The organism is Methylobacterium soli, assembly GCF_008806385.1.
Taxonomy (GTDB): domain Bacteria; phylum Pseudomonadota; class Alphaproteobacteria; order Rhizobiales; family Beijerinckiaceae; genus Methylobacterium; species Methylobacterium soli.
Genome location: NZ_VZZK01000023.1, coordinates 1 through 56142 on the forward strand (window position 1 = coordinate 1; position 56142 = coordinate 56142).

Below are 56142 nucleotides of genomic sequence, written 5' to 3' on the forward strand. Positions count from 1 at the left end.
AAGACATCGCGCTCTCCCATCCGAATCCTCTCAGATAGGAGCATCACCCTGCAACTGTAATGCTAGCAATAATGGGTTGGCATGATCGACAAGGATGGGTCGTCATGACCCTACCTTCACGCGTTTCCCATTCTGGTCACGCCGTTGCGGTGAGCGTTTGAGGCCCAGGTAACCACCTGCAGGCATCCTGACCCTGAGCCATGTAATGCGTATCGGCTCCGTCATGCCCCCACATGACACGCCCCGCTGCCATCCCCTGTCAGGCAGCGGGGCAGCATGGCGGTAACTGCCCATTAACCCTGACTCGGCTTGATCCTGTCTTCTCCCAAGCGACAGGGATCTCAGTGGCATCAACTCCCCTTCGGCCTACGGCTGCGGCCCTTGCGCGGTACCCAATCCCGGCTGGGCTGATCGCGTCCCTCTACCGTGCGGATGAGGGCGAGTTCGCCGCGCTGGTCGCCCCGCTGTCGGAGTATGCCCGCGCCCGGATCGCAGCCTACTGCGTCGAGAAGGAGCGATTGCACCTGCTGGCCCTAAAGGTTGCCAGCAACTGCGCAGAGGCCGTCTTGGTGAAGGCCGCTGGGGTGGAGATCGGGGCTGCCCTGTTTGCGCAATCGCGCGTCGAAGAGGTCATCCAGACGGCGTTGCATCCCGTGCCGGCTCAGGAACCGATGACTGCTCCCATGCAGATCATTGAGTTTGCGGCTGCCGATTGGATGTCTGATGCCGACGAGTGTTCCGAGGCGGCCTAGCTGCGAACAGAAAGATCACTGTCAAGCCTGTTTCATATGGTTAAGCTTTGATAGGCTCCTGGCCGTGGACATGGAGGAGCCGAGATGCCGACAGCCCTAGCCACAAAAGTCAATTTGCAGCGTGAGACTGCCTCGCGGACCCAGGCGCGTCGAGGCGAACTGATGGGCTACCGCTCCAGCGCCAGAGGCAGGAGTGTCGAAGACCTGGCGCGATATGGTGGTGGCCTCACCGGCCGCGAACTGATCGAGATAGCGAAGATGGCTCGCCACGAGCCGGCCGGCACCTGAACTCGGCGACGTGCAGCCTACCAACCAGAGTGATCCCGCTATTCACTCTTACAGGCTGCACCTCGAACGTCATCCTCGGACCGAAGGTCAGTTCCAGTGAGCGATCCGCCAGCATGGCAACCTGATCCAGCGGTCTGATCCTCAGTAGTCTTCTGAGGCCAAGGCGCGAAGAACCGGCTTGGAGGTAACCGAGCGCCTACCGCAGGAGGGGAACGAGTCGGTGTGCAGCAGGCGTGATGGCCGATCCATGCCTTTGGAACCTCCGAGACCTCATCGCTCTTTTGAGCTTCGTCGCAGGCAACTGGCATCAGCCGATGCCTCGGCGCACGAAGCTGACTGGGACGAACGACTATGAGCACCGGTACTGTTAAGTGGTTCAACGAGACCAAGGGCTACGGCTTCATTCAGCCTGATGACGGGGGTAAGGACGTGTTCGTCCACATCTCCGCTGTCGAGCGCGCTGGCTTGCGCAATCTCATCGAAGGCCAGAAGGTTTCCTACGATGTAGAAGCCGACCGGCGATCCGGCAAGGAGAGCGCAGCAAACCTGAGATCCGCTTAGGCAGACCTGGCCGAGAGAATGTCCCGCTGACTCAGAAATAGAAATCGGACAGCGGGGCAGCTCCGCGGGCAGCGACGTTGGGTATTGTGCAACAGGATCGCTTCGCCAGTTGGCGACGTTGATGCTCTGCCGCGCTCTGCGGCCGGAGCATTGCATGTACAATCCCTTCTTCGCCTCTATGGTGCTCGCGCTGGAAGCGCAGCGAGTGATCGAGTTGCGGCTGGTTCGCTTGGCGTGGGGTGGTCGCGAAGGCCGCGCCGAGATGCACTCCATGGTGTCCGAGAAGGTGTGGGCGGCCGTTGAAGCGACAGGCACCATGATGCTCGGTGGCACTCCAAATCAGATCATTGCCCGCTACCGCGAGCACGTGGCCGAGAACACGAAGCGCCTCACGGCCGCTTGAGCCTCCTGCCGGGACGCGTCAAGCGGCTGGTCCTGCCAGCCTATGCCAATGACGATCGATGGTATCCATCAGCACAGGCATGAACGGCGAGGATGCATTCAGGCGAGTAACGGCCTTGCTGAGGGCGTCCAACGCCTCGGTCTGCGCGTCGAGCCCTTGCACGGGCGCAAGGTAGGCCCAGACAGCCTCGTCTACTGCGCCAACGCTGGCTGGCTGCTCATTGGCGAGAAGAGCCTCGAAAGTCTGCACGGTTTGCTCAAGGGTAGCCATACCGGGAGTATGGCTCGGGGTAGGTGCCCATTGAACCCCCGACAGGGTAACCGCAGCGTACGTTGCAGCTGCAGCCCTGGATTGTGCGGCCCGTGAACACGTGCAGGCACCGCCCTTCCTTCAAGTTAAGTAGTTTCTGTGCACGGCAACTAACTTGTGCGCAATCTATGGCTTGGAATTAGGCATAACTGAGAATTGGCATACAAAATTTCTTGCAGGTTGGGCAGCTAAATGCTTTGGGCGGTTCCGAGGGGCACAACTCGGATGACCGAAATGCTAGAAGAAGCGCAGGAGACCACTCCTGATTTCATCGAACTCGCAGCAGAAATCGTGTCGGCCTACGTGGCGAACAACCCGGTTCCTGTCGCTGAGTTGCCGACTCTGATCGGCAATGTGCACACGGCCTTGAACGGTCTCGCGACAGGATCGGCTTCGGTCGCTATGGTCGCAGAAGTTCAGAAGGCGACCACGGCCCAGATCCGCAAGTCGATCACGCCGGCCGCACTCATCAGCTTCATTGACGGCAAGCCCTATAAGACGCTCAAGCGCCACCTTACCGGCCACGGGCTCGATCCGCACAGCTACCGCGAGCAGTACGGCCTCCCACGGGACTACCCGATGGTAGCGGCGAGCTACGCGGCACAGCGCTCGGAGTTGGCAAAGGCAATTGGTTTGGGCCGACCCGGCGCGCAAACTCAGACAGAGCAGCCGAAAACGCGTGGCCGCCGCAAGGCTAGCTGATCTGCTCGGACTGCTCAGGCCGGCGGGATCGCGCCTGAGTAGTTTGCCCCCTGCGTAACTCGCAGGCGGACGATGGCGGCTCGCAACCGAATTAGAGAGGCTGCAACCTTAACGTGCGTCGGGGTTGCAGTGCGAACGCCAGATAACAAACCGGTTTGGCTCCGGAAGCTTTTGGAGCGGCGGCTTGCTCACGGAGGCAGCTCCAGGGTTGTTCGATGGATCGCCTTCTCCGCTGGTTGTACGAAGCTCGCCCCCTTCGGAGCCGGGCAGGAGAGCGGTGCCGGTGCTATTCACACTGAGATCGGCAACGTCATATCGTTCCCGTCCCGGTCACCGCCGCATTAGGGGTCCGCTAACCCTGACAAGCCACCATTGGGGCATGTCCAAGCGTTACAAAAAGGTTGCTAGAGGAGCCTTATGGCTCACAGCTCTGGCCATCTGTGGGTTTGCTGCCGTTCTGCTGGTGGACGCGAACCGGACCGGGCAACAGTTGGTGTCAGCGCGTGCCGGGAGCGATCCGGACACGACTGGCTCTGTCGATCAAAAATCGAGGCGGTGGTGCGGGGCTGCCTCATGGTGCCGCTGAGGTGCGCAGTTCTCCGGTGACGGATACGATCTGTTAACCATGCGGCCGCTTGTCTGATTGTATCTAGTCAGCAGGTGCCACCGTGATCCAAACGCGTTTGACCAGCTTCAACGACCTGAACGCCGACTGCCCCGTTCCGCTCGACACGCTCGGCCGGCTCTACCGCGCTGAGGCCGAGGCGCTGCCCGGCCTTGTCGCTGGCATCCCGGAGCGGACGCGGGCACGCCTGGCAGCCTTCCTCTACAGCCGCAGCCACACTCACGAACTCGGGTTGAGGGTCGCGGCCACGTGCGATGAGAGCGCCCTGAAGCGGGAGGAAGGTGGGCTGGGCGAAGCGATCTACGCACAGTCGCGTCAGCGCTACGCTCGGCCGCCCCACGGAGAGGTCCGCTTCGCTCCGGTGAAGAAGATCAGCCTCGCAGGATCACGATTTGTCGGCGGCCGGTTCGCAGATTAAAATTGCCAACTCGCTGCCGAACCTTCGCCGCAGATTGCGCCGACGTTGTCCGTGCTGGTCATCTGATCGGAGCAGGACGCCGATGCGATTTCAGGTTTTGGCCCTCAGCGCTCTAGCCGCCCTCGCCTGCCTTCTCGGCTCGACACTTGCGCAGCAGGGTGCGCGCTCGCCGACAGAGGCGAACAAGCCCGCTCCAAGCACACGGGGGGCTATCAACGATGAAACCATGACTGACGTTGATCCTGCCGTTCTCACTCAGTGCAAGGACAGCGCCGCGACGAAGAGGCTGAAAGGAGCCGCGCGCGATGAGTTCATGCGCTCCTGCGTCACCCCGGAGGATTGAGGAAGGACGGCGGCACTTCTCAGTTGGTCACGAGTTCCACCCCGGTCCGCCGACTGGAAGGCCGCCATGGGCATCCTGCAGAACGTCTTTGATCGCTTCAGTCAGACCGTGAAGGCCTACACCGGGGACGATGCCTTGATGCAAGCGGCTGTCTCCGCAGCGTCGAACGTCATCGTGGCCGATGGTGAGGTCGCGAGCGAGGAGTTCGAGACGGCGCTCCTTGGCATGCGCGCCAACCCGATCCTGGAGAAGGGCTACGACACGCTGATGCTGGAAGAGGAGCTGTATCAGGGCATCGCGCGCGCTCGGACGCGCGCCGGTCGGGTCGAGAACCTGCGCCGGGTCGCCGCCATCGCCGATCGGCCTGAGGAGCAGCGCCAGAACGTGTTCCTGATCGCCGCGGATGTGGCCGACCATGACGGCATCAGCGAGATCGAGGGCAAAGCTCTGGCGGAGATTGCAACCGCCCTATCGGTCGATAAGACTGCCCTTCTGGCAACAGCTCGGGTTTTACCTTCGGCGTCCTGAGGCCGGGAGGTTCGCATCTGTTTCAGCTTCCGTTGTGCCCGCAACCCATGCTTTGTTCCCCATCTCGGCCAGGCTCCCCTCGACTTGAATGGGCATTCATTCATGGGAGACAGGCCTAATGATCCTCGTGTCTCTTGGATTGCTGGCTAGCCGCATAGCGCAGCGACACGCTCGCCGATTTTCTCGGCGGTCAGGAACGCGTCCGGATGGTCGCCGTAGAGAGCAGCATAGGGCATGCCCGGCACCTTCGCCTCGTCCAGATCCTGCACGAGCGCCAAGCCGCCACTCTCATGGATGGCGAGCAGTCCATCGGTGCCGTCGTCTCCGTAGCCGCTGAGAACGATCCCGACGACGCGCTCCCGGTAGGTTTCTGCCGCTGAGATGAATAGCGGGTCTGCCGCCGGGCGCACGTGGTTGACCTTTGGCCCTTGATCCAGCCGGATGCGACCCGTCTCCAGTCGCATGTGCCAACCTGGTGGGGCCACGTAGACGTGCCCCTGCTCAATCGGCGTGTCATCCTCTGCATGCACGACAGCGAGATCCGTCAGCACCCCGAGCAACGCGGGAAGAACGGCTTGGTTAGGGCCGACGTGCAGGACGATGAACACCGAAGCCGAACATGGAACCGGCAGTGCTGAGACGATCTGCTTGAGGGGATCGAGGCTGCCGGCCGAGGCCGCGATGACGATGATGCGCTGCATAGCTGTCTTAACTTATGTGAGCCAGCAGACGATCCACTCGCATGACGATCATGCCCGTCTGTGCTCTGCAGCCGCAGCCGTTAGAACAGCCCGGTGCAGTCATCAGAAGCCTCCAACGATGAAGCGGAGGGGCCTCAACGCTCCTCGGAGACCAGCTTCGGAGCCTTGATCTCGGAACGGGTCAGTTCTTGAATGGGCGAGCGCGCCCGGCCCGACTTCTGCGAGATTGCAGCATCCTGCTCTTCAATCAGGAGGCGTGCAGGCTCGTCGCCGTCGAGGCCGCCCAGGATCTCCATCGGAACACGTCGATTGGATTTGCGAGAGCCATCCTCGTAGATCACGTCGAACAGCACCGAGCCCCGCTCCTGCGGGAGTTGTCTGACACGCTTGCTCATCACAAACTGATTGGTTGGGTCAGCGCTACGCGGACCTAGAAATGCCAACGGCCACGGATGGCAGGACTGAGTGCGCGTACATCCGGCGTCACCCCATCCCGGCATCGTGGCCGTCTCCGATCAAGCAACGCTTGGCTGCGACCGGCATGTCCCCGATATGGGCTTGGCGTGGTTAATTATCAATGAAAGGGCTTCCTGCCTGGGTGGCATGCAGCGCTTTAGGCTGCTCGCGGTACGCTCTTTCTGCGAGCACTCTCGAAAGCACCATCGGTGGCCGCGATGACGTCGTCGGGCGCAAGATGATGGATCATGTGGCCCATGCCAGGAACGACGATGAACTCACTGCCCGGCAGCTCGCGATGGAGCCGTGCAGACTGGCGTCCTACGTCGGCGATCTGATCATCTGCTCCCGTGACGATAACCACTGGCAGCTTCAATTCCCGGTAATGCTCCTGAAGCTCCATGGCGGAGGGAGTCATCAGGGCAGCATCCTCAGCTGACGCGCGCAGCTGCAAGGGACGCAGCATCATGTCCTTCGGGAACTCGCGGTCAAAGCGCTCCGGCACCTCGGCCGGCGCGAACATGCCCTTGATCATCCCCGCAAGCAGGACGCGCCCGACCACGGGGGAGACCGTGTAGCGCAGCACGTCACCGATCACCGGGATCGCGGGGGGGGACGCGAGGATCACGTCGGCCCGCAGCGTCGGATAGTAGTAGCCGGATGCCAGGACGAGGCTGCGCACGAGCTGCGGGGCATGAAGGGCGAGAGCGACGGCTACCAGCGTTCCCCATGAATGCCCAAGCACCACGGCCTGCGTGATCCCGAGTTGCTGCAGCGCCTTCTGGAACAGCGTCGCATGGGCTCTCGGTGTCCAAAGGCCTCGCGGACGGTCACTGTAGCCGTAACCGGGGCGGTCGATGATGACACGGTAGCGCTTGGCGAGGTCATCGACGATGCCGCTGATCAGGAAGTCCTGGATCATCGTGCCGTTGCCGTGGATGAGCACCAGCGGCTCGCCTTGGCCGCGTTCGACATAGTGCAGGCGCACACCGTCCACGGTGATGAAGTCGCCGATAGGTGGAGTGCACTTTTCTGCTTCGCGCGTCTTTGAGGCTGCATAGAGCGCCGAGGCTCCGAGCGCTGCGGCGGACCCCAGCAGGGTCGGAACAAGCCAAGTGCGGGTGTTGGAGCGACGCGTCATCGTGGGATCCTGGGTGTGAGGAGGCCTGCGCCCTGATCGAACGGATCAGCCTGGAGCGATGCAGCCTGTTCGGCCTGTGAGGTTGGCTCCGCGCTAGGCGGCCCTCAGGCGTTTGGTGTTGGCAGCTACGTGCTCGCGGTAGCGCAAGATCACCACCTCCGGTGTGCCGCCGGTCATCAGCGTTCCGGCCGCCTCGATGCTGGCGCCGATCTTCTCGGAGACCATGGACTGCATCTCGGCATTCGCCTCGCGTCCGCCCCACGCGATCCGGACAAGGCGAAGTTCGATCACCTTCTGCGCCTCGAAGGCCAGCATCAGGGAATTGAAGAAGTGATTGTACATAGGGGCACTCCGCGCCGCACGACACGGCAGTTTTTAGTAGGAAGGTCACTTGGTGGGTTCGCCTACCCAGGGATCGTTGATGATCGATGCCTACGGCAGCGCTCCGATCATGCCCTTGGGGCCGGCTACCGCGGCGGCGCGGGGCCCGGCAGAGAGCGTCCTGTTCAACCAACGGTACACGGATCGAAATGTTGCACCGCAACATAAGTCAATTTGCGCTGCAATCTCTGAGTGCGGCGTTGTCCCTGATCATCGGAGTTCCGCCGGACGGATACACCCACCCTCCCACTGCGCATTGATGGCGGGGCAACTGAGTCGTTTCTCAAGTCCGGAAATGTTCTGGCTGTCGGCGCAACCTCAGCCTGCGGTCCTGCTGACAATTGGCGCATTGGCTGGGGGAGCCTTCGCCTTCTTCGTCGTCTACGTTGTGGGTCTCGTCGTCACGGGGGTGAGCTGGCTGGCCCTGCTTCACGATCTGCGACTGCGGAGCGTCTGGGCTGTCCTGCTGGAGGTGGCGTTGTTCGCCTCCGCAGCCGGCATGATCGTGTTCAGCGCGTCGGACGCCGTGAAGAACCACTTCGTCTACAGCGCCTGCGTCTTCGCGCTGCTGTTCTGCCTCACGTTCTGGCCTTTCCTACGTCACTGCATCCGCCATCGTCGCTGGCCCGACTAGGACGCCTTCAGCATCCGGGCGACAATCTCCTCAGGGGTCTCGGGCTCGCGTGGGTTCAGGCGCTGGCGCATCTCCTTGCCGGTCTTGAAGGCGACGTTCTTCTTCTCGTCCACCGCGACGCTCTCGCCGGTTCTCGGGTTGCGCCCCTGCCACGCCCGTGTCGCCTTCACCGAGAAGGCGCCGAAGCCCCGTATCTCCACGCGGTCGCCATTCGCGAGCGCTTCCGCGATGGTCCCGAGGATCGTGTTCACGACGGCCTCGCACTCCCTCTCGTAGAGGTGCGGGTTCATCTCGGCGATGCGTGTGACGAGCTCGGATCGGATCATGGCCGGCAAGAAGCCCGAACGCCCCAGGGCTTTCAAGGGGAAACCCCGACAACCACCCCAGTCACACCCGCAAACAAGATGCCGGAACGGCAGGGTCGCCTTGGGGGCAATGGCTCATCACAGCCGGCGCGGGTGGTGGACGCGCCCAAAGCCATGCGGTGAGATCATGAAGCCGGACGATGGAACGAACGCGGTCAGACACCTGGCTGGGTGAGGAGAGTGACGACCTCAAGAAAGCCAATCAGCGCCGCCACGGCGATCCTCAACCCTGCAGGAGCTTGACGTTGGTTGTCGTTGCAGGCGCCCGGCAGATCCCAACGTGCGTGGGCCGCATGCTGGAAACCGACGAGCACGGCTCGGCGTGGTCCCTGCATCTCAGACAGCCCTTTGCGCGACATCCAGCGAGGTGACGAGGAAATGGATGGGGGTCAACGCGACGGGTTGAACCAGAGAGTGAAAGCCAAGTGGCGCCAGCGGATGACGAGCTATGGCCAGCTTTGCTGTCATGCCGGGGAAGAGCTGGACTGGGGCCCGGGCGCATGAACCGCTGTCGAGATCCGTTGTTTGCTCCAGTGAACGATCAAGATTTTTGAGGAGCGCCTGATGACAAATCCCAGTATGCCCACCCCCGGCGGACCAGACCTGCCAACGCCGGGTGAACCGCCGCCGGTAGAGCCGATGCCCGGTGACCTGCCGCCGACTCCAGCGCCCGATGATCCGGTGCCGGGTGACCCAGCCGGTCCCGACGTGCAACCGGGCGATCCAGTCAGGCCACAGCCCTCATTGTGAGGCAGCCGTCGAGTATAGTCCCCCGCAAGCGGGGGATGCCGAACCGGGATCAGGCGTCAGGCCGTCTCGCCGGCGGCTGACTGCTTCTCTGGCCCTGCCAGCAGGCGGTCTGATATCTACTCGGCAGCACCGTTCTCGTTCTCACAATCGGGGCAAGTAGGGAACGGCATCCAATCCGTGAAAGCGTCATTGGAATGGCCATGTTCGCAAGAGGCGACATGCCAGGGCTGGGCATCACCGAAACGCGTCGGGTCCCACCGCACGACCGCTCTCAAATCAGGTTCTTGTCGGTTGATCGCGATAATCCATCGTCCATCGTGAGGAGCCCGATCCATAGGCCTCCAGCTATCCATGGCACGCTCCTATGGAAGGTCTGAGAGCGCCGAGTACAGAGAGGATTAGCCTTCCTCCTCTTCAGGCTGATCCATGTTCTGTTCTACTTCGTCATGGACGTAGCCCGCCATCCAATCAGCGCTTTCCTGCGAACCAGCCCGGTAGGGATTAGCCGAGACAGTCTTGCCGGCTAGCTTTGCAGCTTTGCCTTCCTGCATGGCTGGTGTGAGGTCGTCTGCCATGTCCCCGCTCTCCCGCTCGGCACCCAACATCGCGAAGAAGTACTACCCGCCTGGGCCGTTGCTGCCAGTATTTCCTATCTGCCGCCCTGGAAGCGCTGTGTTGCTGGCAACCCGGAGCCAACACACCCATCGCAGCTCTGTTCAGATTACCGCTGACATCCGTCCGGACGCCGAGGAAGACTGAGATAGATCTGTCCGAACCATGCAGACCTATTTGTCCTTTTCCCGTTCGGCCCGAGCTTCCTTAGCCTTATCGGCTTCGGTCTCTCCGGGTCCTTTGGTGGAGGGGCCGGGAGAACTGCCACTGCCGGGATGGCCCTGCAGGTCATCAATGTTACCTAAGCCGCCTTCCTTCGGCGTGCTGCTCTTGCTCGAACCGGATTTCTCTGGTGGCCGCATGGCTTCCTCCGATTATTTATTACCCTAAGCCAAGAGCCCAGATCACTCGATGTTCCGAGAGGGACTCCCTGTGACCATCACTCGGAGATTGCCTATCATCACTCCGGCTGCGCCTAAAGCATTGCGATGCGAATGGAGTGCAAGGCTGCCGCTGAGAGGTTGGAGCAGCGAGGCAGAGCCTGCTTCGTGCAAGGCGGCGCTCGTGAGAGCCGTTGCGTTGAACGGATTAGATCCTCTGTGGTTGTAGTGGGATGTCGAACTCGCACTGCCCAGGTTCGGGTCCTTACGCCCGTCTCCGCGACCGCATCGCTCTCATCATCGCGCTCGAAGAGGTGGCGATCTCAGCTCTGTCGGACGGGTTAGCGGCGATCCGCAAGCAATGCCCGGATGAGGATGTCTCAGACCTCGAACATGCCGTCCGTGCTCACCGCATCGGCATTCTGAAACAGCGCGCTGTTCTGGGTGGATTGGGGATTGAGGTCTGATGACACCTCCCATCCCCTTCGTTGTGCGTGCCGCGACAGCGCGCGGCAACATCACATACAACTGCTCGACGCCTGAATGGGCTCTCAGGAAGCTGCGCGACTTCCTGAAGGCAGGACACAGTGACATCAGCATCATCGCTCCTCGTGGCCAGATACTGACACAGGCGGCCCTCGCGGAAATGGTCGAGGGGTCGCCAGCATCGTCTGCCGGCGGAGCGCCTGTAGATCTTGATGCGCCTAACACGCCTGCTCTGACGGCTTAGCATCGCGCCCTGGCACTTACAGGCTCATAGAGGCCCTTGTAGGTCATCAGATCCTCGGTACCGTTGAGAGTTGAAGCACGGGTTCTATCCTTCATCACGGCACAAGGAACGACCTGGCGCGGGAAAGTGGAAGTGATGGTGTTCTTCCTCGGCATCGGTGGCCCTTGGATCATCCTGATGATCCTCGACCTCTTCTGGACGAAGCAGCACCTCGAAGCGCCACCACCGAAGCAACCTGGGAGATGGCAGCAGCGTTTAGGCCACCTGCTTCAGAGGCGCGAAAAACCCTCGCGACCTGTCCGCGTGCTGAGGCCGGCGTCGAGAGGCGGTGACGATGAAGCCGCCTTACCTTCATCCTACGGGTATCTGTATCGAAGGCTCAGCGAGGGTACCGCCGAGACATAGCCAAACCCATCAGTCGCGTATGGGGCAGGAACCAGCCGAACCTCCAAGTTTTAACAGCCGAAGGTGCAGCGAAGCCCGGCCCACAATGGGCTCAGCCTCCCACCTGAGAGGAGGCCTGCATGAGTCTAATTCTCTTCTTGGTCTTTGTCGGCCCGTACCTTGGCCTGGCCGTGTTGGACTACCTTCGCATGCGGAAGGATCCTCCGCGGCATCAGCCAAGCGATCAGGCACCTGCTTCACCACTCATGTCCGGCTGACTTTCCGCCTCCTGTAACGCAAGCTGCAGGGCCGACATCTCCGCGATCCTGACGGCGACGTGGTGCGCCTCATCCTTCGAAATCCGGCCAGTGCCACTTCGGCGCTCAGGGGCGCCAGTGAAGTACGCGTGTGCCACAGCGAAGCCGTCAGCATCCTCGATACGGAACGCCTCCTCAAGCTCGACGGGGATGCAAGGTGCGGGGAAGCGGCAGGACTCGCTCACGCAGAATGCCAATCGAAGTCGCTCAGGCTGCTCGACTTTGAGTTAGCAAAGCTGCCATCGCCTGCTTCAACATACCAGCCTGATCGACAAGCAAGCGCGCCACCCCCAACATCTCGCCAGCCGCACTGCCTGCCGTCTGTGCCGCGCTACTGACCCCGCCGATGCTACCAGCTACCTGCTGGGTGCTCGACGCAGCGCGATGCACGTTGCCGGCAATTTCCTGCGTAGCCGCACGCTGCTGATCAATCGCTGCTGCCATGCTAGCGGCCACGCGATCCATTTCTCCGATCATCGAGGCGATCTGCCCTATGGCGCTCACAGCATTGTTCGTGGCGCTCTGCATCGCACCGACCTGTGCCGTGATTTCCTCGGTAGCCTTCGCCGTTTGACCGGCAAGGCCTTTCACTTCAGCCGCCACGACCGCAAAACCCCGTCCAGCATCGCCTGCGCGGGCCGCCTCAATGGTGGCGTTGAGAGCTAGGAGGTTGGTCTGGCTCGCGATGCTGCTGATCAACGCAACGACATCGCCGATCCGGCTTGCCGAGCCCGAGAGGCCTTGGACAGTGGCATCGGTCTGCTGTGCGGCTTCGTTCGCGACCCCCGCGATCTGAGCGGCGCGGGCCACCTGCTGGGAGACGTCGCTGAGCGAGGCCGAGAGTTCCTCGGCGGCTGCGGCAACTCCGTCGACGTTGTATGAGGCCTCCTGCGAGGCGCCGGCTGCTGTGAGCGCCAGCTTCGAAGTCTCGCTTGTCGCGCCGACCATCATTTCGGCGCGGCTCGTGACCGTGCCTGCACCGCTGGTTACGCCATCGACAATGGTCTGCACCGTGCCCTGAAAACCTTCCAGCCGCGCCAGCGCGCGCTGTCTTTCCTCCTCCTGGACCCGCGCATAGGTCTCCAAGAGGAGTTCGAGATCGAACCATGCCACCTTCTCGATAACCGATGCGAGAGCTTGTCCCCTGACGATCTGGCCGAGATTGAGGTGCGTGTTGACCCCGGACGAAAGGGGGCGGTCGAGCCCAAGTTCCTTCAGGATCGCGCGAGAGACCGTGAAGTGACACACTGCGACCGCGTAGGCTGGGACGCCGTGTCGACTGAAGGCGCTCGCCAATCGCTCGGCAGAAGCTTGAAACCCCTCCTCCAGGTCACCGGCAGCAGCACGCACCCAATGTGCCACGCGTGCCTCGTGCACGTCAGGCAGCATGAGGGCACGCTGGATTTCAGGCCAACTAGCGAATTGAGCATGCAACTCAGCCAGCAACTGCGGCATACGTGCTCGCGCGAAAGCGGCATGCTCCTGGAGCAAGAGAATATCTTTATCGGAGATGTGGAATGCAGCTAACCGCTTCTGCTGATCTATCTCAATCATGATCGCCCGCTTTGCGTAAGAGAAAACGAGCGGAAAGATTTAGCGCTTAGCCCGCAGCCGAATGAACGGCCATGTAGAATGTCAGCGTCGTAACCTTGCGATCTCGTTCATATTTATATTTAGGGACAAAGTTTGATGTTAAGTTAACGATCAATCGGAGCAAACTATAACATATGTTGAGGCGCAAATCTGTGATGCCAACGAATTTTTCAAAATCTAAACCTATGGTTTAATAATTGGAAGCTCGGCCCTAGCCCCTATTGATTGTAAATGGCATTTGGTGCAGGTCTTTCATGGTGGAAAAATCCTAATTGCGCCTGCGTATTGTATACTAGTAGACAATGGATCTAGGGGGCAACGATGTCGGTAACGGCACGTCTGGCAAAGGCGTTGGACGTATCGGAAGCCTTGCTGCAAGGGGCGGCGCCCCAAAAGGGGGAGGCTGCCAAAGTGTCAAAAGTGGTGGAGAGCACGAAGCTTGTACGTGCCTTCGCGGAGGTCAATGATCCACAAGCGCGTCAGATTTGTATTGCCTTTGTTCGCGGAATGGCAGCCCAAGGCACAAAGGAAGGTCAGTAGGCTGGCAAGCACAGAGTGTTCTGCAGTCACTGGAAAAACGCCGCGAAGCTCTGTCACAAAAAATCTAAATGCATGATGGATAAAAGTAATCTTTGGAGAATAGTATGGCGAACATAGTTCGCCAAGCGGAGCGCTGGAAACGGCATTCCACTCCTCCAAAGACACTCGCAAGCTATGAGGAACCGGGCTGGGAGTTCCAAGAACTGGAGTATGGTCCAGGTGGCGCTTGGGATATTGTGACAGCGAAGCTCCACATAGCCTCGCATCTTGATCCGCTTCTACAACGGATAGGACCGGCAAGCGCGCCCTTTCTGCTTGTACCCCCAAGTGCCGCAGTGAGCGCACCAGGTGACTGTTTGGCAGGTGCCTGGGAGGGTAACGGGCGAAGCCAGCACATCCTAATTTCTGCTGGATTTGTTGCAACTACGGTGGGGAGTGATGTCAGCGCGCAAACTGTGAGCCGTCGTCGTTTCGCCCGCACGAGAGAGTTGGACAGCCGAGATCAAATTATTAGTCACCTTCTTGAGGCTCTAAGCCTTGAGATAAGAAATGGAAATCCAAGCGGATCTTTGTTTCTTCAAGCAATAGTAGCAACTCTGATTTATCAAGCGCTAAACATATCGACCTTTAAATCAACAAACTCGCCAAATGCCGCCTTGTCTAACGAGCATCTTGGGTTGGTTTTTGACTTAATGGACAGCCAAATGGCTGGGCGCCCGAGCCTTGTAGAATTTGCTTCCCTTTTAGGCGTGAGCGTCCAATATTTCTGCCGGGCTTTCAAAATGTCAACTGGCCTATCACCGCATCAGCATATGCTTAGGAGACGGGTCGAGTTTGCACGAGCCATGATTGAGACAGGGAGCATGCCGCTCAGTCATGTCGCTCAGGCCGCGGGTTTCGCGGACCAAAGTCAGATGGCAGTGACCTTCAGGAAGGTTCTCAAAGCCTCACCGTCACATTTTCGCCACGGCAAGACAGCTTCGGAATGAGCCCACTCCATATTATTTTCAAATTTCACAAACGGTTTCAGATCTGACAAGACCAATCCCCGTACTCGGCCTATGTCTCATATATTAAACAAAAAAGGGGCATGGGATGAAACGCCGAGCAGCCGCTCTGTTGGCTTCAGCAAGTCTCCTGGCGCTTAGTAGCGGCAGCAGCTTTGCTCAGTCGAGCTACTACACGGGTCTTTATGGGTTTGGCGACAGCCTCACGGACAACGGTCGTATCCCGCGCGAAGTCAATGGCTACAGTCCAACGGGAACGCTCGACGCGCAGCGCGGCACACGCCTCTACGAGGGCGGTCGTTGGTCGAATGCACCAGGGTATTTCGAGCAGCTACCTGCGCGCATTGGAACGCCTTACAATCCGAGCAACGACTACGCGATTGGCGGCGCCGCTTCCGTTCATCAAGACCCCAGTCCATTCGCGTCTCCTGCCTTCGCCTGGGGCGTGCCAGATCAGATTGATCAGTTCACGGCTCGCACGGGTCGGTTCGGACCACGTGATCTCGCGCTTCTCTGGATCGGCTACAACGATCTGAGCCAAATCCCAGTTGCCGGCACGGCCGCCCAGAGAGCGACCGGCGTTTCATCGATCCTGTCCAACAACATCACCGCTCTCAATCGTCTTGTCGGACTCGGCGCGCGTGAGTTGCTGGTCTTCAATCAGCAGACCTTCCGCGGGAACAACCGCGATCTCGCTGCCTCTTTCAACGCTCAGTTCCCCATGCTGCTGGAGCCCTTGTCCGCGCAGGGCATCAACGTCCACTACTTTGACGTCGACAGCCTGCTGAACCGCTTGCGGGCAAACCCTACGGCCTTCGGCTACATTCCGCAGGCTGCCACCGGGAATTGCAGCGCAGACCCGGCGTGCGCGCCTATCGGCTACCTGAATGGGGGCGCGGCCGAGAACCAGTACATCTCGGTTGATGGCGTCCACCTGACGGCGAAGACGAATGGCTACATCGCCGCCTTCGTGTCCAATCAGCTGAACGCGCCACTGACCATTGGCCCGCAGGCCGACCTCGGGCAAGCTGCCGGTCTGGCCTTTTCTTCGACGCTCATCGACTTCCTCAGCGCCGAACGGCGACGGAACATGGCCATGTCGGTGCCCGCGGCCTTTGCGGCCGATCTGCCAGGACGTACTGCCCCGCCCTCGACAATCCCCATCCAAGTCGGCAGCCCCCTTTCGCTCTTCGCACTCGGCACCTACGCAGCCGTTGACCGCACCGCGCAGAACCGTGCATCCGGAAGCGTCGGAAGCACCTACGGTGCCGACTTCGGCGGTGTCACAGCCGGCCTGATGTACCAGGCGACCCCGAACCTCGTGCTCGGCGCCGCCTTCAACTACCTCAACACCTCCGTTGACTTGCGCGGTCTGAGCAACGGTCGGATCGACCTCGACAGCTTCCAGGGCGCTGGGTTTGCCTCGCTGTCGTTCCCGAACTTCTTCGCCGACGCGGCCTTCACGTATGGCAGCAACAACTACAGCGTGAACCGGCCTGGTGTGCTGAACGACCGGCTCTCCGCCGCGCCGGGCGGCGACACCTTCACGGCTTCGGCTCGGGTGGGCTACCTGTTCGACTTCGGGACCTTCAAAGCCGGCCCCGTCGGCGAGGTCGCCTACGCCAACGTGCATGTCGATGCCTACCGCGAGAACGGAGATCCGCTGCTGGCCATCGGTGTGCGGGGGCAGAACCTCGAAGGCCTGACCGCTGGTGGTGGTCTCCAGATCCGCACGACCCTGCCGGCATTCGGCGGCTTGGTCAGCCCGTTCCTCAACGTGACCGCGCAGCACGACTTCCTGGATGGCATACGCACGGTCACGTCGTTTCAGACTTACGCGCCAGCGTTACTGATCCGCACTCAGACCGGCCGGTTCAGCGATGACGTATACGGCCGCGTGGCTGGCGGCCTTGACTTGGACCTCGGCAATGGCTTGAGCGGCGTCATCACTGGCTCGACCAGCTTCGCGCGGTCAGGCGGCGACGACCATACCGTGAGCGCTGGTCTGCGCTATCGCTTCTGAGCCTAACCATTCCCCAGTGAGGAGCACCTTGGCCCGGCCTGATCAGCCGGGCCTTTTTGTCTTGGCTCACCGCCAATCCTTGAAGCGTGACCCATTGTTGGCATGCCCCTCCGGTGCGATAGCGACGGGTGCTGCGCTTGCCATCACAAGGCCACGTGCGCTTTTCACCTACTTTGGAAGGCGGGTAAGCCGTGGTCGCCAGATGCCGAGCACAACGTTGGCGGTGGCGATTGCGAGCAGCACCCACAGCGTGTTGCGCTCCGCTACAAGTGATCCGGCGAGCGTCGCGGGATCGACCCGTCCCGCCAAGGCACCGGCGCTGAGTTCGGCTTCCTGCTGCATCGGGCCCAGAACGCCGACGAAGCCGCTCTCGAAGACCAGGATGCCGGTCGCAGCCTTCAGCCACGCCCAGCCGGCGTCATGAAAGCCTCGATGTAGACCAATCGTCAGAAGACCGGCAATCAGCGTCAGCCCAAGCGACGGGAAAAAGATCCAGGTGGCAATGGCGCCCATCGTGCCGCGCATCAAGGCATACTCGGCCAAAGAGGACGGCGAAGGAGCGAGGCTCAGCATGACGAGCAGGGACGCCATCGCGCCCATGAGGCCGATAGCCCCCATCGTATGGAGGAATTTTAGAAGGCGTCGCAATGTGTCTCGGTAGTTGCCCCGACTGGCACGCTGGAACCCTACCGCAATCGAAGGGATCGAGGTAGCTGATCCCTCATTCTATGACGTAGTGCTGGCCCTCAGTGAAGCGACTTCGCAATTGCTATCGCTCGATAGGGCTTGCTTCAGCAAAAATCCGTTGAGAGGGGGCACAGGTACGGGGCGAGATACTTATGAGTTCGTCTCGGGCTCGCCGTCGAACAGTTTGTCGTAGCGGTCGCTCAAAGCCGCGAGCTGCCCCCGTAGCCCCAGTGCCTTCACCCTGTGATGACGAGCGCTGCCGCGGACGTTGGCAGCGTCGTTGGGCCTATCGCTCTCCTCCAGGACTCCGGCAATCCGCATGAGTTCGTCGGCAAACGCCTCATGAACGGCGATGTCCCTGACCGTCACGAACATGAGGTCGAGCATCGCCCCGCGCAGAACCGCCCCCCTTGTTGGGTTTGACCATAGCGCCTCGTTTCCGCGCGCGCGAGGCTGGAACGTTCCAAAGCCTATCCGGAGCCGAGTTGAGTATGCCCGCTTGCGGAGACTACAAATAGGCAAAGAAAAACGCGCCCTCGCTTTCGGGGGCGCGTTCAAGTTGGCTCGTGGTCTCAGGAACGAGCCGACGTAACCGTAGCACGCTGGGATACCAGATGCCGTATCCCTGCGGGCACACCGTAGGAGCGTTGGCTGCCACACGTTGCAGGGCGAACGATCATCCAGAACCGGCGTTGACGCACGGAACGGAAGCCCGAGGGTGGCTCGCATGATAGAGAACGTCGAGGACGATTTCGCCCGCTACACCTTCACGGTCTACCCGCCGCCAACACCCGGCCTACCCTGGCTGTCGGTCTGCATTGGACCGGATGGATACGTTCTCGACTCGGAAGCTTTCCACACCGGTGAAGAGGCAGATACGGTCACGCAAAAGGCCCAAGAGGTTCTGCTGGACAGCATCATGCAGAAGCACAGGCCGCCGGCTGACGCCGTGATGCATTAGGCTGCAGCCCTATGCCAACGACGCTGCCTTCTCGCAGATTGAGGCGGAAGCCTCCGGATCGGTTGATCGTCGGCCTCGTCGCCATGCTGATCGCGCTGATGGTTCTGGAATTGGTTGAGCCGTCCGTCATAGACACATCAGCGACTGCGACAGGAGACGAGAACCCCTTCTCCGAGATTGCTTCCGAATAGGCACGCTAGCGCTCGTCTTGAGCGGGCGCACATCGCTCTACAGCTGGAGCTGACGCAAAGCCACCGACCGCGCCACTCGTCGAAGCGAGCGTTATTTCGTAATCCGCTTTGGAGAAATCGGATCGCTGCCGGGGAAGGTCTCTTCGACGGCTTGATCCAAGAGCTTGTCCTGACGCTCTTCTAGGTTCTCACCAGGGGCATGTTGGTCGGGAGCAGCACCTGCGGCATGGTCCGCCTTCGTCTCCGGTATCCCGCGCTTGCCTTTATCGTCATGACTGACGGCTGAGCCTGCGCCGGTATTCTCTGCATCCAGTTCCTGTTCGGCCTCCAACCAGTGATCATTCTCGTGTCCCGGAGGAGAGCCTTCTCGCTGCCAGATCTCGTAGGCGCGTGCCCTGATCCTGTCGTCTCGGTCGTCACCCACGCTGATGCTCCTGTAGCTTGACCGTCGGGCCGGCAAAAAATGGGCAGCAGGCCCCACAACCCCGGACGATACCGCGCGTTTCCCTCCTTCAACAGTGGCGACCGCGCCCGCGGTTAGCCTATGCCTTGGACGGCACCGGACGAGGAGGGCGGCATGCAATTGATTGTTACCGGAAGAAAGAACGGAAGAGCCGTATCTTTCAAACAGGCCTCTACCACCTCAGCGCTCCAAAAAGCGCAGAAACTTCAGGGCGAAGGGCTCGACGGAGTTCATATCACGGATATTACTGGGCGAGCGTACGGGCTGAATGAGTTCGCTGCCTGCTTTGTTCGTTCAGTATTGTAGGCTGACAACCGCGCAGCGTCTCTCGATCTACAGAGGTCACGAGATGAGCAAAAGGGCTGGGTTACCCCAGCCATTTCCCGTATGGCTACGGAAGCCGTGAGTTGGCGGCATAACTTTGAGCCGTTAGCCTTTCGGCGAGGGCGGCTCGTCGGTCTCCTCAATCAGCAATGCGGCAGGATCGTCGCGGAAGCCGCTAATACCTGCGTCCGGCACCGGCGAGGCGGGCGTTCCAAATGGGTGGGTCGGATAAGCCTGGACGAACTTTGCTCGTGCCTCGTCAGGATCCTTAGCCTTGAGGGTGATCACGGGCGATGTCGGTATCGGCCAGCGCGGATCGGCAGGATCTTTCGGCCTCACAGCGTACCAAGTCATGTCGTCTTGCAACTCCGCTCAGCTCTGACGGCGCTACTGCACGCTTATAGCTTGAGAAGCTGAAACGTGATGGCTCGGTTCCTCAGGTTCTACGCGTCGCGAACGAGGCGCTCCATCGCTGCAAGCCCATCGGCCTTGGCCCGCGCAGCGGTCCGATGAGAGCGGTCGCTGCGCTGGATCAGCTGACCGTGCTTGCGAATTTCCCATGTGCAGTAGCCCACAGGCCTGAACGCGAGACCGATCTCCAGAGTGAACGGATGAGCATCGTTCGTAATCTGCACAGCCGATCCGCTGGATGACTTACGCGGCAAGCTTGGTGACGGCCGGCACATTCTCGTTGCTGGCTGTGAGCTGAACGGGGGCAGAAGCGGCAATTTCAAGCTTCGGAGTCAGGCCATCGGCGGCAAGGGTGACCAGCGAAACGTTGGCTGCGACAGCAGCAGCGAGAGCGGCGGCAAGCACAGCGATCATCAGCATTCGTCCTCTAAGGCGTCGGTGCTGAAGAGAAGATGGCACCCTGCAGCCAGATCTGGTATGCCACATTCCAGGGGCCGCTTATGCTCTGAACGCATGATCATAGATTGGATTGCTTCGAGGTCTGCGTTGCGGTTGGGAGAACCGTTATCGTGTTGTCACGCACTCCCAAGCTTCCGCCGCAGCTTCAGTGCAGGGAGGGGAGGCCTCACGAGCCGGCGCTGACGGCTCTGGTCAGGCTCATGGAACAGACCTGTCCTCCTCCGCCCGCCACCAGCCTACCGGACAATATCCGCGAAATGCTGATGCGCCTGCACACACAAGGGAAACCGAAGCAAGCCCTTTTCATTGCAGGAACATCACCACCCGAAAGTGGTCGCCCTCGGCAGAAAACTTGAACCTGCAGGCGCGACCGGCGCCATCGCCGCCAACGCCGTGTTGACGTTGTTTAAATACTGACCCTGGCTAGCTGCGACCGCCCCGCCGTTGCTCTGGTTCGTTCCGTTGACCGCGAAGGTGGGCATGGGGACGTAGCCCGTGAACGGGTTGGTCCCCGTCAGCATCAGGGATGTGTTGGCCGCCGCCTGTGCGCCCTGGTTGATGCTGTCGACCTGCGAATTCAAATACGCCTGCTCCGACGAGTAGGGGTCGAAGAGCGCGCCGCCGCCGATGTCCACGCCGCCGTACTGCACCGAGCCGCCGTTGTAGGTGATGCCGGAGCCGAGCGGCTGGCCGTCGTTCACCGGACTCTTGGCCCCTGGGCCCGGAAGGCTCGTGCTGCTGTACTTGCCGAAGGCGTAGGGGCCGACATCAGGGCTGAAGGTAGCCTGCCGCCCCTCGGCGGCGCCATTGGTCAGGTAGTGCGCCAATGGGTCAACGCCAGCCGCCTTCACGTCCGGGTTGGCGTTGAAGTAGCTCGTCGGATCGAAGCCAGCCCCGAGCGGCCCGAGGCCATTCCCGAGCGAGCGGCCCTCGTTGTAGCCGTAGGTTTCGTAGTGACCCAGCGGGTTGCCGGCCCATGATGAATTCGCCACGTCGGGGTTCGCGAGCAGGTAGGCGCTCGGCTCGAAGCCCCTGAACGCGGTGGCGGGGTTGGCAGCGCCGCCGATGCTGTTCGCCGGGTTCGTGTTGCCGGTGCCCGTGACGCCACTGGGGCCGACCAGCATGGCATCCCGCAGGAAGTCGGCAGGATTGACGCCGAACTGGCTTCCGAAGGCAGTGGCGGCGGTCTGGAAGCCGCCCGTGCCTTGCAGAGCCTGCACCTCGGGCGCCTGAAACATCTGCGCGAGGATCGTTGGGAGCGACTGGCCCGCATCGATCTGCTGATCCCACGCCTGCAAGGTTGGAGTGTCGACGCCACGGCCGAGGAACGAGGCGAACTGATCGGCTGCCGGACGAAGCGTGTTCACCTCGGTCGGGCTCAAGCCATAGGTCGACGTGAATTTGTTGACGAGGTTCGATAATTCCGGCGCGCCGTAGGTCTGCACCTCGGGTGCGCCGAGCAACTGAGCCTCCAGAATGCTTTTCGGGGCGCCGCTCGCAATCTGCTGCGTGAAGTAATTCAACCCCGACGTGTCGTCCGCGAGGTTCCTGCCGGTGAGCGTCGCGAATTCTGAGGCGAACGGCGCGAGCGTGCTGGCGTACTGCGACAGGCGCGGGGCCTGCGTCCTGGCTACGCTATACCCAGCACAAGGGCCGCAACTCGAAGCCCATGACCTTGGAGGTCCCTCTTCTCCCAGTCCTGCGAGCCGCCATCGACGCCTGTCCGAGCGCCCACCTGACGTTCCTCGTCACTGAGCGCGGTCAGCCCTTCACCTCAAACGGCTTCGGCAACAAGATGAAGGACTGGTGCAAGGAAGCTGGCCTGTCCCACTGCTCATCGCACGGTCTGCGCAAAGCGGGGGCGACACTCGCGGCCGAGAACGGCGCCACTGAGCGACAGTTGATGGCAATGTTCGGCTGGCGGACGTCGAAGATGGCCGAGCTCTACACCCGCAAGGCTGAGCAGAAGCGGCTTGCCGGTGGAGCAATGCACCTAATCGATTTCGAGCGGGAAGCCGGCTCTGATAGTGTCCCACTTTCGCCTTTTCAGCGAGCCGGTGGGACTTTCAGCGGAAAAATCGCAACGAAATCAATGGCGATTTCAACGATTGGTGCCCAGGAAAGGACTGTCAGCTTTCGCAACAAAATCAAACAAAAACAGATACTTGGACCACGACCTCACGAGCCCTTTGTACCACCACTTTGTATCACCGTCGATGCCATTCTCAGGCATGCCACGCTTCGCATGAAGCGCGGGCAAACACCGATCCGCAGATGGCGTTCGATCCCGAAGCCGCGCTACGTCAATGTCTTGCGAGACCGGATCCTTTCCCCGGCGATCATTTGAGCCCGGTTCAGGCCATCCCGCCTCATTGCGGCATCTCGGCCGGCATGGGACCATGACCGTTGGATCGACCCGGTGGGGTGGGAGTCGCTTCTGGCGTGTTGTCGCCCTTCTGACTGGGTCCGGTCACGCCATGTACCGGCTGCTCGGAGAGCTGCTGACGCGTGGTGGCGAGCTTGCTCTGAGCGTCCGCGAGTTCCCGGCGCGTGGATTTCAGACGGTCGTCAAGATCCGCCAGCTCCTTGTTCCTCGCCGCCATGTTTTCCGTGAGCGTTGCCAGCTGAGCCTGTGCCTCCGCGTGATGCTTCTTTAAACCTTGGAGCTCGAATGCCAGCCGCTCACGCTCTCCCGTCTGTCTTCTGACCGCCTCTTCCGCTTGTGCCCGCTCGGAGGTGATTCGGTCTCGCTCAGATTGCACGCCGGCTAGGTTCTTCTGAGCGGCGGCCAGCGTCTCGTGGGCTTGCTGGAGCTGCTGCTCGGTCTGCTTGAGGTCGGACGTGAGCTTGTCCCGACCTCCCCTCAGGTCCGCGACCGCTTTTTCGAGCTCGGTCTGCTGCTGAGAGAGCCTCTCAGCGTCGGCCTTGGTCACAGCAAGCTGTTTCTGCGTAGCGGTCGCTGCGTCCTGCGCCTGCTTGTGAGCCCCTTCAATCTGCTTCAGATCGGCCGTCCTCGCTGCCACGTCGCGTGAAAGGCCAGCGAAATCGTCGCGCAGCTTGGTCTCCTGCTGGCGAGCCTCCGCGACCTGGTCATGGGTTTGCTTGAGTTGCTGCTCCGCCCCCTTGATCTCAGCCGCCAGCCTGTCACGGTTGGCTGTCAGGCCGGTGATGACCTGCTGAATCTCAGTCCGTTGCTGAGAGAGGCGCTCGGCTTCTCCGCGGGCTTCAGTCAGCTTACGTTGCGCGGCATCCATGACATCAAGGACCTGCCGCCGATGCTGTTCGGTTTCCGTGAGCGCAGCGGTTTTGGAGCCGGCCTCCTGGGTCAAGGTGGCGATTTCGTTGCGGAGCTTGGCATCCTGCTGGCGAGCTTCTTCCAGCTTTCGGCCAGCCTCAGCGACCTCCTGCGTGTGGGTCTTGGCGGCCTGCACAGCGAGGGCGGCAGCGGCTTGAAGCGCAGCCAGGTTCTGCTCAGCCTGCTGGCCCTGAGTCTGCAATTCGGTAAGCCGCTGGGTCTGCGCTGCCGTCGCCTGCTCGACCTCGCTCGCTTTCCGCTCGGCTTCCTTCCTGCGCTCCTCCAAGCTCGTAATCTGAGCCTTCGTTAGCGCGGCAGTCTGGTCCGCCTCCTTGATGTGCTGTTCCCCGGTGACGATCCTTGCCTGAACCTCCGCGGCTGAACCGGCCAGAGCCTTGAGCCGATCCAGTTCGGATCGGATCCCCCCCTGAATCTGCAGAAGCGTGGTGATTTGCTCCTGATGTTTCTGGCGTCCCCGCTCACGATTGCCCACTTGAACGAGCGTAACGATCAGCAGCAGCCCGGCAATGGCTGCGAGGGCAAGCGTGACGGGTCGGCGAAGCTCCGAGCGAATGTCGAATGCCATGTGGCTGTCTCGCTTGCTTACGAGGGAAATGCAGGAACTAACGCAAGATGACGGGCGGGGGTCCACTCAGGGTTTCTGTGGCGGCTCAGCTCCCCCTTCAAGGGCTTCAGCTGTGCTGTCTCGCGCAGCTCACCGCTTGTCGCGTTTCGGACGTTCCCTTGAATTCTCAGCTGGCTGCCCCCTTTGATCTTCGAAGGGCCCGAAGTCGCCCCCACGCAGGGAAGCCAATGAGCAAGACACAGCTCGGCGATGATGACTTGGCGCTTCCCGCCGCGCTGACGCTGTGGCCGCACGATGCGACTTCGAAGGCCGTCGAGCCGCGGGACCTGCCCAGCCTGCGTGAGGCCCTGCGAGAGGCTTACAGGGCGCTACGCGCCGGGACTGGCACCCCGTGGGTCATCACGGCTGGCGGTCTGATCCTCACACCTTCTGACCTGATGAACATGATGCCGCCTCTGTGATGTTAAACGCTGTGTCTCGTGCTGTTCCACCGCCCCTCAATTCAATCGCACGGTCATGCTCTGACGCTTTCAAAACGTACGCTGCTCAGCCCGATTTGGACGACAAATTCGCATACTTACCGAAGGCACTTGTGATGCGTCCGTCAGATTCAGGGTACTAGCGGCTTGCTGCGAGACGATGAACGGCGTGGCGGAGGCTCATCAGGCCCGCGAAGCTAGCAGCCATTCCTTCTAAGCCAGGCGGCCGCCGAGCGCCCCTCTCTGGCATGTGCCGCGCTAGTCCTCGCGCTCGCTGCTGTAGCTCATACGCCGCGCGACGTAGTCGCCTGAGCGAGACTGCTGGTCGAAGCTCAGCCATGCCAAGCCGAAGCCGAGGGCACCCGCAATGAGGAACCCGGTCATCGTAGTGCCGTCCACCTTTCCAACCTCCTGGCCGCCTTGCCGATAGTAACTGGAGCCGCGCTTCGAAACATCGTTCCAGGTGTCTGATGCTCGGTCGGTGACGTTCCGGAGCGTATCCCTGGCCTGATCTGACAGGCCTGCCCTCTGATCTGTTGGCCGCGGCTTGCGCAATCCCGGCTTGCCTGACGAGGCTCCGAGTGGATCGCGTGATTGGATGTCAGCCAAAGTTACTCTGCCTTGCTGCTGGCCTATGCGAACGGAGTACCTGGCTGCCACAGGAGCATCCGTGAGAGCGGCGCAAAGGTTGAAACGAAAATCTCACAAAGACGATCCCTTACCGTCTCACGGCAATCGCATGATTGAATTATGCATGTCGGCTGAAAAGCTTCTCGCTCTCTCCCTCGTAGGCGCTTTTGTCCCACGAACAGCTACGGAGATACAGTTGCAAGACGCTGACTTCCAAGCCGAGTGTTTTTGGAACGATCTTCCAGACGTCCGCATTGAGGTGGCCATTAACCTAGGAGGATATCCATGCGCCAATCACTCGCAGCCCTCGCACTCCTCACGTTCGTAGGTGCTAGCCCTGCCCTCGCGCAAACCACCACGACTGGCAAACCCGCGCCGGACGCTACCACGAGCGAGAAGTCCGGCGGCCAGCAGGCGGTCACCCGCCCGAACACGGATCGGCCGGACGCCAACAACCCGAGGACCACCGGCGCAGCCACAAGCGCCAAGCTCGAAGAGGGCGCCAATAGCTTCACCGAGGCACAAACGCGAAAGCGCCTAGAGGATGCCGGCTACAAGGACGTCAAGGATCTGAAGAAAGATGACAAAGGCATCTGGCGGGGTGCCGCGCAACTCAACGGCAAGCCTGTAACTGTCGGCGTCGATTTCAAGGGCAACGTCGCAGCAAACTAAATCAGCCAAAAAATTTGCAGAACCAAACCAGCAAAAAGGATTACCCGCCATGTCGCAGCAAACCATCACAGCCCTTTACGACCGCTATGAAGACGCCAGTGCTGCGGTCACGAAGCTCGAGGCCGCCGGTGTGCCGCACTCGGACGTCAGCATTGTCAGCAACAACGAAGGTGATCGACATGCCGGCCTTGTCAGTCGCGGAGCCGGCGACCACCGAGACGCCAAAGACAACGCTGAGACGGGTGCGGGCACGGGCGCGACGGTCGGCACGGTGGCCGGCGGCGCAATTGGCCTCCTCACCGGCCTCGGACTTCTCGCCATCCCGGGTGTCGGTCCTGTGGTCGCGGCTGGCTGGCTTGTCACCACTCTGACGGGAGCTGGTATTGGAGCGGCAGCCGGCGGTCTCATCGGCGGTCTCACTGGAGCAGGCGTTAGCGAGGCCGATGCTCACACCTACTCTGAGGGTGTGCGCCGGGGTGGCACTCTGGTCACCGTGCGGACTGATGAGATGCGGGCCGTTACGGCCATGAACATCTTGGAAGAGCATGGCTCGGTGGATGTCAATGAGCGTGCTCAAACTTGGCGTTCGGAAGGGTGGGCCGTACCGTCAGTAGCCGAGGATAGTTCGACCGGTACGACTGCAGGGGCCGGCCTGTCGTCTGCTGGGCAGGTCGAGGGGCGCACTCGCGTCCGCTCCTATCCGAACTGAGCATAAGCGAAAATGGTCGGGAGCTTCAGGAGAGAGTTGCCCCCGGCCTTCCCTCGTTATGCCCCTGGCGCCGCGTCTAAGCCGCGATGATCAGGCCGGAAACTTCAATATCGAAGGTACGCGCTCACCTCACGCCAAAAGGTACGCAAATATCGACGATAGTCTGACCGTCCATCCCAACCATCAAGGCTCAATGACCTTTACCAAACGCGAGTCTTGCCAAAGATCGACTCGCAGGTGACCGCAGACCGCCTTGGCAAGGCCTATAGCATCTTCGTCGTCCAGAGCCATTATACAGTGAGTCTGGACGATCCTTTCATCCGGATTCACCCGATGCGCGAAATATTTTATCTTGCTGGCGACATGTTTACTCTGATCTGAGATCAACATATTGCTTAACATTGCCTGTCTCAAATAATCTAGTTTTACTTGCATAAGGATCATGCCCCCAGAACGATGCTGGAAAGTAGATATACGACACTTAGAAGTAGCGACACTACATATCTGTCCACCTGGTGAAGCGATGTTTAACCAGCTCACCCGCAGAAACCGCTTTGAAGGGCCAGAGAGACATACGGAGAGAGATTGAATCCTTGAGATTTGGCGCCTCGTTGGACGTTGATGGACGAACCGTCTGAAAGAGCTCGGGATGATATTGCCGCACACGCGACCCAGGGAAGTTTAACGGTGGGCATTAAAGAACCGATCCGAAAGTCACTTAGATTGTTCGGCGAGCACTCTCATCCTTGGCAGCAGTACTCACGCGCCTGCTTTCATCGACACAAAAGATGGACTGCATGGTGCATCCTGCGAGAACCGCCCGCTTAATCAAATCTACCCGAGATTGATGTCTTACGATTATAAGCTCTCCCCCGGGCGGCTCAAGAAATCGCTTCTCGCGAATTCCGCGCAAGTTCAAGGCTCAAACAAACCGGACTTGTCCCAAGACACCGCCCAGTCCGGCGAGAAACGCGGTAACCGCCAAGCAAATAAGGAAGGATCTATGTTCTCGATAACGGTACGCCGCATATGCAGAACTAAGGGACGAAACGAAAAGCGCACCAATGAAAGCTGAGTTCGCAAACATCTTCCATCAATCCGAACAGTTTCGTGCACATGACATGAATTCTTGCGCTCCTCTTACACCCGAACCGTCAGTGTATTAAACTCGCCCCGCGGTCAAATGCGTCACGAGGCCGCCTTCCTGGATCGGAAGGTTTACACCCTGCAGGAACACAAGTAACTCTGGATTGCTGTATTGCCACCCTACCGAAAAACAGGAAGACCTGTTCCGAGGAGTACGAGTGCTACTGACAGCGAAAGTCCAGTCTGCACCTCGAAATGGCGTGCGTGCCGAGAAAATTGCATCGTCTTGAGCGCAGCAATAAATGAGCAAAGCATCGCAAAGCAGATTGCAAAAATCATTGTCTTAAGCCTCCATTCGAAAGGACATCACACTCTGCGAGTGATTTCAACTCCCTGGCGCAGAAAGGCTCTGAACAATCAGACACAAGCTGGCACTCGCGACGGAAAAATCTTTTTTAGCCCTCTCGCACTTGAAGCTCTCAATACGCGTGCTCAACGCTCCCGATTGTCATACGATGCAGCAAACTTAGGTTCAGCATTAGCCATGCTCGACCGAGCGGTTGCAGAGCCAATCCTCTACGAAGACCAACACGGATCCGCTATCGACACTCGGGTAAGCGAGCTCAGCTCCCCCAGACGCACTGCGCCGCGTGTCGCGCGCTACTAAAAACAATGCACCGTCTGGCAACCGGCCTTGCCTATCGAGCCATGCTGAGGCCTCTAAGAGACCGCGACCTGCGAGATAGCCCGACGGAAGGGCAGCCGCGGATCCGCGAGGCGCCCTGACCGCGGCAGACTCGTTCATCTTGCCGGGCCGCGCCATGAATTCGCTGCTCGCCAATAACGAAGCAACTTGAGTGACTTATCCCTCATCTAAGCTGTAGATTTACCGGGCACAATCTGTGGAGAACATCCATTAACCATGAATACTAACCATATATAGCTATAAAACTTTAGCAATCGCTTAAACGTTTGTTAACCTTGGCCTTACGGACGAAGCGGCGGACGTCCGGTTCAGGTCGAACAAACGGTCAGCAAGGCGAAAGCACATGAGTAGCACCCCAGCACCGCGTGTTCGCGGTCTTCAGTCGCTTGCCACTGGAGCAGTTCAGCCAGCATCGTCTCAGGATCGGGCAGTTCGGGCATTGTTGGCCCGTAGGCCATCTCTTCAGCGCACACCCACGCACATCGCTGACGGCTACAATTCCGAGGTCATCTCGGATGTCCGGCACGCCTTGGACCGTCTTTATGCGAGCGTCGAGACGACCGGCGCCACTCAGATGGCCTCCGAGTTGATCGACATGCTTCAGTTGCTGAAAGACAACTTCGCCGCGGAGACCTGGTACGAAGCTGTTGTGCCGACCGCGCGGGGTCATAGGATTGCACAGCTGGTTCACGAATGCCCGTTCACACGCCACTCGTTCACACGGCCCCGTGGTTACCCAGGCGACGCAGGGCTCCTTGACTACGTCTACCGGCATCCCGACGCTCAGCCTGCCATTGAGGCTGCATCGAGCGTGGGCCGAGGAGTGATGAGTCATACCATCAATGTGTCGGCATGTGAGGCTGTTCGCCGACGTAAGGACACACTCGCAGCAAAAATCGACGAAACGGCGCGCCGACGCCCAGATGCAGAGATTCTCGCCGTGGCCTGCGGCCACCTTCGCGAAGTGGAGAGCTCCAGTGCTCTCGGAGGAGGCGGCGTCAGGCGCTTGCTGGCAACCGATCAGGACGAGGGCAGTCTTAAAGTCGCGGCCGCGCATGGTGTCGCACACGGCCTTCCCATCGTGACGCAGAAGCTCAATGTCAGAAATTTCATCACTGCGAGGCAGAACGTCGGAGAGTTTGATTTTATCTATGCGGCAGGCCTTTACGACTATCTCGACGCAAGGGTTGCAGCGCGCCTGACGAGAAGCCTGTTCGGCCGCCTGAAAAGCGGAGGAAGATTGCTAATTCCGAACTTCCGCACTGGAATTAGGGAGGAAGCATTCATGGAAGCCTACATGGACTGGTTTCTTCTCTATCGTACGAAAGAAGAAATCGAGGCGTTCTCATCTCTCATTCCACACACGGAATTAAGCAGTGTTTCATATTGGGACGATGAGCTTGGCGAAATTGGATATCTTGAGATAGAAAAGCAATAGACTAGCGTTGCCGCTAAGCATCAACGTGATTGTTCCCACGGTCTGAAACGAAGGGCGAAGCCACATTTTCCGCTTTCGTGGCTGTTTGCCCGTCCGGTAATACAGGCGCAGCTTCCGTTAACTGAAACCATTATTTCCTAACATTCTCGTTTCCCAGCAATCACGGGCCCGGGCGCACTGTCCGTTGGACAAGGTGTGTCCGGGCTTCCTGGTCTGCTTGTTCCAAGGATGACAGCAAAAATTGACGTTTTTCTACGGCCTGTTCGGCCTTGAAAGTGTTCCGTTTGCGGGCGTTTTGCTCCTTCTAACTGGGAGGAGTGATGCTGGACGACGCAGAATGGAGAAAGCTGGAGCCTCTGATCGAGGCGTGTCGGCCGAGGGGCAAGACCCCGCCGCAGGATCTGCGCCGCACGGTCTCGGCCATCCTCTGGCGGCATCAAAATGGAGCCAAGTGGCGCGCCACCCGCTCTGACCACGGTCCCTGGGCGCGGGCGGCTCAGACCTTCATCCGCTGGGCGCGTCTGGGTGTCTGGGAGCGTCTGCTCCGCCTCGCCCAAGAGGCGGGTGTGCAACTCGGGATGACGTTCCTGGATGGCACCAGCATCCGCGCACATCAGAAAGCCGCGGGAGCCCGGCGAAAGGGGGCACACAAGCTGAGCGGGACAGTCGCGAGGCGCTGGGCCGCTCGCGCGGTGGCTTTGGCAGCAAGGCCTGCGTGATCGCCGACGGGCTCGGTCGCGCAGTCGCCTTCATCCTGGCTCCCGGTCAGGCACATGAACTGCCCCATGCCATTCCGCTGCTCGACCGTCTGCCGGGCGTGCCGAAGTGGGTGGTGGCTGATCGGGGCTACGCCAGCCACGCCTTTCGCGAGCACATTTGGACCTTGGGTGCCCGGCCCGCGATCCCGCCGAAGCGCAACGAGGCCCCGGTCGCCTGCCCAGACTGGATCTACAACAACCGCAACTAGGTCGAGCGCCTCTGGGCTCGGCTGAAGGAATGGCGTGCCATTGCAACGCGCTACGAGAAGACTGCCTCAAGCTTCATGGGCGTTCTCGCCCTCGCAGCCGCCCTCAACTGGCTCAAGAGCTAACAGGCCGTAGAGGGAGCAATGATCCGGTGGCGCTGCCGACCGTGCCGGGGGAATCGCCCATTGCCATGGCTCGACTCAATTTCAGCGAGCGCCCTCAGAGTATGAGACGAGCCCCTATGCTCAAGTCATTTACGCAGAAGCGTCACGGACAAAGCGAAGCGGTGCCTCAGGCTGCAACTGCCCCCACCATCAGTTTACTGCTTTTAGCCAGCAGCAAATTGAGGGCGTCTGCTGACATCGGTCGATTGAAGTAGAACCCTTGAAGCAAGCTAACGCCGTAACCCTTGAGTAGCTCGCACTGCTCCAGAGTTTCGATTCCTTCGACGATAATATTTTGACCAGAGTTTGCAACTAGACCAACTATATCTTTCAGTAGCTTTGCGCCGCGGGGCGTCTCACTCGCCTGAACGAATAATCTATCGATCTTAACAGTATCAAATTTGATTTTGCTCAAGCACGACAGCCCAGCAAACCCGGTCCCAAAATCGTCAAGCCAAACGTTGACTCCGATGGTTCGCAGACCATCGATAGCGTTGATGATGCCGGCGTGCTCATCGATCTCCAAGCCCTCAGTAATCTCGATTGCGAGCCTTGCCGGGGAGACGCGCGATTCGCGCAGCGTTGTGTCTACAAGTTCAACAAAGTTAGACTTCAACAGTTGAACCGCAGACACATTCACACTTATGCGGGGTAAAGCGAGGTTCGCCGCGAGCATTCCGCAAGCTTCTCGTATAGCCCATGCGCCAAGTTCGACAATCAACCCGCTGCGCTCAGCGACTGGAATGAATACGGCCGGAGAAATAGGGCTACCCCCGGGGGCCGTTAAGCGCATGAGAGCCTCAGCGGCGAAGAGCCGGCCCGACTCAATGCTCCAAATCGGCTGAAAGGCCAAAGTGACGCGCTTTTGCTCTATAGCGGTTCGGATGGCTTCAACTACCACATCATTGGTGGTATCTTTGTCCGCGACATTCGGATCGAAGGATTTGACGCAATTGCGGTTGCTATCTTTAGCCCAGTAGAGAGCGCGATCTGCCGCGGTGATGATTTTCTCCGGCTTTTCTCCCGTTACATCGCTGCAGAAAGCCGTTCCGACGCTGACTGTCACTGTTGCCAGATGATCGGATCGCGCCTCATGAGGAATGCTTAAAGCCTGCACGCAATGACGGATGCGCTCGGCGATGTCGAGAACGTGCTGCGAGTCAGGGGCTGGCATAAGGATAATAAATTCTTCACCGCCGAAGCGGCCAAGGGCGCAGCGATGATCGACCACTACGTTTTCCATCGCACGCGCTACAGCAATGAGGCAGGCATCTCCTTGCTGATGTCCATAGTAGTCATTGAACATCTTAAAATAATCAACATCGATCAAGATTACAGCGAACGGGACGGCATTAGCTCGCCACTCTCGCCAAAAATTCGCGAGAAGTTGGTCGGTCGCACGCCGGTTGCGCAAGCCGGTCAGAGCATCCGTGGTGGAGAGCCTCAACAGTTCCTCCCCGCGTTCAGTCGCTTGCTTCTGGCGGCTCTCAGCCCTCAACGAATTTAGGAAGACGCGATATCGCTCAACGTTGAGCTTCCAATTTAGAAACAACGTCAGCACAAGGCTTAATAAATAGAGCGATCCGATTGCGGCATAGAATCCCGCCGTGGCGTCAAACAGCTGCGACACTGCGGTAAAAAAGATAATCGTGATTAGACCTGACGTGATGGCTGCGACGCGAAACCGAAAATTGAAAAACAGATTTGACACCATCATAAAGACGGTTCCAAACGAGAGGTAGTAAAGTGCGTTTCCGACCTGGTTGCTGTAACTCGTCAGCGAAAGCCAAGCACTATAACCAATGACGATGCCGAGCGCGCATTGCAGTTCAACGAGCGAACCTTTTACTCCATACCTGATCTGGAGACTGATGGCAGCAACATAAACGATCCCGACCGCTATCCGGAGGGTGACAGCGTAAATGAAAACATCACCAATCAGGACGGCGTCGGTGAGGGAGAACAGGACGTAGAGAGCGCCCACGAACCATATGGCCGAACCTGCGTCTTTTCGCTGAACCTGCTCCTGCTGCGCTTGGTAGAGCTGCTTCAGCATCGGGCATCGCTTCTCGTGGCCATGCTTGGCCAGTTCGGTATCGAGCGCCTTGATCAAGTCTGCTTGCATGGTTGGGTCCACCAGTCGGCGACTCCTATCGGTAGACATTTCAAAAAAAGTTAAGAAATTTCGAGCGAATCGTTCAGCTGGCGCAAGCTCCTCGATACGGGCCGTTTAGCAACGGCAGCTGTGAGGCCTCACGGACTGCGAACAAAAACGTCGTGCGCAGATCGTAGGGATTCGTGTGCGTCCCGCCGCCTGGCTGCTTTACGACCTTCGCGATAAACCGCCGTTTTCTGCTTCGCCTTTGGCCACGCAGGGAAATCGGTTTCACGCCCTCGATGCACTCTGAGGTGTACAGCACCGTCAGCTCGGCGGACACCAACGGAGGTGAGCATCATTGAGGCGCGCATACACCTAAAGCGTTCTCGATCTATTGAAATCCTATGCGCTCTCGAGCGTGGTCACGCGAGTGGCTTACGCTATGCCATCATCTACCGCAGCGAGAGCTTGCTTCACGGAAGGCCAATCGCATTGAGTGCCCTCAGTGCGACAGCGGCTACCAACGTCAGTGCTCCCCCAACTGCGAAGGTCGCTAACATCAGCAGCCGGCGGAAGATCCAACCTCTGGGGTGGTGATTGTCATTGGCGGCGGCACGCTTGATGGAGCGGTACAGACGGCGACTGGTAGGGAACGGGGCTTTGTCCCACCACGGGTCCGCAAAACGCGGAGATCGACGCACCGATTTTCGACGCAGCTTCAATTCGCTCTCCGACGGGCGGCGGGCAACCGACACCCTACCCCCAAGCTACCGGCAACCCTGAGTCCTCCGCTAGGCTGGCGCGACGTCGCTCGGTTCTTCTGCCCAGGCATTGGCCCGACGCCATTCAACGATCAGGGCCGCGAGCGCAGTCTTGCCCGCCATGCGAGCATCATCGAACGTCGGATACGTGTGCAGAGAACGCCGTTTCGGCTTGCCCCTCTGGTTGATCTCCCAAACGAAGTGGCCTGCTAAGAACTGATGGGGTTTCAGATGAAGACAGAAGGGGTGCGGCATGTCTGATCAGCGCGGCTTCGGTGCCGCACGGTAGGGCGGCCAGGCACGATGGAGGTGCGTAAGCAGGGCCTCGGTCTCTCGCAGCCTGCGCTCAGCTTCGGTGACACACCAGTCATCGCCGGTCAAAGCCTGCACAAGTTGGACCTCCTCTGCATGACACGCCTCAGCCTCAGCAATAAGGCGCTCCATGGTCTCCAAGTGGCCTTCAGGCATCTCGCTCAAAATCCCCTGTTGGCGGCAGCAACTGCGTGAGCGCAGGGGAATTTACCAACAGTTTTTGTGGCAAAATAGAGCAATTTAGCTTCGGATTCCGCCCGAACAACAGGCGCCGATAGTGATAAGCAACTATTATAGCCGCTAAGCTCCCGCCGCGTAGACAGTAGAGCGACGCGCCTTAACGTCCCGATATGTGGATCGATAGAAGTCCAATTGCAGGGAGGCTTCTCTACCGCTGGCGAACTCGTTGCTTAGAAGAACCGTACCAAGGACGGCATCTGTATAGCAAACCTTCGAATCATCGACGTACAGGTACCCCGCTTGCCTATCCTCGAACTCGGCGGCCTGAAGGCCGCCTCGTGGTGTCAACTTGGAAATGAGGTCGAGATCACGATGGCGCTCTCGCTTCTGCAAAATCCCCTCCTTCTGCGGGTCGGTGCGCATGCCTACCAGCAAGCTTCTGAGCGCGAGGCCAGCGAAGGTCATCATCATTTGTTGGTGCGAATTTACATGGATCAATTCCGTACGGCTGCGGACAGACGAGGATAATGCCATGCACGGCGTCGATATCGCTCGACACGCCGCGCATGCCGCCACAGAAATTAGCTGCGGCTTTAGCCACTGCTGCGGCTGTTTTGCTTCGTCTTAGCCGAAGGTAGCAGAGCTATTGCCGCAACTGAGCAACTGGTTTCTTGTCCCTGGCAACGGCTTAGTTCCTGCTGGGGCACGCGTCTGACGACCACCGAAGCTACGGAAAACCGTCATGCTCCACAGCAATGCCCTACCCAGCCAAGCCTCTGACGACCTAACGGGCGACCTCCAGCATACGCTCGCCGCTCTGGCCGATGTCGAGTTCGCGTTCCAAAGCGCATGCGAGAGGCTGAACGATCTGTCGGGTCCGCAGGCGCGCAAGGAGAGGGTCCGGCAGCAGCTTGAGGCGGAGCGCGACCGTCGCCGTAAGCCACTGATCCAGCACTTGGACGAACTTGACCGACGCATGAAGGCGTTCGTGTTCTCCCCGCCGTCAGAGTGGCAGGCGTCCGGACGATTTGAGAGGCCGATGCATGCCTCGAAAGTTCATGCCTGATGCCGCAGCCTGATTACATTTGCTGCTGCTTAGGCTGGCTGCTCGGACGAGCGGTGCAGGTTGTGTGACGCGGTGCACTCCGAGGCACTGGGCAATTCGCCGTCGAATCCCGTTATTCGGCCGGGGAATGCTCGCAAGGCAACCGAATCAACAGCCGTGGCATTGGCCCGGTCCGTCACACGCCCCTGCGGCGCCTTGCGTACGTTCAGTGCCATGAAGGCAGCGATCTTCGGCACGATCTCGGCACGGAAGCGGGAGCCATTGAAGACCCCGTAATGCCCCGCTCCGGTCTGGAGGTGATACGCCTTTCTGTCCTCCGGCAGGTTCGTGCTGAGGTCGAGTGCGGCACGGGTCTGGCCCACACCGGAGATGTCGTCCTGCTCGCCCTCCACGGCCATTAAAGCGCAGCGCCGAATTGCGCTGAGGTCCACGGGCATGCCGCGATGGCGCATCTCGCCCCGCGGCAGGGCGTGCTCCACAAACACCGTGCGCACCGTCTGGAGGAAGAACTCGGCCGTGAGGTCCATCACGGCCAGATACTCGTCATAGAACTCGCGGTGCTTGGCAGCTGAGTCCCCATCGCCTCGCACGAGGTGGTCGAACATTTCCCAATGCGCGGAGACGTGCCGGTCGAGGTTCATGCCCATGAACCCGGCCAACTGGAGAAAGCCCGGATAGACTGGTCGCTCGCTGCCAGGATAGCTCCAGGGCACGGCGTGAATGCAGTGCCGCTCGAACCAAGCGAGGCCGCGCTCCTGCGCCAGTCGGTTGACCGCAGTCGGCGAGCGCCGCGTGTCGATAGGGCCGCCGATCAGCGTTGCCGAGCACGGCGCCAGCGGGTGGTCCTCAGCTTCCATGAGCGCGATGGCAGCCAGCACGGGTACAGAGGGCTGGCACACTGCCATGACGTTCAGATTCGGGCCGAGAACCGCGAACAGGGCACGGCAGTAATCCACATAATCGTGCAGGTCGAAGTTTCCGGCCGAGAGCGGTACCTGTTTGGCGTCGGCCCAATCCGTGATGAAGACCTGATGCGTATCGAGGAAGGCCGCCACGGTGCTCCTGAGGAGCGTGGCGTAGTGACCGGACATCGGCGCCACGATGAGGAGTTTCGGCTTGTCTGAGGGCTCACCGAAGGCGATGACGCGGCAGAAGGGTCGCTCCCACACGACGCGCTCGGCCACGCCGAGGTTGAAGGCGGGCTTGCTGTAGGTGCGCGTGACACGCTCGAACATCTCGCAGGAGGCTGCTAGGGCACGGCTCTGCGGCAGGTAGGCGAACGGACTGAACGGATTTTCGCAGACCAGCCGTGTTGCCGCGGCCCAACTGCGACCTGAGGACAGCATGGCGCAATGCGCATCTCGCATCACGTACAACATCTCAGCACATCCTAACTACACCCCATCAAGTTAAAATAAGCTTCCACTCTGTGGTTGCGAGCGTTATGAGTGCTGCACCATATTTTTCTTCTGATTCGCAACGCCAATGCGCCTCAACGGCCGGCATCCGCAAATTTGCCATCAGCCTATTCTAAACTTCTTTACTGTCTTCCCTCGAAGCGGTGCCGCCGTGACGATGGTCACGCTCAGAGCAGCTTACGCCGAAATCGATCCTCCGCGAGGTGTTTCGCGTATTATGCCAAAAGGATTAATTGGAGGGAAACGGAGTATTGTGGCTGAGATATGACCAGAGCCAATTGAGGCTCACGCGTTGCGATCCAGGCGGTCCGGTGTCGTACATTTCCATTGAGAAACTCGTCGGTCCGGATAGTGCTCCGCCATCCATTGAGCAATCACGGTCTGCGCGGTCGTCACACACTGAATGGGAGATTTTACATCGGTGAGTGAGATGCGTTCATGGACGCAATCCCGCTGTCCAACCATGAAACATACGGTAAGCGCAATCAGCATCCTGCACCTCTGCACCTCGTCGCAAGCCAACGATGCATGAAACGAAGTCTGCTAGAATAAAGTTCCAGACAGCAGTTCGAGACAAGCCTATGATAAGCTTGTCATATACCTTAGCGGGAGGGAATCTGCCAAATAACAATCTATGTTATTGGCCGGAACGCAGGATTGAGGCGCAACGGAGTTGCTCGGCGTATCGCCAGCCCGACAGCTAAGGCTTGGCGAGGCAAAACATCTCGCAATGGAAGTTTTCTGTGACGACGCGCCGCCGCACCCTGTGGGGCGGCACGATGGCACGCTGGAGGTATAAGCTTACCAGCAGGCGCGCGGCAGCCGCCTCTTCCAGCGATCGCCGCGGCGCAACTCTGAATGGTGCGACCTGCGCTCGCGCTGATCTGTGTGCGCCATCTTGGATACAGGAAGCGTCGGCACGGGTGCACTGATCAGAGGCGGCTCGACACCAACAGGGATCGCCTCTCGTGCTTCCGCGGCTACCTTCGGTGCAGCGGGAACCTCCGCGGCTTGTACCATAATACGCGGAGCACGCGGCTTCCGCTCGGCTCGCGGCTTACGAGTGGCCCGGATCACTTCCGCGGCCACTTCCTGGGATTCGGGCTCACTCGCCGAATACAGCGGTACGAGGGCAGGCAGGACTCGCGGAGCAGGCCGAGCATCGTGTTCGGCCTTTTGCGTCGCCGCTGCGGGTTGCTCCGGCTCCCGGCGAACCAACGTCGGCGCCTCGGCGCGAAGCGGCACGCCCTGCCACAGGCTCTTGCTCCAATGGCTGCGCCCGAAGGCGTCGGCGAGAGATGAGGTGGAAGAACGTGTACGTTTGACTTCGACCACGACGGGTCGCGCGCTTCTGCGCTTCATTTATTGATCCTGAGAATACGAAGCGGACGGATTTCGACGCAGCAACGGTGCGTGGCGATCTTTTGGGATGAAAGTGCTTCCGTGTCGAGAGCGAAGCACGAAATAGTTAATGAAAAGTTGCCACTCGCGTGATTAGAGCACCCTTTGCCGGCGGAGACGGTATGAAGCCCAAACAGCCTCAACGCCCCAGGCTTCCAACTCGTCCTCGCAGCGAATGCAGACAAGAGTCGAGTTCGGGATGCATGAGAGGTCGCGATCAACGACTTCTACATCGTCACTGTCACGCAGGAGCTTCGACAGCGCGGGCTCGTCACTGACATGTACGGCGAGAACAGCCTCATTCGGGAGTGGGTCCCTTGGGAGGGCTGGTATGAACGATTGTACAATCTCGGCGAACTGCATGGTGGCAATCTCCAGGGGTGTTCTGGAGGTATTTATCCACCGAGCAACCCGCAGTGCTGTGGCGGGATGATTATTGCGCTGGCATTCGCGCCATTCGCTCGTAGCTTCGTCGAACCTGAGGGCGAGCGTCCCTTAAGGAGGTCGGCGCCAGCCATCGGTTGAATTGATCCTGGCGAACGGCGGAATACGACGGTGACATAGTGAAGATCGAACGCCTACCCGCATGGTCCCTTCTCAGCCGCACGAGCCTTGATGCGCTGTTGGCTAGTCAGGGTGGCGCCGCACCCGAAACAATCGCGATCCAGCCATCCGTGACCGACATAGATGTTGGAACGGTTCCGCTCCTTGCTACCACGCGCCTGCTGATCGAGCGCGCTCAGGTATGTGGAGGTCTGACTCTGACCGCCACAGGCGCGCTCTCCCGCGCCGACACGCGAGCGATCTTCGACGTGATGTCATGGCCCGGCTATGACAAAGCGCACGTCCTCGTCATGAACAAAGTGCTGAACGAAGCCGATGTGATGCCAGTCGAGGCGACCCGGCTCATTGCTCAAACGGCTAAGCTTCTGCGCCGTCGCGATCTTCGTTTGCTCGCGACCAAGAAAGCACAGGCGCTCCTTGCAGAGGGTCAAACCGCTGACCTGTTTCGCCTGCTGTTCGAGATCGTCTTTTGGCGGATCAACCTTGGCTACTTCGACCGGGTGCCCGTAGAGCAATGGCCCCAGAACCACATCGGCATCGTGCTGTGGTGTCTCTCCGTGGCAGCCCAGGACTGGAGCACTCCAGCGGAGATGGTTCCGGTTTGCACCGTGCCGGATGAGGCGCTGGAAGATGGACCGGCGGACTTCCCTGGCTTTGCTTTTTTGAGCCGCGTACTCCAGCCACTCACGTGGTTCGGTCTAATGGAGTTGCGTTTGATCGGTGAGGAAAGCCAACCTGAGTGGCGCCGCGAGCGGCAGTACCGGAAGACGACACTGTACGATCGAGTGCTCCACTTTGATGTCGAGGTGATGCGGCCCCGCGGCTTCTCACATTAAGAGGCGCAACACCACGAACCATGATTTCACACGGCCCGTGCCCACTGCCTACCCCATTTCCGTGAGGGGCATGATCTCCCGCTCGCAGGGGGCATGAGGGTCATCTTCCAGCAATGAGCGCAACCGGACGAGCACGCTGTGCTGCTGTTCGTCGAGGCGAGCAGTGGCAAGCCTCTGGTCTATCGCGTTGAGGAGGTCGAAGGTGTCCGACTCAGACATGACCCAAGCGGCCTTGCTCGGCATGGCGTCCCTCCACGGCTAAGCTTCTGTGCCGGTCAGATGAGAAGTCGATCGCTATACCGCAAGAGCGAACTCTTCATGACACAGCCCGTCTGCTCCAATCGGTCAGGTGAGGACTCCAAGCCGTGACAGCCACGCGCGGCACATGCCGGGCCACATCGTCTCAGGTGTGTCGGGGCGCCCCATCCCGAAGCCGTGACCACCAGTTCTGAACTGGTGACGCTCGACGGGCACATCGGCGCTCAGGCAGGCGGCCTCCAAAATTCGCGTATGGGCCGGTTTGCAGATCGGATCATCGTCAGCTTCCACGAGGAACATTGGCGGGCAACCTCGGTGGACGTGCGTCTCGATCGACCACTCGTCGCGTGCCTGCAGGCTGGGATGGTCCCCGATAAGTTCATGGCAGGTCGAGGTGCGGTCGAGCGGCGGCTCCAGTGTGACGACTGGATAGATCAGGGCGGTAAAGTCGGGCCGAGCAGACTGCTCATCGATCTGGTCGATGGCGGAATACGCGTGGAAATCAGCGCGCGCCGATGCCAGTCCGACGAGATGACCTCCTGCCGAAAATCCCATGACTCCCATACGCTTCGGGTCGAGATGTGATGCCTCGGCCATGGATCGCATCATGCGGATGGCCCGCTGGGCATCCTGCAAGGGCGCCAGAGGACCATTGTGCCAGCCCTCGCGCGGCAGGCGGTAGATGAGCACGAAGGCGGTCACCCCCTGATCTGTCAGCCACCTCGCCGCGGGATGTGCCTCGTTGGCCGTGTCGATGTACGTGTAGCCACCGCCGCCCGCGACGAGCACGGCGGCGCCATTCGGCTGGCTGGGTGTGACAACCTCAAGGAAGGGGCTGCCGACATTCGTGACCGTTCCCACCGCACTCACGCGAACAGGTCCGGTAGGGCCACCGCCACCGGGAGGCTCGCTCGGCCAAAGCTGCACGCGATGCGGCGGCTCGTGTGCCGAGACCCGGTTGGTGAACGCGGTAGCCGCAGCAGCCATTATGAAGGTTCGGCGATCGAGCATGGTGATCTCGTCTGAGGGCGCGCACCTCTTCAGCGGAGATCAGTGACGCGCTCGCGAACCAGATAACCACCTTCAAGCGGCCTTGGATCGAGACCGTAGCGTCAGTACCGACGAATTCGACGGACCCTTCAGCCCTGAGGGAGCGGCAGCCACAACGCCGGTGTGAGGCGTCAGTTTGCAGCCCGGTGAGCGAGCCATTCCCGCAGTTTCGTCCAACGACGTTTCGTCTGCCCGCTTCGCACAGCCATGCCAATGGCCTTTCGTTGGCCGATCAGCACCACAAGCTGCTTGCCCCGTGTCACGCCCGTGTAGAGCAGGTTGCGCGCCAGCATATTGAAGTGCTGCGTCACGATGGGGATCACCACGGCCGGGTACTCGGAGCCCTGGCTCTTGTGGATCGTGGTGGCAAAGGCAGGCACCAGCGTGTCGAGTTCGCCGAACGGGTAGATCACCTCGCGGCCGTCGAAGGTGACGATCACCGCCTCCTCCTCGTCATCGATGCCGGTCACCATGCCGAGATCGCCGTTGAACACCTCCCGGTCGTAGTCGTTCTGCGTCTCCATCACCCGGTCGCCCGGCGCAAAGCGCCAGCCGAAGCGTTCAACCTGAGCCGGCGGGTTCGGGTTGAGAACGCGCTGGAGTTCGTGGTTGAGGTTGCGGGAGCCCAGCGAGCCCCGCAGCATCGGGGTGAGCACCTGTACGTCGCGCACAGGGTCGAGACCGAAGGTCCGCGGGATGCGGTTCGTGACCACCTCGATCAGCTTGGCGACGCCGACCTCGGGATCGTCGATCTCGATCAGGTAGAAGTCGGCCTTCTCGCCCGGACGGGGCTTCTCAGGCATCTGACCGTGGTTGATCCGATGCGCGTTGACGATAATCCGGCTCTCGGCTGCCTGCCGGAACACCTCGGTTAGCCGCGCTACGGGCACGCGCTCGGACGCGATCACGTCGGCCAGGACCTGCCCTGGCCCAACCGAGGGTAGCTGATCCACGTCGCCGACGAGCAGTAGCCCGGATCGCTGCGGCACCGCCTTCAGCAGCGCGTTCATCAGCGGCACGTCCACCATCGAGGTCTCGTCGATGACGAGGAGATCGCAATCGAGCGGGTTCTCCTCGTTGCGCGTGAAGCCGCCGTGCTTCGGATCAATCTCCAGCAGCCGGTGGATGGTCTTGGCCGCCAGCCCCGTCTGCTCGGTCATGCGCTTGGCCGCGCGACCCGTGGAGGCGGCGAGCAGCACGTGCACGCCTTTTGCCTTCAGGATGCGCAGCACCGAGTCGAGGGTGCTGGTCTTGCCCACGCCCGGTCCGCCCGTGATGACGCAGAGCTTCGAGCCGAGCATCAGCCGCACGGCCTCGACCTGTGAGGGCGAGAGTGTCTTGCCGGTCTTCTGCTCGACCCAAGGCCGCGCCTTGTCGAGGTCGATCTCGGGCCAGGGCGGCGTGCCAGCGGCTCGCTCAATCAGCCGCTCGGCAATGATGCGCTCGGACGCGTGCAGCCCTTTGAGAAAGACGCAGGTCTCGCCGTCCACCATGTCGGCGACCACCTCCTCGCCGCGCAACTCCAACGCAATGGCGACGCGGATCAGGTCCGCATCGACCTCCAAGAGCTTCTGCGCGAGCACGGCGAGACGCTCGGTGGGCAAGCCGCAATGGCCCTCGTCCATGGCGGTCTGGAGTGCGAAGGAGACGCCGGCCCGCAGCCGCTGCGGTGCCTCCTTCTCCAGTCCGAGCTTCATCGCGATGGCATCCGCCGTGCGAAAGCCGATGCCGCGAATATCACGGGCGAGCCGGTACGGGTCGTCGGTCATGACCTTGATCGACTCGTGGCCGTAGGTCTTGAAGATGCGCACGGCCCTCGCGGTGCCGACGCCGTGCGCGTGCAGGAAGATCATGATTTCCCGCACCGCCTTCTGCTCGGCCCAGCCGCGCACGATGCGCTCGGCGCGTTTCGGGCCGATGCCGCCAACCTCCTTCAGCCGCTCAGGTTCGGCCTCGATGATCTCGAAAGTGTTCTCGCCAAACAGCGCGACGATCCGCTTAGCCATCGCAGGACCTATGCCGCGCATGTAGCCGGAGGCGAGGTACTTCTCGATGCCCTCAATTCCGGTCGGCGGCGTGGCCTTGAGGGTGTCCGCCTTGAATTGGAGGCCGTGCTGACGGTCTGAGAACCAGATTCCGGTCGCGGTGATCCACTCGCCCGCACCGATGGCCGGCGCATGGCCGATTACCGGAACGAGGTCGCGTTTGCCGCGCGTCTGTACCTTCAACACACAGAAACCGGTCTCGGCATTGTGGAAGGTGACGCGCTCGACCGTGCCCGCCAGCGTCTCAACGGGCGTCCCGCGTTCAAACTGGCCCGGATTGGCCCTCTGGCTCATCTCACCTGCTCAGCCCGTTTCGGGTGCCTCGGCCGGAGTCGCTTAACGCCACGTTAGACGCACGACGATCCAGCCGCTCACTGCGTCACCAGAAGATTGTTCGATTTTTGTTCGCCGTAACGCAAGGGCACGGGACGCCTGTACGAATGTCGGTTTTGCGGTGACGATGAACGCGACTGCGATTCTCGCTGCTCCCATACTTCAGATCACGGAGGCCATCGGATCCAAGCGGAGTCGCGAGGAAGCTCACCCTCTTCGTCAAGGAGCGCCTCGAGACTGCGATGCTACAACGCCATGGCGTCATAGCATTGTGTAGTTAGGTGCCGTCGAGCGGCACGCTCACGACGGACTGCTTCTCCGCTCGCCTCGGACCTTGCGCTTCTACGTGCGCACGGTGACCTGAGGCCCGTCAGGCACCGGCGTGGAGAGACCAAGTCGCCATGCGATCTCAGGGCCTGACCCGTCCCCAATGAGATCCGCTAGCGTGTAGCGATCAAGCACGGCCGGAGAAGCGCGGCTGTGATCGAAAGCGTGAGCATGATCGATGCGAAGCTACAAGATTATGATCCGAGGTTTTTACGCCAAGGTCATTCCTCAAGAACAAAAACGGTCCGCTACAACTCGGCATTTTGAACTCGGCCGAGAACTGTAAGTTATATTTCCGCTTATAGGGAGAACGGCTATGCGCTTCCAAATGCTTCTACCCGTGCTGGGACTGCTGACGTTGGGCGCTTGCAAGGACGAGGCTCCAAAAAAGACGGAGCCCGGGAACGCGCCGCCGGCCACGACCCCCTCCCCTGCCCCGCCGGTGGCACCGAATACGGCTCCGGTTACCCCCACCAACCCGGCGCCGGGCACACCGCCGGCACCACGCTAATTCGACGAGCAGCGGGCGAAATCACATCGGCCAAGCCGGACCCCCGTGACCGTGTGCTCGGACTCCGTCCGATGCGAGGTGAATGGGGGACGGCATGGATCGCCATCGCGCCGGCGCTCAGCTCGCCTCAATAGGGTGGAGCTTGACGGCCTTTCCGATGCGCTGGCACAGCGGGGCGATGGATCCGGTCATCCCACCCGCTGTCATGTTCGGCCTCGCGCGTGACATCCTCCGCAAGGAAATGGGCCAGCGCATCGAGCGCCGTCGCGAGATTGGGCGCGACACGCCCGACGGCGTCCGACTTACGAGTGAAATTTCCACACTGGTGCAGCTCGGGCAGAGCTTGGATGAGACAACCGCCAAGCAGATCATTGCGGCGGGGCGCGCAGCCGTTGAGGCAAGGCTCGCTCCTCCGCGTATGCCGCGCTGCGATGCTTCGGATCTTTACGCTCAATTCCCCGATCTCCTTCCTGAGGATGCCCAGGTTTGGGTGGGCCCGGGTTGGCGAGCGATCCTCACTGAGGCCTTTGATGCCCTGAAAGGCCGTCCCGTCGTCGTGCACATGGCACGCGAGGATCGAGCTGGCCTTCGGCTGGTTGTAGGATCGGTCGGGGATTGGAAGGAGCCCGACTTTGATCTGGCCGCCGCGGTGGCAGATCGGACGTGGGCTCGCTCTTTGAAGATCTGTGAGACGTGTGGCGCACCCGCAGCAAATGGTTCTTGGTCGCGGTACCGCACGCGTTGTGCCGATCACGCAGAGGAACGATAGGGCCCGTTGCTCTGTCGAGCCTAATCGAGCAATTCCAGGGCGCACGGTACCCCGACTGTGCGTCGGTTCAGGCTGAGCTAGTGGTCAAAATCTGACGCTTGGTACCCGTGGCGAGGGGCCGCTTGCGACTCTGAGGAGCCGTTCGAGATGACATCCGGCTCGGGCTGCTGAGGGAGGCTTAGCGGACCTTCACGGGAATCTTGGCAGCGATGGCAGGTGAGCGTGGCTGTTCCAATGGGTTCCTAGACCTCATGCGACGAGTCGTTTCAGAACGCTGGGCCATTCATTTGGAATGGGTTGGGCGGCTGCTCGGAACGTTCCGCATGGGCAAGCCCTATTGGAACGGCTTGGAAGAGCTGGGCGACTTTGACCTGCGTTAAGGTCGATTGTAGGAGGCCGCTCGGACAGCCGAAGGGTGCGGGCCATGGATGAGACTGCTCTCAACGTCGCGACCCAATACGTCACTGAGGCCGAGCAGCGCCGGGCGCAGCAGATCAGCCTGATCGCCAAGCTGCTCGGCGAGGAGCAGGCGCAAGCCCGGCAGGTCTTGACCGAGATCGAGCGGACGCTTGCGATTGCCCGCACCCATCAGGCGCTCCTCCTCAGCTTCGCGGACGAGCCATGACGGGGCCGGCGCTCGCTCCAGCTACGGCCCATTGAGGCAAGCCCTATTGGACCGCAGTGTACGTCCGACGTAATCGCCTAGGGGCGGGGTCAAGGGGCGAGTTCGGGCCTCATCGCGCGCGCTCGCGCGAGTAAAACCCTCATTTGATGGCGTGAACTTCCCGAAAAACGTTGCCAAGATTGCCTATACATAAAAATATTGCAGGAATTTTTCATTTATAATCTATGTTATGTAACTACTTCCGCAGACGTTATGTTGATCGATTATCGCCAGCGTATCGATCCAGGTGCTGGTGGCTGGGAGACATACGCGCTTCCGCCTGCAGACTAAGGGGAAGCGGCGATGACCTCGGCTTCCGACATCCACTCCAAGACCGTGCTCGTCCGCAAGCTGGAGAGCATCGCGACCTTCTCGGACGAAGAGCGGCAGGCCATCCTGAGCCTGCCGTCCCAGACTCGCGTTCTCAAGCCCGGCCAGGACATCGTGCGCGATGGCGATACGCCCTCGCAGTGCTGCCTCATCCTCGATGGCTGGGCCTACCGCTACAAGGTCCTGGGCGAGGGGCGGCGCCAGATCTTCTCCTTCCACATCGCGGGCGACATCCCCGACCTGCAGAGCTTACATCTGCACACCATGGATCACACCCTTGCCACGGTCACTGAAGCGACCGTGGCCTTCATCCCGCACCAGAGCATGCGTGAGTTGACGATGCGCTATCCTAGCGTCGGGGCGGTGCTCTGGCGTGACACGCTGGTCGATGCGGCCATCTTTCGGGAGTGGATGATCGGCATCGGCCGGAAGTCAGCCTTTGGGCGGATCGCGCACCTGTTCTGCGAGATGTACCTCAAGCTCGAATCGGTCGGCCTTGCCAGTGATCACCGCTGCCCATTGCCGATGACGCAAGTCGACATTGGCGATGCGCTTGGCCTGTCGAACGTGCACGTCAACCGCGTGCTGCAGGAGCTGCGAGGCAAGGGCCTGATCACGCTGCGCAGCAACACCCTGGTGATCCATGCGTGGGATGAAATGATCCAGGCCTCGGAGTTTGATCCTACGTACCTGCATTTTGAGCAACGGGCTGCAGGATGAGCCTGCACCTACAGCGTGTGCGCGTGGCGACGACCAGCCCCGACACCGAGAGCCGCCTCGTCTTTGCGGACGATTTCCTCGTGGCTGTGTTGGTCCAACTCTCGGACGATCACGAGGATGATGCCGGAATGTGGTTCCTGGAGGTGGGCTTCGGTCGCCTGGATCATCCGATGCCGCCCAAGTTCGCGAACCTCGACGAGGCGCAAGATTGGATCGAGCAGCGGCTGGCCGGCAATCAGGCAAGCAGCACAGCGATCCCCGCTCTATGACGCAGGCCTCGGATCATGGTTTAGTATGCGGGGGGGGTAGACGGAGGCCGCGATTATGGTCGGGTGGCTCGCAAACCTCACCCTCGACGAGGTGGACCGCCGCCTCGCACAGGGCGAAGCACACAGCACGGCGCTGGCCGCCGCCATCATCGGCCTCACCGAGGCCGGACATGATGTGACCGAGACTGAGACGATGCTGGGGGACATCAAGAACATCGTGGCGACCCTCCGCCGCCAGCGATGGGCGATCCCGGCTAGGGCAAGGAAGCCGTGAGCAGATCAGCCGCACCACGCCCTGCAGTCGAACGTGCTTTGCTGCGGACCATGCGGCGCACGCTCGTGGAGGGGCACCGGTACCAGTTCCTCATCCTAGAGGTCCTTGCCTCTCGCCGCTCCCACGGCGATGGCTACACGAGTGCTCCATAACGCCCAATGCGCGAAGGCCCGCTCCCGAGTGCGATGCGGTCCATCGGGGCTGCTTGGCTGAATACCGGCTCCCCACCCTTTGCGGACCTCGCGACTGGGTACTTACGCGTCAGATTTCGCCCACTAGGGCCCTACCTCGGCCAAGCCGGAGTGGCACGCAGCTTGCCCCGCGACAGCGTTGTGCGTCCGTCCTGAGCCATCGGAAGCTGCTGCGCGCTGTCAATCCGCGTCACGCACAAACCTTCCGAGTGACGCCACAACACCGCGAACCGGTGATGCTGTAGCATTGTGGTTGGAAGCCGCGGTGCTGCGATCCTGGTAGAAACCTACGAAGGGCGAGCGTGTCGTTCTTCCACGCCACAACCTCTAGGCAAGCCCCCCAGCTCGCTCCCTGCTGCACATTTCCCGATGCGACCGCGCAGACGCTCCAGACGCCGGAAGCGCCCTGCGCCCGTGGACTCGCATTAGGTGTCGGTCACGATGCGGATCAGGATCGGCCGACCTGAGACACAGGCCGCTTGTTACGAAGGCGTTTGCCGATGCGCTCCAAGTCAACGACCATTCGCTCGTGCGTTCCCTCGCCGATCTTCTCCGCCTCGTCCCATGCCACCACGCGGAATTTGATGCAGCGCCCATCAACTCCGACTACCTCGGCCTCGGCCCGCACCCGATGGCCAACCGGCGTCGCCGCCAGATGGCTGATCTCGACCTTCGTCCCGACTGCGCTCTCTCCAGGGTCAAGGAACTCGCGAATGGCATTCAGGGCGGCGTTCTCCATGGCAAGGACCATCATCGGCGTGGCGAAGACGGGCGGAAGCGTCGAATCCTTGAACTGGTTCGCCAGATGCTGCGGCCCTACCAACAACGTGAAGCTGCCCTTCGCGCCCAACGAGATATCTCGCATCTCAGATCTCCGAACACATCATCGAGTATCAAGGTCGGCCGTCGTCATCGCCGCGCGAGCTCGCCATACAAGCCGGCGGCAACATGGATGATACGTGCAAGGCGAACTCGCCCAGCGCGCCTCCGCGCCGATGTCCCTCATTCGTGCGGTCGAAACGATCTGCTGCGCTTCGATAAAGGCTCCGGAAGAAGCGGCTCTCAGCACCGGCTGCAGATCGCCTTTGCGGCTTGCGTGCCCGCATTCAGGAGACGCCCCATGAGAGCGTCACGGTCAGTCACCTGGGGCGTTGCTGGAGCGGGCGATCCCGCTGGCGCGACGGGCGGACCTGCCGCGATAACAGGCGTCGGCGAGGTTGCGGCAGCATCGCTTTCCTTGAGACTCCGAGCTGACGCGGAGGCAGGCGGGTTCAGCGAGCTGAGTTGTTCTGCCTGCCACTTGGACCGAGCCAGGGCAGATTGCTGGAGCGCGGCGAGCGGATTCACACCAACGCCCGATCCAAATTGGCTAGCCAGGCTCGCGTTGTCCCCTTCTACGACGACCTGTGTGCTCGCGACCCCTTCCGCTCGCACGAGCGCAAAGAGCGTTGCGGCCTGTCGCGGGGCCAGACGGACGCAGCCGTGCGACGCGGGACGGCCAAGCTGGCGCGCGTGATTTGTCCCATGGATCGCGTGCCCATCGGGGGTGAAGAAGATCGCGTAGGGCATGGGAGCGTTGTCCCACTCCTTCGAGAAGTGGGTCCGCTCCATCCGAAGTGGTCGGAATGACCCGCTTGGCGTGTCGTAGCCTGCCGCACCGCTCGAGATAGGCCAGGCGTGGCGCTGCTGACCGTTGACGGAAACCGACATGCGCTGGTTCGCCTTGTCGATGCTGATCAGCACGTCGGCCGAAGCCGAGAGTGGCGGCGCGATCCAGAGCCACAGGCTCGGCATCAGGGCAATTGAGAGCGCACGCATGGGAGACCTTCGACACGGCGGTTCGATGCAGGGTAGCTGTGCCATTGCAACGAGCAAGTGGCGGCTGGGTAGCCGGAAAGCGCGGTCCGTGCGCAGGCGCGCCGTTCTGAAACCGATCCGTGCTGGCGCTCCCTCGTCCGAGGTGGACTCTCACTTGCGATGACCGCTCAACCCTTCAGGCCCACCGACAACGCTCTACCATGACAGTGCTACCGCATTGCGGAGCTGCCCCGCTACGCTGTTGCAGCGGCGCCGCATGGTGGAACTACGTGGTGGCACCGCTATCGCGCTGTCCCGCGATCCTGCTAATCCAGGCCAGCGGGGCAGACCACACATGCGCACTATCACTCTCGTCACTCAGAAGGGCGGAACCGGGAAGACGACCCTGGCCGCCTCATTAGCCGTCGCCGCTGCTCAAGCCGGCGAGATGGTCATCGCGCTCGATCTCGATCCACAGGGCTCGCTCGCAGCTTGGGGCGACAGCCGTGTGGCTGAGACCATCGCCGTAGACCGGCTCGCGACCGACCGCATCGGGCAGCTTCCTGCCATCATGGCGGCGCTGAAGTGCAAGGGCTTCACCGTCGCGGTCCTCGACACACCGGGTGCCGCCTCGACCGGCGTCAACCTGGCGATGCAGGCCGCCGATCTCGCCCTAATACCGGCACGTCCCTCACGCCTTGACCTGCAGGCGACGCTCCCGACCATCGAGGCCCTCGTGCGCTTGGAGATGCGGGACCGCTTCGCCTTCGTGCTGAACCAGTGTCCCGCAATCCGCAGTTCGCGCGCGGTGGAAGCCGCCAATGGCCTGAGCAGCTTCGGCGTGCTGGCCGAGCCGACGGTGACCCAGCGCGTGGATCATCAAGATGCGCTGGCATCTGGCCAAGGCGTCACGGAGTACGCGTCGGGCAGCAAGGCGGCCGAGGAGATCCGGTCGCTTTGGGCCTGGGCGGACGACAGGATGAAAGGCACATGATCGTGAGCAAGCGCCCCTCGGTGATCGGCGGCCTCAAGCTGCCGGGCTCGGACGCACGTGCGCTGGCGGCGGATGGTGCGCCTGAGCAGTCGGATGCGGCTCCGAATCCGAAGCCTGCGGGCCGTGTCCGGCCGGAGGTGGTCCATACCTCGGTGTACCTGCCGCGCGAGGTGCATCGGCGGCTACGCGAGATCGCGTTCACGCGCGACTGCAAGGTGCATGACGTGATCATGGAAGGGATTGACGCAGCCCTGCAGAAGCATGGGCATCCCTCCGTCGATACGATCAAGGGCGACCAGAGATCGAAGCAATAATACAATAGCACTGCTACGCTGGCACGCTTCCATGCTATAGTGCTGCGGTGCTAAAGCGGTTTTTTACTGAAACGCGTCGATCTCGCCTGACAACTGCGTTTTGAGCTACCAAGTTGCTGTGCCACTTTCAACAGCCTTGCACGACGTAGGACACCGCGATTGGTGCACACCCCAGATGGCGATAGCAGGGGAGGGAGAAACTTGCATCGGCACTGACTGTCCCGTCGGCACGTTGATCTGGCGCAGCGTAAGCATCACTTGCTCCGCGCTCGGCCTCCGTCTTCGCTTCATCTCCAAATCTTCTGGTCTGGCTAATCCTCGCGATCAGCTTAGCGCAAAACGAGTCGGTCAGGTCATCTTTACAATCATGCTTGTCGATCTAATTTGATCGGACACAAATCATCTGCATACTAGATATTCATCAGCTCGCCATCTTCGAGCAAATGCTGCATAACATTGACAGCTTCCAAGAAATCTTGAGTAAGCTTGCCAGTGGATTCCAGCAAAACAAGTATAGCGAACAACCGCCTGGCGGTCTTTGACATAGGCCGCCAATTATTTTCAGTCGGAGCCAGCATCCACGCGCGGGCCGTTTTGATCGGCACGCCCATAGCGTCGGCTAAGGCTTTCGATGAGCCACGCACTGTACCGGCATTGAGGCGAACAGCGACGCGCTTAATCATCGCGCGATCCACGCTCGCCTGCTTGCTTAGGACACCCGGTGTCACTATCTTCGTCTCCACGCCCTGGATCTGACTCTCTGTGTCCCATCGTAGGGGTGCCAGTCAAGCTATCAGCAGCCGTGCAGGACCATGCCCAAGCTCGCCCCCCTACCGAAGGACACCATCGCTCTCCCAGAGTCCGCCCGCGTCGTCGCTACTGAGATGGCCACCGGGGCCGGCTACAACACAGGGGCGGTGGCCTGGATCGTCGGCCGCGGTCGCCGCCGCAAGCCGAGCCCGAACCGAGCCATGATCCGCGCTAGGCATGGCCGCCTCCGCCGCTGGTTCCGCAAGCACAGCCGCGCGCACGATGATCTGGTAGCGATCTCCTCGACAGTCGCCGCGTGCGGCCAGCGCCGGCTGCGCCACCGCTGCAGGCACCCGGCTTGCCCGCGATGCGCCCACGCCCTCCAGCGCCTGCTCGTGCAGGTCGTACACCGCTGCCGAGTTCGCTATCCGAGCGAGGCTTGGGTGACCATGTCGATCATCCTACCGGTTTTGGAGCCGGCTGGAGCAATCGATTTCGTGGCAGAGCGGGAACGGTACGCGGCACTGTTGCGAGCGTCTGGCATTACCCTCGGCGTATTCGGCCTCGATCTGAGCTTCAATGAGGACGACCGCCGGGCGCTGCCGGCAGCTGAGCGGTTCGCGCCGCACGCCTGTGTGCACCTTTTCGGCTTGGCCCTCGCGGCGGAGATGGCTGCGGCCGAGCCTGAGCTAAAGCGGCGGCTCCCGGCGACGGACGTGATTCGCCGACCGGTCCGCATCAAATCCTGGGACGGTGGGCTGACGGCCATCGCCTATGCGCACAAACCCGAATTCCAGCGGCGTCAGACGATCCTGAAGTTCGACAAACGGCGGGGGAAGTCGGTGCGCACCACGCGCAACCGCCCCCTGACGGTCGAACAGCAGATCCGTGCGGTTCGGGCGCTCGACCGAGCTGGGCTAACGGGGCGGATCATCCTGGTCGGCCTGGACTTCAAGATTACCAACCTGGGGAGACTGCAACTCGTCCCAGCAACCTGAGGGAGGCGCCCTAACGACTTCACCGAGATCGAAGCCCGCGTAAGCCCATGGTTCCATGACAACGAGAAGGAGACCCGTTCTCGACATTGAAGCCCCTGCAACCCCGGCACGAGCCCTTTTTGAGGTGCGGTGTCGATCACCCCACGAAGGAGAAGCGCCGCGGTCACGGTAACCGCGAGCTCATCGATCCCACAAGGCCGGCTTCTGCGAGGCGCAGGCTTGACCATCAGAAAGGAAGCGGAACCGGGAGGCCTCTCCCGTAGTCGAACCCCATCCCGCCGCCGTGAGGCAGCACGCTACCCCTGACCTCAAGGAGAACCTACGCGGACGCGGCGACCGCATCGCTCGCCGTCCCCGGCATCATGCTCTGCGAGCGCAGTGCCGCCCTGACCATGAGGACGTATCGCCCAGCCGCGGATGAGCCGGTCACAACGCACACGTCAGCCCTGGCACGGGGCTCCTCGAGAAATGTGCCGCCAGCAGCGAGAAGGAGTGTCAACTCGAAAATGATGTGAACTGCAACACGCTCATTCACGGTCAAACCTACAGCGTGCTCAGCGAGCGTGCCGGCCGTGCCGGGCGTGCCAGCCCGCGAAACCTCACCGTAGCGCCGTCCGGCACGACCGGCACGGCGCACCCAGGAGATGAGCTATGCCCGGACGCAGCCTTATGAAGATCGAGTCGGCAGACCATCGCCGACGCACCATAAACGTCGATTGGACTACCCAGCCTGAGCCAGTACCGAACGTGCTCAAGATCGCGCATGTCGCGGACGAGGCGACGGGGAACGCACACGACCGATTCCGTGCGCCTACCATGCTGGGCGGGACCGTTGACTTCGACGTGCCCCACGAACGCTCTGAGTCCGCAAAGCAGGTCCTTGCCGAGGGGCGCAAGAAGGGCGCGAACCTTTCGGGTGCGGACTTGCCCGCGATAGAGAAGGCCATCGCCGACCCGCCCGACCACTTCATCTGCCACGCCGCGCGCAACGGCTGGTACGGGCTGGAGCGGCGAGCCTTCGTCCGCTCAACCGGCGTCGTCGGCCACATCGGCGGCCTCCAGCGTCTGCAACCGCCCCGGCCGAAGGATGGGGAAGCCGTCCTGATCACCTTCCGCAAGGCCGGGACGGTTCAGGGATGGATCGACGAGGTCGCGATGCCAGCCCGCTTCTCCTCGCGAGCCATTCTCGTGATCGCGGCGACCTTCGCGGCCCCCCTCCTGCGCATCCTCCGGTTCCCGTCGTTCGGCTTCAACCTGTTCGGGGCGAACAAGTCCGGCAAGTCCACGATTACGACGGTGGCGGGCTCAATCATCGGCCTGCCCAACGAGGCCGCCCTGCCCAACCTCAACACCACCACGGCCGGCCTGCTGCAACTTGCGGGGGTGTTCAACGACATCGGCCTCCCGCTCAACGAAATGGCGCTGCTCGGCCCCAAGGCCTACGAGCAGCTCGGGCCGGCGATCTACGCCCTCGGCGAGAGCCGGGATCGCACCCGCCACAAGGCCTCAACCTTCGCAAGCGACATCGAGCAGTCGAGCTTTTCGACAATCTTCTTCTTCAACTCGGAGAGGTCCATCGACGAGCTGGCCCGCCAGATCGGCCGCGAGCGCCCGGGCGGGGAGAAAGCACGTTGTCTTGACGTCCCTGCCCTTCAGGGCGGACGCCGGACGGTGTTTGACTGCCGCCCAGGCGGTGTCAGCGAGAAAGACTTCCATCGCTGGGCGCTCGGGCAGATGGTCAAGCTGCGCAAGGGCTGCCAAGCCAACCACGGCGTCGTGTTCGACGCCTACCTTGAGCGGCTGATCGCGTTGGGTGACGAGGTAGAAGTCCGAGCGCGGCAGTACGCCGACGCGTTCGTGCATTCCTTGGACTTGCAGGATGCCGAGAGCGAGATCGAGCACGCCGCCAAGTGCTTCGGCGTGATCTACGCGGGGGCGCGGATCGCGATGGACGTCGGCATCCTGCCGAGGCCGTGGCGCCCGCTCAACGTCCGCCGGGCGATCACCCGCTGCTTCCAGGAGGCGCAGCGGACGGCCCGGCTCGGCGATCCCGTGCTGCGGAAGGCGAAGGAGCAGCTTCACGCTCGCCTCCTCCACCTCAATCTGCCGCGGCGGGACAGCGTCCAACCGGGCGTTGATCTCGGCTACCGCTGGCAAGATGGCGATGGCGAGCACGTGACGATACAGGCGACGCAGTTCTCGTCGTGGTTCGAGAAACGGGAACTCACGGCCATCCTGACGTGGCTCGACCAGACCGGGGCGCTTCGCAAGGCCAACCCCGAGAACATCCCCAACGGCAGCGGTCACGATTGGGCGGTGTCGTGGCCGCGGTGGACGAAGGGGGGCAAGAAGGTCCGCTCGATCACTTTCCGCCTTCCGAACTGAACGCCAGCGGGCGAATCGCTGACGGTCCGCCCGCTCCATTTGCCCCAGATCGGTCCGACATCGCCCTCGATGCGACACCATGCAAGAAATGTAACCTAAGATTCAAATTCGGTGATCATTTACGGGAATAGGGGGGAGGTAACCCCACTGGAGCCCTCCGTGATCTTCGACCGCGCGCTCAACGAGACCTTCGTCCGTCGCCTCGCCGAAGAGGCGGACTCGGGCGGCTGGTGGCAAGACGTGCTGGCGGATCGCAGCCTGCTTGTCGCACCGCGCCGCACCGCTCTAAACGTCTACTGGCGTGGCCAAGCCCTGTTCAACGTCAGCTGCCCGCACGGACAGCTCGCCGTTTCGACGCACGAGAAGTTCCTCGTCGATCCCGCGCTAGCTGGACAGGTGCCGCTCGTGGCCGGGCGCTTCGACACGGCCGCGAGCCTGGAGCGGGCACTCTTCCGCAGCTACGAAGGGCTGGCCACCCTCGCCAAGATGAAGCGCGCCGCTACCCTTTTCTCGGGCGAGGAGAAAAGCGGTTGCCACGAGATCGCCGTGCGCAACGCCGGCGTGATCGACGTTGAGGTCGCCTTCCCCGGCCGCCTCGTTCTCGCTGACGGCGGGGAGAAGACCGCCCCGCGGATCGACTTGGCGAGCGTCGAGGCAGACGGCGACGACGTGCGCCTCACGTTCTGGGAGGCCAAGGCCTACGCTAACGGCGAGTTGCGCGCGCTCGGCGACGGCGCTGCGCCGGTCTGCACACAGATCGAGACCTACCGCCTCGCGCTCGCACAGCACCGGGCCGACATCGAGGCGAGTTACGCGGCGGTGGCCGCTAACCTCGTGGCGTTCAAGGCGATGGGTTGGCAGCGCGAACTTTCGCCGCTGATCGAGGCAGTTGGACGTGGCGAACGGCGCCTGACGCTTGGGGCGTTTCCGAAGGTCGGCCTCGTTGTGTTCGGCTTCGATAGCGGCCAGCGCGACGAACCGCGTTGGAAGAAGCATCTCGACCGGTTGCGCGCAACTATCGGCGAAGTGCGGGCGGTAGGCGACCCGAAGAACCTGCGGGTCGGGGCGTGAGCCTACGTCTCACTGTCCACCGCGGCACGCGTCAGATCGGCGGCGGCTGCATCGATATCGTCCATCCGAACGAGGCCCAGCTGTTCCTTGACGCCGGCTGCCCATTCGACGCGCCTGAGGGTGCAAGTGGCCTGCTGCCGGCAAGCCTCGGCCGGCTGGGTGTTCGTGGCGCGGTCCGGCCAGAACATCGGCGACATCGTGACCATGTCCCGGGCCGCTAGGCGGAGCGGGCGGACGCTGGTGATCGACCCGTACACCGCCAACGTCCTCGACCGGGTGGCCGCGGG

58 protein-coding genes and 2 pseudogenes are annotated in these 56142 nt (G+C 61.1%); 31 read left to right on the forward strand and 29 right to left on the reverse strand.

The annotated features are described in order from the left end of the window. Window positions 1-344 precede the first annotated feature (344 nt). From F6X53_RS19765 to F6X53_RS19780, 4 genes are all read left to right on the forward strand, one after another. A complete protein-coding gene (locus tag F6X53_RS19765) occupies window positions 345-752 on the forward strand; it encodes a hypothetical protein (RefSeq protein WP_238296875.1) in 408 nt (135 codons plus the stop codon). Window positions 753-836: 84 nt separating this feature from the next. Next, window positions 837-1040, forward strand: a complete 204-nt coding sequence (locus F6X53_RS19770; protein WP_151001913.1) for a hypothetical protein — start codon at window positions 837-839, stop codon at window positions 1038-1040. Window positions 1041-1391: 351 nt separating this feature from the next. Next, on the forward strand, window positions 1392-1601 hold the full coding sequence (locus F6X53_RS19775) for a cold-shock protein (RefSeq protein ID WP_151001914.1): 210 nt from the start codon (window positions 1392-1394) through the stop codon (window positions 1599-1601). A gap of 154 nt (window positions 1602-1755) precedes the next feature. After that, complete coding sequence (locus tag F6X53_RS19780; RefSeq protein ID WP_151001915.1) at window positions 1756-2004, forward strand: hypothetical protein; 249 nt, start codon at window positions 1756-1758, stop codon at window positions 2002-2004. 18 nt (window positions 2005-2022) lie between these two features. Here F6X53_RS19780 and F6X53_RS19785 read toward each other — a convergent pair whose 3' ends face one another. After that, window positions 2023-2274: a hypothetical protein gene (locus F6X53_RS19785; protein WP_151001916.1), complete on the reverse strand. Its 252-nt coding sequence runs from the start codon at window positions 2272-2274 to the stop codon at window positions 2023-2025. Between the two features lie 273 nt (window positions 2275-2547). Here F6X53_RS19785 and F6X53_RS19790 point away from each other — a divergent pair, with 273 nt between their 5' ends. From F6X53_RS19790 to F6X53_RS19805, 4 genes are all read left to right on the forward strand, one after another. Further along, a complete protein-coding gene (locus F6X53_RS19790) occupies window positions 2548-3015 on the forward strand; it encodes a Ros/MucR family transcriptional regulator (RefSeq protein ID WP_151001992.1) in 468 nt (155 codons plus the stop codon). 683 nt (window positions 3016-3698) lie between these two features. Then, window positions 3699-4058 (forward strand): hypothetical protein, encoded by a 360-nt coding sequence (locus tag F6X53_RS19795; RefSeq protein WP_238296873.1) that lies wholly within the window; start codon window positions 3699-3701, stop codon window positions 4056-4058. A gap of 226 nt (window positions 4059-4284) precedes the next feature. Next, window positions 4285-4401 carry a PsiF family protein gene (locus F6X53_RS33240; RefSeq protein WP_238296871.1) on the forward strand — a complete coding sequence of 39 codons (117 nt, stop codon included), beginning with the start codon at window positions 4285-4287 and terminating at the stop codon, window positions 4399-4401. Window positions 4402-4467: 66 nt separating this feature from the next. Next, window positions 4468-4929 (forward strand): tellurite resistance TerB family protein, encoded by a 462-nt coding sequence (locus F6X53_RS19805; protein WP_151001919.1) that lies wholly within the window; start codon window positions 4468-4470, stop codon window positions 4927-4929. A 146-nt stretch (window positions 4930-5075) separates the two neighbouring features. Here the strand turns inward: F6X53_RS19805 and F6X53_RS19810 are convergent, their stop codons facing one another. From F6X53_RS19810 to F6X53_RS19825, 4 genes are all read right to left on the reverse strand, one after another. After that, on the reverse strand, window positions 5076-5630 hold the full coding sequence (locus F6X53_RS19810) for a chemotaxis protein CheB (RefSeq protein ID WP_151001920.1): 555 nt from the start codon (window positions 5628-5630) through the stop codon (window positions 5076-5078). Window positions 5631-5764: 134 nt separating this feature from the next. Further along, window positions 5765-6025, reverse strand: coding sequence for a hypothetical protein (locus F6X53_RS19815; RefSeq protein WP_151001921.1), 261 nt, complete (start codon window positions 6023-6025; stop codon window positions 5765-5767). Window positions 6026-6243: 218 nt separating this feature from the next. Further along, on the reverse strand, window positions 6244-7227 hold the full coding sequence (locus tag F6X53_RS19820) for an alpha/beta fold hydrolase (protein ID WP_151001922.1): 984 nt from the start codon (window positions 7225-7227) through the stop codon (window positions 6244-6246). Window positions 7228-7320: 93 nt separating this feature from the next. Beyond that, on the reverse strand, window positions 7321-7569 hold the full coding sequence (locus F6X53_RS19825; protein ID WP_151001923.1) for a hypothetical protein: 249 nt from the start codon (window positions 7567-7569) through the stop codon (window positions 7321-7323). 388 nt (window positions 7570-7957) lie between these two features. Here F6X53_RS19825 and F6X53_RS19830 point away from each other — a divergent pair, with 388 nt between their 5' ends. Beyond that, a complete protein-coding gene (locus F6X53_RS19830; RefSeq protein WP_151001924.1) occupies window positions 7958-8242 on the forward strand; it encodes a hypothetical protein in 285 nt (94 codons plus the stop codon). Here the strand turns inward: F6X53_RS19830 and ihfB are convergent. From ihfB to F6X53_RS32520, 4 genes are all read right to left on the reverse strand, one after another. Continuing rightward, the gene (ihfB, locus tag F6X53_RS19835) at window positions 8239-8568 is read right to left on the reverse strand and encodes an integration host factor subunit beta (protein WP_151001925.1); all 330 of its coding nucleotides are present in this window, start codon (window positions 8566-8568) and stop codon (window positions 8239-8241) included. The genes F6X53_RS19830 and ihfB overlap by 4 nt on opposite strands. Window positions 8569-8762: 194 nt before the next feature. Next, the gene (locus F6X53_RS32510; RefSeq protein WP_191970912.1) at window positions 8763-8921 is read right to left on the reverse strand and encodes a hypothetical protein; all 159 of its coding nucleotides are present in this window, start codon (window positions 8919-8921) and stop codon (window positions 8763-8765) included. Between the two features lie 22 nt (window positions 8922-8943). Then, window positions 8944-9321: a hypothetical protein gene (locus F6X53_RS32515; protein WP_191970913.1), complete on the reverse strand. Its 378-nt coding sequence runs from the start codon at window positions 9319-9321 to the stop codon at window positions 8944-8946. A 434-nt stretch (window positions 9322-9755) separates the two neighbouring features. Next, entirely contained in the window at window positions 9756-9932 is a 177-nt protein-coding gene (locus tag F6X53_RS32520; RefSeq protein ID WP_191970914.1) for a ribosome modulation factor, read from the reverse strand. 650 nt (window positions 9933-10582) lie between these two features. Between F6X53_RS32520 and F6X53_RS19850 the strand changes: the two genes are divergently transcribed. Next, window positions 10583-10816: a hypothetical protein gene (locus F6X53_RS19850; protein WP_151001928.1), complete on the forward strand. Its 234-nt coding sequence runs from the start codon at window positions 10583-10585 to the stop codon at window positions 10814-10816. 1171 nt (window positions 10817-11987) lie between these two features. Here F6X53_RS19850 and F6X53_RS19855 read toward each other — a convergent pair. Then, a complete protein-coding gene (locus tag F6X53_RS19855) occupies window positions 11988-13334 on the reverse strand; it encodes a methyl-accepting chemotaxis protein (RefSeq protein ID WP_151001929.1) in 1347 nt (448 codons plus the stop codon). Between the two features lie 683 nt (window positions 13335-14017). Here F6X53_RS19855 and F6X53_RS19860 point away from each other — a divergent pair. Continuing rightward, window positions 14018-14902: a helix-turn-helix transcriptional regulator gene (locus tag F6X53_RS19860; RefSeq protein ID WP_151001930.1), complete on the forward strand. Its 885-nt coding sequence runs from the start codon at window positions 14018-14020 to the stop codon at window positions 14900-14902. Between the two features lie 106 nt (window positions 14903-15008). Beyond that, window positions 15009-16943 carry an autotransporter domain-containing protein gene (locus F6X53_RS19865; protein WP_151001931.1) on the forward strand — a complete coding sequence of 645 codons (1935 nt, stop codon included), beginning with the start codon at window positions 15009-15011 and terminating at the stop codon, window positions 16941-16943. A 168-nt stretch (window positions 16944-17111) separates the two neighbouring features. Here the strand turns inward: F6X53_RS19865 and F6X53_RS19870 are convergent, their stop codons facing one another. After that, window positions 17112-17591: a hypothetical protein gene (locus F6X53_RS19870; RefSeq protein WP_151001932.1), complete on the reverse strand. Its 480-nt coding sequence runs from the start codon at window positions 17589-17591 to the stop codon at window positions 17112-17114. Window positions 17592-17780: 189 nt separating this feature from the next. Next, complete coding sequence (locus tag F6X53_RS19875; protein WP_151001933.1) at window positions 17781-18017, reverse strand: hypothetical protein; 237 nt, start codon at window positions 18015-18017, stop codon at window positions 17781-17783. 340 nt (window positions 18018-18357) lie between these two features. Here F6X53_RS19875 and F6X53_RS19880 point away from each other — a divergent pair, with 340 nt between their 5' ends. Further along, entirely contained in the window at window positions 18358-18591 is a 234-nt protein-coding gene (locus F6X53_RS19880; RefSeq protein ID WP_151001934.1) for a hypothetical protein, read from the forward strand. A gap of 282 nt (window positions 18592-18873) precedes the next feature. Here the strand turns inward: F6X53_RS19880 and F6X53_RS19885 are convergent, their stop codons facing one another. The 4 genes from F6X53_RS19885 to F6X53_RS19900 form a co-directional block, all read right to left on the reverse strand. Then, entirely contained in the window at window positions 18874-19206 is a 333-nt protein-coding gene (locus F6X53_RS19885) for a DUF2934 domain-containing protein (RefSeq protein ID WP_151001935.1), read from the reverse strand. Between the two features lie 468 nt (window positions 19207-19674). Continuing rightward, entirely contained in the window at window positions 19675-19857 is a 183-nt protein-coding gene (locus F6X53_RS19890; protein WP_238296971.1) for a hypothetical protein, read from the reverse strand. A gap of 366 nt (window positions 19858-20223) precedes the next feature. Further along, window positions 20224-20400 (reverse strand): hypothetical protein, encoded by a 177-nt coding sequence (locus tag F6X53_RS32525; protein ID WP_191970922.1) that lies wholly within the window; start codon window positions 20398-20400, stop codon window positions 20224-20226. Window positions 20401-20756: 356 nt separating this feature from the next. Beyond that, window positions 20757-21962, reverse strand: coding sequence for a hypothetical protein (locus tag F6X53_RS19900; protein ID WP_151001937.1), 1206 nt, complete (start codon window positions 21960-21962; stop codon window positions 20757-20759). 146 nt (window positions 21963-22108) lie between these two features. Here F6X53_RS19900 and F6X53_RS19905 point away from each other — a divergent pair, with 146 nt between their 5' ends. Further along, window positions 22109-22786 (forward strand): tyrosine-type recombinase/integrase, encoded by a 678-nt coding sequence (locus tag F6X53_RS19905; protein ID WP_151001938.1) that lies wholly within the window; start codon window positions 22109-22111, stop codon window positions 22784-22786. Between the two features lie 22 nt (window positions 22787-22808). Here F6X53_RS19905 and F6X53_RS19910 read toward each other — a convergent pair whose 3' ends face one another. Next, window positions 22809-24320 carry a coiled-coil domain-containing protein gene (locus tag F6X53_RS19910; protein WP_151001939.1) on the reverse strand — a complete coding sequence of 504 codons (1512 nt, stop codon included), beginning with the start codon at window positions 24318-24320 and terminating at the stop codon, window positions 22809-22811. Between the two features lie 227 nt (window positions 24321-24547). Between F6X53_RS19910 and F6X53_RS19915 the strand changes: the two genes are divergently transcribed. Then, on the forward strand, window positions 24548-24781 hold the full coding sequence (locus tag F6X53_RS19915) for a hypothetical protein (RefSeq protein ID WP_151001940.1): 234 nt from the start codon (window positions 24548-24550) through the stop codon (window positions 24779-24781). 276 nt (window positions 24782-25057) lie between these two features. On the opposite strand, the gene F6X53_RS33710 is transcribed toward F6X53_RS19915, so the two are convergent. Continuing rightward, window positions 25058-25183 carry a hypothetical protein gene (locus F6X53_RS33710; RefSeq protein WP_280526043.1) on the reverse strand — a complete coding sequence of 42 codons (126 nt, stop codon included), beginning with the start codon at window positions 25181-25183 and terminating at the stop codon, window positions 25058-25060. Between the two features lie 531 nt (window positions 25184-25714). Between F6X53_RS33710 and F6X53_RS19920 the strand changes: the two genes are divergently transcribed. From F6X53_RS19920 to F6X53_RS19935, 4 genes and pseudogenes are all read left to right on the forward strand, one after another. After that, complete coding sequence (locus F6X53_RS19920) at window positions 25715-26101, forward strand: hypothetical protein (RefSeq protein WP_151001941.1); 387 nt, start codon at window positions 25715-25717, stop codon at window positions 26099-26101. Between the two features lie 49 nt (window positions 26102-26150). Continuing rightward, complete coding sequence (locus tag F6X53_RS19925) at window positions 26151-26810, forward strand: general stress protein (RefSeq protein WP_244965598.1); 660 nt, start codon at window positions 26151-26153, stop codon at window positions 26808-26810. A gap of 2321 nt (window positions 26811-29131) precedes the next feature. Then, window positions 29132-30040, forward strand: a complete 909-nt coding sequence (locus F6X53_RS19930; protein ID WP_151001942.1) for a class I SAM-dependent methyltransferase — start codon at window positions 29132-29134, stop codon at window positions 30038-30040. A 320-nt stretch (window positions 30041-30360) separates the two neighbouring features. Beyond that, a pseudogene (locus tag F6X53_RS19935) lies at window positions 30361-31130 on the forward strand (IS5 family transposase). Between the two features lie 166 nt (window positions 31131-31296). Here F6X53_RS19935 and F6X53_RS19940 read toward each other — a convergent pair. After that, window positions 31297-33306 carry a putative bifunctional diguanylate cyclase/phosphodiesterase gene (locus F6X53_RS19940; RefSeq protein WP_238296565.1) on the reverse strand — a complete coding sequence of 670 codons (2010 nt, stop codon included), beginning with the start codon at window positions 33304-33306 and terminating at the stop codon, window positions 31297-31299. A gap of 1334 nt (window positions 33307-34640) precedes the next feature. Further along, window positions 34641-34991: a hypothetical protein gene (locus tag F6X53_RS19945; protein ID WP_151001943.1), complete on the reverse strand. Its 351-nt coding sequence runs from the start codon at window positions 34989-34991 to the stop codon at window positions 34641-34643. 271 nt (window positions 34992-35262) lie between these two features. Here F6X53_RS19945 and F6X53_RS19950 point away from each other — a divergent pair, with 271 nt between their 5' ends. Beyond that, window positions 35263-35586, forward strand: a complete 324-nt coding sequence (locus F6X53_RS19950; protein WP_151001944.1) for a hypothetical protein — start codon at window positions 35263-35265, stop codon at window positions 35584-35586. A 29-nt stretch (window positions 35587-35615) separates the two neighbouring features. On the opposite strand, the gene F6X53_RS19955 is transcribed toward F6X53_RS19950, so the two are convergent. Then, window positions 35616-36965: a polyhydroxyalkanoate depolymerase gene (locus tag F6X53_RS19955; protein WP_151001945.1), complete on the reverse strand. Its 1350-nt coding sequence runs from the start codon at window positions 36963-36965 to the stop codon at window positions 35616-35618. A 2003-nt stretch (window positions 36966-38968) separates the two neighbouring features. On the opposite strand from F6X53_RS19955, the gene F6X53_RS19960 reads away from it, so the two are divergent. Continuing rightward, window positions 38969-39805, forward strand: coding sequence for a hypothetical protein (locus F6X53_RS19960; RefSeq protein WP_151001946.1), 837 nt, complete (start codon window positions 38969-38971; stop codon window positions 39803-39805). Between the two features lie 48 nt (window positions 39806-39853). Here the strand turns inward: F6X53_RS19960 and F6X53_RS19965 are convergent, their stop codons facing one another. The 4 genes and pseudogenes from F6X53_RS19965 to F6X53_RS34035 all read right to left on the reverse strand — a co-directional run. Beyond that, on the reverse strand, window positions 39854-40048 hold the full coding sequence (locus F6X53_RS19965; protein ID WP_151001947.1) for a hypothetical protein: 195 nt from the start codon (window positions 40046-40048) through the stop codon (window positions 39854-39856). Window positions 40049-40150: 102 nt separating this feature from the next. After that, window positions 40151-41074, reverse strand: coding sequence for an alpha/beta hydrolase (locus F6X53_RS19970; protein WP_151001948.1), 924 nt, complete (start codon window positions 41072-41074; stop codon window positions 40151-40153). Window positions 41075-41244: 170 nt separating this feature from the next. Further along, window positions 41245-43452 carry an SF1B family DNA helicase RecD2 gene (recD2, locus tag F6X53_RS19975; protein ID WP_151001949.1) on the reverse strand — a complete coding sequence of 736 codons (2208 nt, stop codon included), beginning with the start codon at window positions 43450-43452 and terminating at the stop codon, window positions 41245-41247. A 381-nt stretch (window positions 43453-43833) separates the two neighbouring features. Continuing rightward, window positions 43834-43956 (reverse strand): annotated as a pseudogene (locus F6X53_RS34035) (Rrf2 family transcriptional regulator); the annotation flags it as partial. 515 nt (window positions 43957-44471) lie between these two features. On the opposite strand from F6X53_RS34035, the gene F6X53_RS19990 reads away from it, so the two are divergent. The 5 genes from F6X53_RS19990 to F6X53_RS20010 all read left to right on the forward strand — a co-directional run bounded on the left by F6X53_RS19990 (window position 44472) and on the right by F6X53_RS20010 (window position 47355). Further along, window positions 44472-45098, forward strand: coding sequence for a hypothetical protein (locus F6X53_RS19990; RefSeq protein ID WP_210386396.1), 627 nt, complete (start codon window positions 44472-44474; stop codon window positions 45096-45098). Between the two features lie 424 nt (window positions 45099-45522). Beyond that, a complete protein-coding gene (locus F6X53_RS19995; protein ID WP_151001952.1) occupies window positions 45523-45723 on the forward strand; it encodes a hypothetical protein in 201 nt (66 codons plus the stop codon). 342 nt (window positions 45724-46065) lie between these two features. Next, window positions 46066-46812, forward strand: coding sequence for a Crp/Fnr family transcriptional regulator (locus F6X53_RS20000; RefSeq protein WP_151001953.1), 747 nt, complete (start codon window positions 46066-46068; stop codon window positions 46810-46812). Next, complete coding sequence (locus tag F6X53_RS20005) at window positions 46809-47081, forward strand: hypothetical protein (protein ID WP_151001954.1); 273 nt, start codon at window positions 46809-46811, stop codon at window positions 47079-47081. Before F6X53_RS20000 ends, F6X53_RS20005 begins: the two co-directional genes overlap by 4 nt. Window positions 47082-47136: 55 nt before the next feature. After that, entirely contained in the window at window positions 47137-47355 is a 219-nt protein-coding gene (locus F6X53_RS20010) for a hypothetical protein (protein ID WP_238296845.1), read from the forward strand. A gap of 639 nt (window positions 47356-47994) precedes the next feature. Here the strand turns inward: F6X53_RS20010 and F6X53_RS20015 are convergent. Next, window positions 47995-48411 carry a thioesterase family protein gene (locus tag F6X53_RS20015; protein ID WP_151001955.1) on the reverse strand — a complete coding sequence of 139 codons (417 nt, stop codon included), beginning with the start codon at window positions 48409-48411 and terminating at the stop codon, window positions 47995-47997. 197 nt (window positions 48412-48608) lie between these two features. After that, on the reverse strand, window positions 48609-49364 hold the full coding sequence (locus F6X53_RS20020) for a L,D-transpeptidase (RefSeq protein ID WP_151001956.1): 756 nt from the start codon (window positions 49362-49364) through the stop codon (window positions 48609-48611). A gap of 334 nt (window positions 49365-49698) precedes the next feature. Between F6X53_RS20020 and F6X53_RS20025 the strand changes: the two genes are divergently transcribed. Together F6X53_RS20025 and F6X53_RS20030 are read left to right on the forward strand one after the other, a co-directional pair. Beyond that, window positions 49699-50337: a nucleotide-binding protein gene (locus F6X53_RS20025; protein ID WP_151001996.1), complete on the forward strand. Its 639-nt coding sequence runs from the start codon at window positions 49699-49701 to the stop codon at window positions 50335-50337. Then, entirely contained in the window at window positions 50334-50651 is a 318-nt protein-coding gene (locus F6X53_RS20030) for a Hint domain-containing protein (RefSeq protein WP_151001957.1), read from the forward strand. The genes F6X53_RS20025 and F6X53_RS20030 overlap by 4 nt, the downstream gene beginning before the upstream one ends. 410 nt (window positions 50652-51061) lie before the next feature. On the opposite strand, the gene F6X53_RS20035 is transcribed toward F6X53_RS20030, so the two are convergent. Beyond that, window positions 51062-51334 (reverse strand): hypothetical protein, encoded by a 273-nt coding sequence (locus tag F6X53_RS20035; RefSeq protein ID WP_151001958.1) that lies wholly within the window; start codon window positions 51332-51334, stop codon window positions 51062-51064. Window positions 51335-51463: 129 nt separating this feature from the next. On the opposite strand from F6X53_RS20035, the gene F6X53_RS20040 reads away from it, so the two are divergent. The 3 genes from F6X53_RS20040 (at window position 51464) to F6X53_RS20050 (ending at window position 55855) form a co-directional block, all read left to right on the forward strand. Next, window positions 51464-52399 (forward strand): hypothetical protein, encoded by a 936-nt coding sequence (locus F6X53_RS20040; RefSeq protein WP_151001959.1) that lies wholly within the window; start codon window positions 51464-51466, stop codon window positions 52397-52399. Window positions 52400-53068: 669 nt separating this feature from the next. Further along, a complete protein-coding gene (locus tag F6X53_RS20045; RefSeq protein WP_191970917.1) occupies window positions 53069-54784 on the forward strand; it encodes a DUF927 domain-containing protein in 1716 nt (571 codons plus the stop codon). 159 nt (window positions 54785-54943) lie between these two features. Then, a complete protein-coding gene (locus F6X53_RS20050; protein ID WP_151001961.1) occupies window positions 54944-55855 on the forward strand; it encodes a hypothetical protein in 912 nt (303 codons plus the stop codon). Window positions 55856-55857: 2 nt separating this feature from the next. Here F6X53_RS20050 and F6X53_RS20055 read toward each other — a convergent pair whose 3' ends face one another. After that, window positions 55858-56052 (reverse strand): hypothetical protein, encoded by a 195-nt coding sequence (locus tag F6X53_RS20055; protein ID WP_151001962.1) that lies wholly within the window; start codon window positions 56050-56052, stop codon window positions 55858-55860. Window positions 56053-56142: the final 90 nt, after the last annotated feature.

Bases quoted from the DNA above. Each gene is read 5' to 3' on its own strand.
- F6X53_RS20015 (WP_151001955.1), bottom strand. From the start codon at position 48,411: ATGCGAGATATCTCGTTGGGCGCGAAGGGCAGCTTCACGTTGTTGGTA.
- F6X53_RS20040 (WP_151001959.1), top strand. From the start codon at position 51,464: ATGCCCAAGCTCGCCCCCCTACCGAAGGACACCATCGCTCTCCCAGAG.
- F6X53_RS19820 (WP_151001922.1), bottom strand. From the start codon at position 7,227: ATGACGCGTCGCTCCAACACCCGCACTTGGCTTGTTCCGACCCTGCTG.
- F6X53_RS19955 (WP_151001945.1), bottom strand. From the start codon at position 36,965: ATGTTGTACGTGATGCGAGATGCGCATTGCGCCATGCTGTCCTCAGGT.
- F6X53_RS20030 (WP_151001957.1), top strand. From the start codon at position 50,334: ATGATCGTGAGCAAGCGCCCCTCGGTGATCGGCGGCCTCAAGCTGCCG.
- F6X53_RS19810 (WP_151001920.1), bottom strand. From the start codon at position 5,630: ATGCAGCGCATCATCGTCATCGCGGCCTCGGCCGGCAGCCTCGATCCC.
- F6X53_RS20035 (WP_151001958.1), bottom strand. From the start codon at position 51,334: ATGATTAAGCGCGTCGCTGTTCGCCTCAATGCCGGTACAGTGCGTGGC.
- F6X53_RS20045 (WP_191970917.1), top strand. From the start codon at position 53,069: ATGAAGATCGAGTCGGCAGACCATCGCCGACGCACCATAAACGTCGAT.
- recD2 (WP_151001949.1), bottom strand. From the start codon at position 43,452: ATGAGCCAGAGGGCCAATCCGGGCCAGTTTGAACGCGGGACGCCCGTT.
- F6X53_RS19965 (WP_151001947.1), bottom strand. From the start codon at position 40,048: ATGCCGAGCAAGGCCGCTTGGGTCATGTCTGAGTCGGACACCTTCGAC.
- F6X53_RS20020 (WP_151001956.1), bottom strand. From the start codon at position 49,364: ATGCGTGCGCTCTCAATTGCCCTGATGCCGAGCCTGTGGCTCTGGATC.
- F6X53_RS20055 (WP_151001962.1), bottom strand. From the start codon at position 56,052: ATGTCGCCGATGTTCTGGCCGGACCGCGCCACGAACACCCAGCCGGCC.
- F6X53_RS19950 (WP_151001944.1), top strand. From the start codon at position 35,263: ATGCTCCACAGCAATGCCCTACCCAGCCAAGCCTCTGACGACCTAACG.
- F6X53_RS19865 (WP_151001931.1), top strand. From the start codon at position 15,009: ATGAAACGCCGAGCAGCCGCTCTGTTGGCTTCAGCAAGTCTCCTGGCG.
- F6X53_RS32525 (WP_191970922.1), bottom strand. From the start codon at position 20,400: ATGCTGATGATCGCTGTGCTTGCCGCCGCTCTCGCTGCTGCTGTCGCA.
- F6X53_RS19805 (WP_151001919.1), top strand. From the start codon at position 4,468: ATGGGCATCCTGCAGAACGTCTTTGATCGCTTCAGTCAGACCGTGAAG.
- F6X53_RS19925 (WP_244965598.1), top strand. From the start codon at position 26,151: ATGTCGCAGCAAACCATCACAGCCCTTTACGACCGCTATGAAGACGCC.
- F6X53_RS33240 (WP_238296871.1), top strand. From the start codon at position 4,285: ATGACTGACGTTGATCCTGCCGTTCTCACTCAGTGCAAGGACAGCGCC.
- F6X53_RS19995 (WP_151001952.1), top strand. From the start codon at position 45,523: ATGGATGAGACTGCTCTCAACGTCGCGACCCAATACGTCACTGAGGCC.
- F6X53_RS20010 (WP_238296845.1), top strand. From the start codon at position 47,137: ATGGTCGGGTGGCTCGCAAACCTCACCCTCGACGAGGTGGACCGCCGC.
- F6X53_RS20005 (WP_151001954.1), top strand. From the start codon at position 46,809: ATGAGCCTGCACCTACAGCGTGTGCGCGTGGCGACGACCAGCCCCGAC.
- F6X53_RS19970 (WP_151001948.1), bottom strand. From the start codon at position 41,074: ATGCTCGATCGCCGAACCTTCATAATGGCTGCTGCGGCTACCGCGTTC.
- F6X53_RS19880 (WP_151001934.1), top strand. From the start codon at position 18,358: ATGATAGAGAACGTCGAGGACGATTTCGCCCGCTACACCTTCACGGTC.
- ihfB (WP_151001925.1), bottom strand. From the start codon at position 8,568: ATGATCCGATCCGAGCTCGTCACACGCATCGCCGAGATGAACCCGCAC.
- F6X53_RS20025 (WP_151001996.1), top strand. From the start codon at position 49,699: ATGCGCACTATCACTCTCGTCACTCAGAAGGGCGGAACCGGGAAGACG.
- F6X53_RS19860 (WP_151001930.1), top strand. From the start codon at position 14,018: ATGGCGAACATAGTTCGCCAAGCGGAGCGCTGGAAACGGCATTCCACT.
- F6X53_RS19875 (WP_151001933.1), bottom strand. From the start codon at position 18,017: ATGCTCGACCTCATGTTCGTGACGGTCAGGGACATCGCCGTTCATGAG.
- F6X53_RS19815 (WP_151001921.1), bottom strand. From the start codon at position 6,025: ATGAGCAAGCGTGTCAGACAACTCCCGCAGGAGCGGGGCTCGGTGCTG.
- F6X53_RS19905 (WP_151001938.1), top strand. From the start codon at position 22,109: ATGACCTTGGAGGTCCCTCTTCTCCCAGTCCTGCGAGCCGCCATCGAC.
- F6X53_RS19850 (WP_151001928.1), top strand. From the start codon at position 10,583: ATGTCGAACTCGCACTGCCCAGGTTCGGGTCCTTACGCCCGTCTCCGC.
- F6X53_RS19770 (WP_151001913.1), top strand. From the start codon at position 837: ATGCCGACAGCCCTAGCCACAAAAGTCAATTTGCAGCGTGAGACTGCC.
- F6X53_RS20000 (WP_151001953.1), top strand. From the start codon at position 46,066: ATGACCTCGGCTTCCGACATCCACTCCAAGACCGTGCTCGTCCGCAAG.
- F6X53_RS19785 (WP_151001916.1), bottom strand. From the start codon at position 2,274: ATGGCTACCCTTGAGCAAACCGTGCAGACTTTCGAGGCTCTTCTCGCC.
- F6X53_RS19920 (WP_151001941.1), top strand. From the start codon at position 25,715: ATGCGCCAATCACTCGCAGCCCTCGCACTCCTCACGTTCGTAGGTGCT.
- F6X53_RS33710 (WP_280526043.1), bottom strand. From the start codon at position 25,183: ATGACCGGGTTCCTCATTGCGGGTGCCCTCGGCTTCGGCTTGGCATGG.
- F6X53_RS32520 (WP_191970914.1), bottom strand. From the start codon at position 9,932: ATGGCAGACGACCTCACACCAGCCATGCAGGAAGGCAAAGCTGCAAAG.
- F6X53_RS19790 (WP_151001992.1), top strand. From the start codon at position 2,548: ATGCTAGAAGAAGCGCAGGAGACCACTCCTGATTTCATCGAACTCGCA.
- F6X53_RS19780 (WP_151001915.1), top strand. From the start codon at position 1,756: ATGTACAATCCCTTCTTCGCCTCTATGGTGCTCGCGCTGGAAGCGCAG.
- F6X53_RS19910 (WP_151001939.1), bottom strand. From the start codon at position 24,320: ATGGCATTCGACATTCGCTCGGAGCTTCGCCGACCCGTCACGCTTGCC.
- F6X53_RS19945 (WP_151001943.1), bottom strand. From the start codon at position 34,991: ATGATGATGACCTTCGCTGGCCTCGCGCTCAGAAGCTTGCTGGTAGGC.
- F6X53_RS19855 (WP_151001929.1), bottom strand. From the start codon at position 13,334: ATGATTGAGATAGATCAGCAGAAGCGGTTAGCTGCATTCCACATCTCC.
- F6X53_RS19915 (WP_151001940.1), top strand. From the start codon at position 24,548: ATGAGCAAGACACAGCTCGGCGATGATGACTTGGCGCTTCCCGCCGCG.
- F6X53_RS19775 (WP_151001914.1), top strand. From the start codon at position 1,392: ATGAGCACCGGTACTGTTAAGTGGTTCAACGAGACCAAGGGCTACGGC.
- F6X53_RS19825 (WP_151001923.1), bottom strand. From the start codon at position 7,569: ATGTACAATCACTTCTTCAATTCCCTGATGCTGGCCTTCGAGGCGCAG.